The following is a 54,722-nucleotide window of genomic DNA, read 5'->3' on the forward strand; positions in this document are numbered from 1 at the left end:
TCAGGTCGGGGCTTTCGGTAAATTCCCGTCCCGCAGACATCGGTGTGTAGCGCAGCTTGGTAGCGCACTTCGTTCGGGACGAAGGGGTCGGAGGTTCGAATCCTCTCACACCGACCAAATTTGAAAAGGCCGCTCAATAGAGCGGCCTTTTTGCTTTTATCCTTCCTGTTTTCCTAATTTTTTTTTTAGCTGCTGACCTGTTACCTGGCCAAGTGATCTGACCTGCTGTATGCAGAGTCGAAGTAAGACCACGGACATTAAAAGGGCCACCGCTCGGTGGCCCATCGGTGGAGTCTGATCCTGACTCCGGCACTCTAGATTGTGGCAATCTCGCTATGGGTCTTGTCTATGGTGCCCTCCTTGCGCGCCAGGCGCTTACTCAGATATGCCAGTGCTGATGCCGCAAAGCCTTGAAACTGTGTTGAGGCAGCAAGGCCGCGTGCTTGGGGTACTCACTAATGAAATGTTCTATTCCCTCCATCAGTTGTGCACGTAATGAAATAACGGGCTCATGCCAGGCTTGCAGGCATAGATGGCCGGGGATCAACTGCTCCTGATAATCTTCCAGCAGCTGTTCTGGCCAGGGTTCAATACCGGAATTGCGTTGCAGCAAATAGTGGGCGGCGGGTTCACGGGCATAAATGAACTGAATTTGGGCCAGATCGCGTTGGCATAGCGTTTGACTGTTGATGTGACAGGTCAAATATTTTCCCGTTTTCAGATCCAGAAAGTGACCGCGTTGCCGACAGGGTACGATGCGATACCAAGGCAGGGGTGAGGAGAGAGAATACCCCTCAAGCTCCTGTTCCAACCAGTGGCGACACTCGGGTGTCTGCACCTCGTCGAGCATGGACTCGAGCTGTGTCAACAAGGCTCTGGATGGTTTGATGGCCAGTTTCGCACTCATCGCCTGCAATCCTCCCTCTGCACACAATCCCGACTATCAGTATGGACCTTGTTCGGCCAGAGGGGGTAAGGAATCTAATGATTAAAAGTGGATTAGCCGCGTGGTTTTTATGCACTAACTTGGTTCAACCCACCAGATAGGTTCCGGTGCCGAAGGCGATGTGGGTGCCCTCTTCGTTGTGCAGCTCCATCCGGGCGACGGCGACCTTGCTGCCAGCCCGGATGATGTGGGCGGTGGCGATAAACTCGTTGCCGCGCCCAGGGCGCAGGTAGTCCACCCGCAGATCTATGGTGCCGAGGCGTGCGAAGCGCTCCTTGAGATAACTGGGGGAGAACTCCTCCAGCTCGTCGATGCAGGAAGCGGCGACGATCATGCCACCCGCCACATCCAGCAGCGTGGCGGTGACGCCGCCATGCAGGATGTTATGGAAGGGGTTGCCGATCAGCTTGTCGTCCATCTTGATGCGCAGTTCCACCTTGTCGAAGTCGTAGTGGGTCACCTGCATGCCGATCAGCTTGTTGAAGGGCATCTTCTCGGCAAACAGGTTGGCAATGCCACTGAGCGCCATCTTCTTGAGCATCTGTTTCATTCTCTGATCCCAATCCTTGTCATCAAAGCCGAGTAAAAACTCCAGCCAGTCTGCAACAGTTCCTTAACAGTCGCAATGGCAGGTTTATTGTGGGCGGCGGCTGCTTTAGAATGGCGACCCCAAAGGAGAGCCCATGACCGCGATTGCCGAAACCCTGCCAGATCCTCAGCCAGAGAGTCCGCTTGCCCTGCTGCAGGCGGTCTTCGGCTATCAGCAGTTTCGGCCGGGTCAGCTCGAAATCATCGAGCAGATCGTCGCGGGGCGCGATGCGCTGGTGCTCAAGCCCACTGGCGGCGGCAAGTCGCTCTGCTACCAGATCCCGGCACTGCTGCGGCCCGGGCTCGGGGTGGTGGTTTCTCCCCTTATTTCGCTGATGAAGGATCAGGTCGACAGCCTGCGCGCCAACGGCGTGGCGGCGGTCTACATCAACTCGGCCCTCAGTAGGGAGGAGATGATCCAGAACTTCGCCGCCATGCGTCGCGGCGAGATCAAGCTGGTCTATGTCTCCCCCGAGCGACTGTTGCAACACGAGTTTATGGATCGGCTGGCCGAACTGCCGCTCGGGCTGTTCGCCATCGATGAGGCGCACTGTGTCTCCCAGTGGGGCCACGATTTCCGGCCTGAGTATGCGGCGCTGGGGCGACTCAAGCAGTGGTTCCCGCAGGTGCCGGTGGTAGCGCTTACGGCCACCGCCGACGAGGCGACCCGCAGCGACATGCTGCACCGGTTGGAACTCAATGATCCCTTCATTCACACTGCCAGCTTCGATCGCCCCAATATCCGCTACAGCCTGGTGGAGAAGTTCAAGGCGGCCGAACAGTTGTTGCGTTACGTCCAGAGCCAGAAGGGCAACTGCGGCATCGTCTACTGCTCCAGCCGCAACCGGGTGGAGGAGGTAGCCGAGCGGCTATCCCGCCACGGCTGCAAGGCTGCGCCCTATCATGCGGGGCTGCCGCTCGAGCAGCGCCAGCAGACCCAGGATGCCTTCCTCAAGGATGACATCGAGATAGTGGTGGCGACGGTGGCGTTTGGCATGGGCATCGACAAGCCCAATGTGCGCTTCGTGGTGCACTATGACATCCCGAAGAACATCGAATCCTACTATCAGGAGACCGGCCGCGCCGGTCGCGATGGCACCCCCGCCGAGGCGCTGCTGCTCTACGATCCCGCCGATATCGGCCGGGTGCGCCGCCTGCTCGACAACATCGAGAACCCGCAACAGTTGCAGGTGGAGCAGTACAAGCTCAATGTGATGGCGGCGTTTGCCGAGGCGCAAACCTGCCGCCGTCAGGTGCTGCTCAACTACTTCGGCGAGTACAACGACAAGCCGTGCGGCAACTGCGATATCTGTCTCGATCCGCCCAAGAGCTATGACGGCACTGAAGATGCCCAGAAGGCGCTCTCCTGCGTCTGGCGGGTGGGGCAGAATTTCGGGGTGGGCTATGTGGTGGAGGTGCTGCGCGGTTCGCTGAACCAGCGCATCAAGGATCACGGCCACGACAAGCTCTCGACCTACGGCATCGGCAAGGATCAGAGCCATGAATACTGGATGAGCGTGATCCGCCAGCTGATCCACAAGGGGCTGCTGACCCAGAACATCACCCGCAATCTGGTGCTGCAGCTGACCGAAGCAGCCCGCCCCGTGCTGCGTGGCGAGGTGAAGCTGGAGCTGGCGGTACCCCGCTTGCAGCCCATCTCCAGCCGCAAGGAGAAGCGCAGTGGCCTGCTCGATAACGCCAACTACGACAAGCGGTTGTTCAAGGAGCTGCGCGGCCTGCGCAAACAGATTGCCGAGGATGAAGAGGTGCCGCCCTACGTGGTGTTCAACGATGCGACCCTGGTTGAGATGGCTCAGCTGATGCCGATGACCGAAGACGAGATGCTGGCTATCAACGGTGTCGGGCACCGCAAGCTGGAGCGCTTTGGCGAAGCCTTTATGGACCTGATCATCGATTACTGCCGTCGTTAGGGTCGATTAGGCAGCCTAATCGACCACGGTAAGCACGGCTCGGAAGAACCTGGGGTTAGACGCGAGGTTATTTCAGGCTGGCGTAGAAGGCGGCCAGATTGTCGATATCCGCATCGGTCAGCGGCGCCATGAAGGGGTCCATCAAGGGCTCTTTGCGGGTGCCATCCTTGAACGCTTTCAACTGTTTCACCAGATAGGCGGCATTCTGACCCGCCAGATGGGGATAGTTGGGGATCATCGCCTTGCCTTCCACGCCGTGACAGGCGGCACAGACCGCGGCCTTGGCTTTGCCGGCTTCAATATCGGCAGCCTTGGCTTGATGACCCCACGCCAGTGCCAGCAAGGGCAGGGCATATACCCATTTTTGCATCTTCTTCTCCTTGAATTGAAAAATGATGGTTGCCAGTGAGCACAAGCATGGCTGACGGCAGTATAAAGAGTGACACGAGCATACGCAGGGACGAATGGCACAACCATGAAGTTGATCAACACTTTTGCGACCGAGTTGCCCTGGGCCTGTGAACCCGTGGCCCCCCAGCCACTGCAGCAACCCCGGTTGCTTCATCTCAACCGGGCTTTGCTGGATGAGTTGGGGCTGGGAGGCGTCAGCGAGGCTGACTGGATCGCCTGTTGTGGCGAGGGAAAAGTGCTGCCAGGCATGCAGCCGGTAGCTCAGGTGTATGCGGGCCATCAGTTCGGGGGTTACAGCCCCCGGCTCGGGGATGGTCGCGCGCTGCTGCTGGGTGAGCAGCAGGCGCCGGATGGTCAGCGCTGGGATCTGCACCTGAAGGGGGCGGGTAAAACCCCGTTCTCCCGTTTTGGTGACGGCCGCGCCGTGCTGCGCTCCAGCATCCGCGAATATCTCGCCTCCGAGGCGCTCCATGCCCTCGGCATCCCGACCACCCGGGCGCTGGTATTGGTGGGGAGTCAGGAGCCCGTTTATCGCGAGCAGGTGGAGACCGGGGCGACCGTGCTGCGCACCGCCCCCAGCCATCTGCGATTCGGTCATATCGAGTATTTCGCCTGGAGCGGGCAGGGGGAGAGGATCCTGCCACTCATCGACTATCTGCTGCGCCACCACTTCCCCGAACTGGAGAGTGGTGCCGAACTGTTTGCCGAGGTAGTGCGCCGCACCGCGCGGCTGATTGCCAAATGGCAGGCGGCGGGCTTCTGTCACGGGGTAATGAATACCGACAACATGTCGCTGCTCGGCTTGACGCTGGATTATGGCCCCTACGGCTTTATCGATTCCTACGTGCCCGATTTTGTCTGCAACCACTCGGATCCGGCGGGCCGCTACGCGCTGGATCAGCAGCCTGCGGTCGGTTACTGGAATCTGCAAAAACTGGCGCAGGCGCTGGCTGGCCATGTAGACGGTGATGCGCTGGCTGCAGCGTTGGCCCAGTACGAGCAGCAGCTGATGTTGCACTACTCCGAGTTGATGCGGGCCAAGCTCGGACTGGCAGTGTGGGAGGAGGATGACCCGGCTCTGTTCCGCGAGCTGTTCCGGTTGCTGGCGGCCCACAAGGTGGATTACCACCTGTTCCTTCGTCGTCTCGGTGAGGTAACGCAAGAGGGGGCGTGGCCTGCGTCTCTGCTGGCCCTGTTGTCTGAACTTGGTGTTTGGCAGGCGTGGCTGGAACGCTATCGGGCGCGGCTAATGCGCGAAGGCAGCGAGGATGCCGTGCGCAAGGCGCAGATGGATGCCATCAATCCCAAGTATGTGCTGCGCAATGCGCTGGCCCAGCAGGTGATCGACGCCGCCGACGCAGGGGATATGCAGCCGTTCGAGCGGCTGTTCGCCGCCTTGCTGCGCCCCTTTGATGAACAACCCGAATATGAGGATCTCGCCACCCCGACTCCGGCATGGTATTGCGGTGGTGAGCTCTCCTGCAGTAGCTGAGAGACAGGGAATGAGTTGGCAAATCAAACAGGTAGATAGCGAAGCTGGCGTGGTGACGCTGGATTGTCCGGCGCTCGAGTGGGACTCGTTTCCGCTGTTGGCGCAGGTCTTGCTGCGAGAGTGGGAGCTGCAGCCGCTCGAGCAGGATGCGGGGGCCGATCGCCATAGCTGGTTGCTGGAGTTTGAAGGGAGCCAGTTTCGGCTGGAGTATGAACACTACAGCGGCTGCTGGCTGGAGGCGGTGCGCCCGGCGGATCGGGAGGCGCTGCTCTGGCTCGCCAGACAGCACAAGGTGTGACTATCGCCTGCAAGGCCTTCTCTTTGGCTGGCCAACTTGGGTGAGCGTAATCGCATAAAGATTGAACTATCGGTTTTGGGGCGTATAATCTCGCCCCTCGATTATCGCCAATGGTGGCGATATGGGTTCCCTAACCCCATTAACCAAAAAGGTCACAAGATGAATCTGACCCCTGCGCAGTACCAAACGGCGCTCGTTCGCCTGTCGTTGTTCCACATCCTGATCATTGCCAGCAGCAACTATCTGGTGCAGCTGCCGATCACCGTGTTTGGCTTCCACACCACCTGGGGGGCGTTCAGCTTCCCATTTATCTTCCTCGCCACTGACCTGACGGTGCGGATCTTCGGTGCCGGTCTGGCGCGCAAGATTATCCAGACCGTGATGCTGCCAGCACTGGCGGTCTCCTATGCGCTCTCCGTGCTCTTCTTCGAAGGGAGCTTTCAGGGCGTTGGTCATCTGGCTGAATTCAACCTGTTCGTGGCTCGTATCGCGCTGGCCAGCTTTATGGCCTATCTGGTAGGGCAGTTCATGGATGTGGTGGTGTTCAACCGCCTGCGTCTGCTCAAGCAGTGGTGGATTGCGCCAGCGGCCTCCACCCTGTTCGGTAATCTGGTTGATACCATCGCTTTCTTCAGTGTGGCCTTCTGGCGCACCACAGATCCTTTCATGGCAGAGCACTGGGTCGAGATCGCAACCGTCGATTACGTATTCAAGTTGCTGATAAGTCTGGGTTTGTTCGTGCCGCTCTACGGTGTCTTGTTGCGCTACCTCAGCCGCAAGCTGGTGGGCGAGGCCGGATTATCCAGCCTGCAAACGGCCACCCGGCAAGCCTGACCAGATTGACCACCCTTCGCGGTGGTCAATTTTTTTGCACTTTCTGCAAATAGCGCTTGCCTAGTTAAATGAGAATGATTATTGTTAACTTGTTTTCCGGGAAAGACTTCATTCGTTCCAACGTGATGGACTTCTTGTGAAGGCACGACATTGCTCACATTGCTTCCAGTTAAGGGCCAGTTTATCTGGCCCTCTTTTTTTGTCATTTTTCAGCAAGTTGCAGGCATAAAAAACGGGAGCCAAGGCTCCCGTCGTCACGCTGTCTGTGGCTTACTCGATATCGAGTGCCTCGGGGGAGAGGATCACCCCTGTGGTATCGGCGTAGAGGTGGTCGTCAGGCAGGAAGGTCACGCCACCGAAGTTGACCGGCAGATCGGTCTCCCCTACATCCTTGCTGTCGGCACCGACCGGAATGGCTGCCAGTGCCTGAATGCCGATATCCAGATCTTCCAGAATATCGACTTCGCGGACGCAGCCGTAGCAGACAATCCCTTCCCAATCATTCTCGGCCGCCGTGGTGGCGATGTCGCTGTCGATCAGGGCGCGGCGCATAGAGCCACCGCCATCGATCAGCAAGACGCGTCCCAGTCCGTTCTCTTTGACGAGTTCACGGATCAGGCCATTCGATTCGAAGCATTTGACGGTGGTGATGACGCCGCCGAAAGAGGCGCGGCCGCCGAAGGAGCAGAGCATGGGTTCAAGCACATCCACCATGTCCTGATAGATGTCGCACAGTTCAGAAGTATTGTATTCCATAGTGTCAAATCCACGGCTGGAAACAGGTGCAACCAGTATAAGGAGTGGGTGTGGCATTTCAATGAATATTCCTTGCACAGATCACCTGTCGCCGCTTTTCTGCATAAGCTCAATGCAGTTCACTGCCAGTTTGCGAGAGGTCCATCGTGCTTATCCGTCATAAGTTGATCCTGAATACCGTGCTGGTTGCCGTTGCCATGCTGGTACTGAGCGGCCTGTTTATCTACTCCAGCCAGGTGCACCGTCACCTGACCGAAGCCCAGCGCAATATCGACCAGCTGGAGATCGCCATGCTCAACCTGCGGCGGGCCGAGAAGGATTTTCTGATCCGCAAGGATATGACCTTCGTCGAGCGCTTCAATCAGGGGCTCTCAGACTTTCACCAGCACAACCGGGAGCTGGTGACCGATGACAATCTGGCGGCTGTCGAGGGGGAGCTGACCAGACTGGATCAGCAGATCAGCGGCTATGGCAAAGCCTTCAACGATCTGGTGGCCCAGCAGCAGAAGATTGGTCTGGGGCCGGAGGAGGGGCTCTATGGCAAGCTGAGGGCGGCGGTGCATGAGGTGGAGAATGGGCTCAAGCAGCTGGATGAGCAGGGGTTGCTCATCACCATGTTGCAGCTGAGGCGGGCGGAGAAAGATTTCATGCTGCGCTCCGATATCCAGTATCTGGAGCGTTTCGAGACCTTGCACAAAAGTTTTCAGGATAGTCTTGCCACCTTGCCGGAGGGGGATCGCGGCAAGCTGGAGCAGGCCAGCAAGCAGTACCGGCAGGACTTTGTGGCGCTGGTGCAGGGGATGCAGGTACTGGGGCTGAAAGAGGATGAGGGGCTGCGCAACCAGATGCGGGATCTGGTGCATCAGACCGAACAGGGGTTTGCCGCCGTCGATCAGCACATTGTCGCTGAGCTGGAGCGGCAGAGCGCTCGCCTCAACAGCCTGATGCTGGTCTGTGGCGGGGTGATTGTGGTGCTGATCGGCATCATGAGCGTGTTGCTGGGGCGCAGCATCGACCGTCCCATTACTCAGGTGAATGATACCGTCAACCGCATTCGTCAGGATAATGACCTGCGCCTGAAGATAGAGCTGCGCGGGGCAGATGAAATGGCCCAGTTGGCAGGCAATCTCGACGTGATGCTGGGCGGGTTTCGCAACCTGATTGGCGATGTGAAGCAGAGCGTGCACACCCTGACAGAAGCGGCTGATCACCTCTCGGCCAACGTCAAGCGCACCAGTGAAGGGGCGGCGCGTCAGCTGCAGGAGACCGACATGGTGGCGACCGCGTCCACCGAGATGGGATCCACCATCGAAGAGATCGCCCGCAACACCGAGCAGGCGGCCAACAATGCGCAGGCGACCAACAACAAGGCGATGGAGGGGCGGACTGCGGTCGAGAATACTGTCGAGCAGATCCGCTCGCTGGCGGGCAATCTGGAGAGTTCATCCCGCGAGGTGAGCCAGCTGCAAAAAGAGAGCGAGACCATCGGCTCCGTGCTCGATGTGATCCGCGGCATTGCCGAGCAGACCAACCTGCTGGCCCTCAACGCAGCCATCGAAGCAGCCAGGGCAGGGGATCAGGGGCGCGGCTTTGCGGTAGTGGCCGATGAGGTGCGCAATCTGGCCATCCGTACCCAGAAATCGACCCAAGAGATCGCCGGCATCATCAGCTCGCTGCAGAAACAGACCGGCAGCATCGTCGATGTGATGGCGACCTGCCGCGAGCAGGGCAACCGCAGCTCGGATCAGGCTAGTACCGCAGGGGAGTTGCTGGGGCAGATCACTCAGGATGTTACCCACATCATGGACATGAGCACCCAGATTGCTGCGGCTATCGAACAGCAGAGTCTGGTGGCCAACGAGGTGAACCGCAACGTCAACAACATCCGCGACATCGCCCAGGAGTCGAGCATCATGGCGGAGGAAAATGCGAGATCCAGCGAGGGTCTCAACGAGCAGGCCCAGCTGCTCAACAAGGCGGTGGCAAAATATCGGGTTTAGTGAGCGGACTGGCATCCTTGTGAGGTTTTTGCACCAGAGTGGCAATGATTTGATCGTAATGGCTGTTATTGGGGAAATTCGCTCATATAATCGCCGCCACTATGATGATTCGGAAGGATTCGATGGCAAAGTTGCTGGTGGCCGCATTCGGGCTGCTCTGTTTCTGTCTGGTGTTGGCAGGTTCGGCGCCTCAGGCTACCCCACTCAAGCCCGGTATGGAGCCGCTACTCAGCTGGTTCAACGGGGCCTTTACGAGCCGGGAGCAGGCCAGTTACGACAGCCGCTTTACCAGTGCCGAGCTGCGCTTGATGGAGATCTGGCCCGGCTATCAGGGCTATCGCTGGGTCTATGCCGAGCAGTATCTGAGCATGCGCTCCGTCCGTCCTTTCCGCCAGCGCATCTATCGCTTCTCACCCGCACCTGACGGGCGGATCCTGATGGCAGAGCTGACTATGCCCCGTGCCACCGATTTTGCCGGTGCCTGGCATGATCCCGCCCTGCTCGACAGTCTGACCCCACAGCAGCTCTCCTTGCGCCACGGTTGCGAGATCTGGCTGACCCGTACCCCCTCCGGCGAATATGCCGGTCATACCCGGGTGGGCCATTGCTCCACCGATTTTGGTGGTGCCACGACGCTGGTGCAGCATATCTGGATTGGCCCCGACAGCGTCAGATTGCTGGATCGCGCCTATGACAACGCAGGGAGTCCGCGCTGGGGTAGCCCGGGTGAGGGGTATGTCTATTTGCGTCGTTCCAAGGGGTTTGGTCAGTAGGGGAGAGTGCGTCTGGCTGCGGGAACATGCAGGATGAAAAACAGGGATCGTAAAAAAGGCGCCCATTGGGCGCCTTTTTCAGAATTCTTCAGAAGTAAAATTACTTCTTGGTGGTCATCGCACCGAAACGCTTGTTGAACTTGTCTACGCGGCCGCCGCTAGAAACTTCTTTCTGCTTGCCGGTGTAGAACGGGTGGCACTCGGAGCACACGTCCAGGTTCAGATCTTTACCGATGGTAGAGAAAGTGTTGATGACGTTACCGCAAGAGCACTTGGCGGTGATGGCTACGTAGTCAGGATGGATACCAGCTTTCATGGACAACCTCAATTAATAGGCCGTGTCGCCATCCGATCTCTTGTCGGACACCACACGATTGTTGAACACAGTTTCAAAGGCTGCGAATAATATAGGAAATGCCTGAGATCAGGCAAGTGGCTTCGCAGAAAAAATAGGCAACCCCTGGTGAATTCTTCCCAAACGCTGGATCTGGTTCGTGTCGCTGTCCCGGTACCGTTACGCCGTCACTTCGACTATCTCTCTCCCCTGCCGTTACCTGCCCCTGGTTGCCGGGTCGAGATCCCTTTCGGTCCCCAGACCCTGGTCGGGCTGGTGGTGGATCATCCGGTTGACAGCCAGGTGCCCCGCAACAAGCTCAAGCCCATCAAACGGGTATTGGACACGGCTCCGGTGCTGGGGCCGGATATTCTGGCGCTAATGAACTGGAGCGCCAGCTACTACCAGCATCCGCTGGGTGAGGTGTTGCCTCACGCCCTGCCGGTGCTGGTGCGCAAGGGGGAGCCAGCTGCTTATCGAGAGTTGGAGTTCTGGTTTGCTACCGAGGCTGGCATGGCCATCGACCTTAACGAGCTCAAGCGGGCGGCCAAGCAGCAGCAAGCGCTCGCCTTGCTGCGCAAGGGGCCGCAGACACCTTCCGCCCTCAAGCAGGAGGAGATCCAGAGCGCCGCTCTCACCGCGCTGGAGAAGAAGGGGCTGCTGGAGAAGCGCTCGCTGGAGCCAAGCCATGACGGCGACTGGGCCGCCCGCTTTGAGCCGGGGGAGGGGCTGCGCCTCAACGGCGAGCAGGCATTGGCCGTCTCTGCCGTTACCAGCCAGAGCGACAAGTTCGGCGCCTTCCTGCTCGATGGCATCACAGGCTCCGGCAAAACCGAGGTGTATTTAAGCATCCTCGAGCCGTTGCTCAAGGCGGGCAAGCAGGCGCTGGTGATGGTGCCGGAGATCGGCCTGACCCCGCAGACCATCAACCGCTTCCGGCGCCGCTTCAACGTGCCTGTGGTGGCGATGAACTCCGCCATGAACGACAGGGAGCGGCTCGACGCCTGGCTCGCCTGCCGCGACGGCGGCGCCGCCATCCTGATCGGCACCCGCTCTGCGGTGTTCACCCCGTTTAACAACCTCGGCATCATCATCATCGACGAGGAGCACGACGGCTCCTTCAAGCAGCAGGACGGTTTTCGCTACCATGCGCGGGATCTGGCGGTGATGCGGGCCCATCGTGCCGGGATCCCCATTTTGCTTGGTTCGGCCACCCCGTCGCTGGAGACATTGCACAACGCTCGTACTGGCAAGTATCACCACCTCACTCTCACTCGCCGTGCCGGCAATGCCCAGACCGCCCGTCAGGTGATCCTGGATATCAAGAACGTGCGGCTGCAGGCGGGGCTCTCCCCCCAGCTGGAGCAGTTGATGGCGGAGCATCTGGCGGCGGGCAACCAAGTGATGCTGTTTCTCAACCGCCGTGGCTATGCCCCGGCCCTGATCTGTCACCAGTGCGGCTGGAGCGCCGCCTGTGAGCGCTGTGATGCCTGGTACACCTGGCATCAGGCCGGACGACGGCTGCACTGCCACCACTGTGACAGCGTGCGCCCGCTGCCTCACCACTGCCCCGAATGTGGCAGCAACGAACTGATCGGATCGGGAGTGGGCACCGAGCAGTTGGAACAGCTGCTCACCACGGTTTTCCCGCAATATCCCGTAGTGCGCATCGATCGGGACAACACCCGCCGCAAGGGGGAGCTGGAGACTCACCTCGGCGACATCAAGGCGGGTAAGTACAAGATCCTGATCGGCACCCAGATGCTGGCCAAGGGCCACCACTTCCCGGATGTGACGCTAGTGGGCCTGCTGGATGTGGATGGTGCCCTGTTCAGCGCCGATTTTCGCGCCGCCGAGAAACTGGCCCAGCTCTACACCCAGGTGGCGGGCCGCGCCGGTCGCGCCAGCAAACCCGGGTTGGTAGTGCTGCAGAGCCATCATCCGGAACATGCCTTGCTGCAGGATCTGACCCAGAATGGCTACGGCCACTTCGCCGATACGGCGTTGAAAGAGCGCCGTCTGCTGGGGCTGCCGCCCTTCAGCTATCAGGGGCTGTTCCGCGCCGAGGCCAACGGCCGTGACGAGGTGCAACTGTTCCTCGCCCGCCTCGCCGATACCCTGCGCAGCGCCCGTTATCCCCACGTTCAGGTGCTCGGGCCCATCAGCGGCTTCATGGAGCGCAAGGCGGGCAAGTTCCGCATGCAGTTGCTGGTGCAGGGGCCGAACCGGGCACCGCTGGCCCAACTGCTGGATTGGGCGGTGAAGGAGCTGGAAGGCTGGCCTGAGACCAAAAGGGTGCGCTGGAGTCTGGATATCGACCCCACCGAGCTGAGTTGATGGCTCCGGCGCCGGTCGCTGGCAGTTATCGTCAGCGACCGATGGGTGATTTCATTTCAAGGCTCAGACCCGCAGATCGATCTGCTGCACCCAGCCTCCTTTACCCTGTTCGGTGAGATAGAGGCCGGATTGGCGCAGCACCCCCTGACTGCCGCTCTCCCCCAGATGGTTGAAGGGGGTGTCGAGGGGGCGCAGCAGGATGGCGCCGATCCCCAGTTCGACCAGCGCGATAGGTGCGTGCTCTGGATGCCAGAACTGCAGGGCTGAAAACTGGCTATCCCCCTCATCCAGCACCCCGTTGCCATCCTCATCCAGGGTGGCCAACTCGCCGAAGCCATTGCCGGAGCGAGCACCAAACAGCTCGCCCCCATCGTCTATGGTGCCGTTGCCATTGCGATCCAGCGCCACAAAGCCGCTCCCTTCACTCAAGCCCGGCAGGCTATCCTCCTTGCCATCCTGATCAATATCGAAAGTGACCCGTGCCTCGGTCAGATCGGCAATCTTGCCATCCAGACTGAGCACCAGCGGATCTTTGAGGGCATTGAGGGTGGTGCGCCGCTGGCTCACCTCCAGCTGACGCCAGTCGAGCACAAAGCCGAGATCGAGCTGAATAGTCTGACCATCCCGAGTCGCTACGCTGGCCGATGCCATCACGTTGAGCTGCTCCTGTTGCAGCAGGGTGTCAGTCACCTCCACCAGTTGATCCGGCTCGGCGGCTTGAGCAGTTGCATCTCCTTGGGTCACTCCATCGCCTCCTTCTTCGGAGGGTTTGATCGGCTCGGGCTGCTCGATCTCGTGGCCCAGCATCGCCTCGATCATCAGCTTGATCAGCCGCTGGCGGTTATCCAGTCCATCGTCGGGAATACCATCCTGCTCTTTGCCGACGTCCGCTGCGGACGGGGCGGGAGGTGTTGCTGCTTGCTGACTGGCGGCGGATTGCCTCGCGGTTTGCAGCGTCAGGGCGCTGGTGAGGGTCAGGGGGCTGCTGCGTTCGCCGGCCACTGCCGCGTTGTTGCCTTCCGGTGGATTGACGACGGGTGGCACTGGCCCGAGGTTGCGCACCTTGCGGCTCTGGGCCTGTTGTTGCCGGTATTGCACCTCCCCCTGGAGGTCGTAGTGATCGATGCGCATACATTCGCCCTCGGCGCTATACATCTGGTCAGTTATCGACCGGTTAGTGAGCAGGGCTTAACACCAAATCGGACTAATCAGGGAGGTGGTTAGTACTAGGTTGCAAGGTGGTGGCGTGGCAGGATGGCAAGAGACTGGATGGTGGCGCTGTAGCTGAACATTTTCAGGTAGCGCGGCGCACTCTGGCTGACAAGCGGCATCGGTGAGGATAGGGAGAATTACATGAGAAATTGTCTGGTGATGGGGGCTGCGGGCTACATAGGCTCCTATCTGGTGCCCCACCTGCAAACCTTGGGCTACAAGGTGATTGCCGGGGCGCGCCGTACCTGTCGCTTGCCTGAGGGGGTAGAGTTTCGCCTCGCCGATAGCCTCAAGCCGATCACCTTGCTGCCTGCGCTGGCGGGGATCGATACCGTCTTCTATCTGGTGCATGCCATGGGGGCGGGGGCCGATTTTCACCGGCTGGAGCAGCAGGGGGTGAAGAACTTTGCTGCCGCCGCCCGTGCTGCCGGGGTGCGCCGCATCATCTATCTCGGGGCAATCCAGCCCGAGCAGTGTAACAGTCGCCATCTCAACTCCCGCCGCCATTGCGGCGAGCTGTTTCGTGACTCCGGTGTGCCGACGGTGGAGTTGCGCGCCGGCATCATCATCGGGCCCGGTTCGGCGGCGTTCGAGGTGATGCGGGATCTGGTGTTCAACCTGCCGCTGATGGTGACGCCCAAATGGGTGCGCTCGCGCACGCCGCCGATTGCGCTGTCCAACTTGCTGCACTATCTGGGCGGGCTGGTAGAGGCCGACGAGGTGGATGGTCGCATCTTCAATGCGGTCGGCCCAGAGCTGCTCAGCTATCAGCAGCAGTTGCAGAAGTTCGCCGCCCATATCGGCAAGCGCTGCCCCATCATTCCCATCCCGTTTCTGAGTCCGCGCCTCTCCGCCTGGTGGCTGCAGTTTGTCACCTCGGTGCCGCAGCCGGTGGCCAAGGCGCTGGTGGGCGGTCTCAAGCACGATATTCCAGCCGATGACAGCCCGCTGTGCGCCTTGCTGCCGCAGACCCTGCTCAGCTTCGACGAGGCGCTGGCGGAGAGTCTGGCGCTGGAGCAGAAGCTGGGAGCCGAACAGCAGGGGCAGGAGACGCCGCTCGGCCTGCGCTGGCGCCATCCCGAATATGGCTTCTACGACCGCACCGCCAGCGGCGAGGCCATCTGTCTCGCCTCTCCCGAGGTGGTGTGGCAGGTGTTGCAGCAGCTGGGGGGTGAGCAGCGCTACTTCTACATGAACCAGCTGTGGGTGGTGCGCGAATGGATGGATCATCTGATCGGCGGCCCGGCCCGCACCCGTGGCCGCACCAATCCCGATCGCTTCGTGAAGGGTGACATGCTCGACTCCTGGCAGATCCTCGGCGTGGATGAGGGGCGCAGGCTCGATCTCTTGTTCAACATGAAGGCCCCGGGCGTCGGGCGGCTGGAGTTCAACATCCTGCCGGAGGAGTCCGGGTTGACCCGCATCCGGGTCACCGCTCACTGGCATCCGCAGGGCGCCTGGGGGCTGGCCTACTGGCTCGCCATGCTGCCGTTCCACCTCTTTATCTTTCAGGGGATGACCGAAGCCATCGCCCGTCAGGCTGAGGCGAGGGCAGGTATCCCGGTGATGGATTAACCCCTCTTCACATCATTCCCGCTGATAGAGTGCCCCGTTCGGGGCACTTTTTATGCGGCGGCCATGCCCGGTTATGGCAGATAGTGGTAGGCGTCTCATGGCAAAGGCTGGCATCATGCCGCGGTCTTGTTTACCGCGGATAGATAATCAGTCAGAAAAAGAAGGGATTATGAAGAAAAAACCGTCAATTTTGGGGGGCGCCTGCATCATTGCCAGCGTCTGCGTGGGAGCCGGCATGCTCGGTCTGCCGAGTTCGGGGGCGGGGGCCTGGACCCTCTGGTCGGTGCTGGCGCTGACCGTCACCATGGTGATGATGACCCTCTCCGGCTGGATGCTGCTGGAATCCTTCCAGCACCACGACATGCGGGTCTCCTTCAATACCGTGACTCGCGAGCTGCTGGGGGAGAAGCTCAATCTCCTCAACAACCTCTCGGTCTACTTTGTTGGCGGCATTCTGCTCTACGCCTATATCACCTCCTCCGGTGCCATCCTGCAGGGCATTCTGGGGATCGACAGCAAGCTCGCGTCCGTGCTGTTCGTGGCGCTCTTCTCTGCGGTGGTGTGGCACTCGACTCGCGCTGTTGACCGTATTTCGGTGGTACTGATCGCCTTCATGATCCTCAGTTTCGCCCTCGGGGTGGCCGGGCTGCTCGGCAGTATCAAGCTGCCGACCCTGCTCGATCTGGCGGGCAGCGAGAGTCGCTACGCCCCCTATGCCATGGCGATGCTGCCGGTGGCGCTCACCTCGTTTGGTTATCACCACTCTGTTGCCTCCCTGCGTGCCTACTACCAGAACGAGCAGCAGGCCAGATGGGCCATTCTGGGGGGAACCCTGATCGCGCTGGCGCTCTACGTACTCTGGCTGTTGGGGATCTTCGGCAACCTGCCCCGTCAGGATTTTGCTCCCGTGATTGCCAAGGGGGGTGACGTGAGTGTGCTGCTCTCCGCGCTTTCAGGGGTGATCGAATCGGAGAAGGTGGCCAGCGCCATCAACGGCTTCTCCATGGCGGCCATTCTCTCCTCCTTTATCGGGGTGGGGCTCGGGGTGTTCGACTATCTGGCTGATCTGTTCAAGTTCGACAACAGCCGCGCCGGTCGCTGCAAGACCTGGGCGGTCACCTTCCTGCCGCCGTTGGTGCTCTCCCTGCTCTTCCCGTTCGGCTTCCTGCTGGCCATCGGCTATGCCGGTGCCGCCGCCACCATCTGGACCTGCATCATCCCGGCATTGCTGGTGCTGCGCACCCGGGCGCGGGCCGAGCGGGGCGAAGTGACACCCCACTTCGTCACCCCCGGCGGCAAGCTGATGGCCTGGCTGCTGATCCTGTTCGGATTGGCGACCGCGCTGTTCCACTTCCTGTCGATGGCAAATCTGTTGCCGGTCTATCTGGGCAACTGAGTCAGGTCTACAACTCTGACAGAAAGGGCGGTAAGGCCAACTTGCCGCCCTTTTTGCGCCATTTTTACCCCACGCAGCAGGATCTATAACTAAAGTGGTATGTGTGAGTGGGGTAAGGTGCTGAAATAACTGGTCTGATCTGGCTGATGGCAGCATGATCTGCTGGGCATGTCCACCGCTTTCTTTTATGATCCCCGCCCTTCTGCGTGCCCCCTGTCGGCACCTCATTTGCACCAACCACATCGGGGTCCCCCATGTCCGATCTGCGTCAAGAAGCACTCGATTACCACGCCCAGCCCGTACCGGGCAAAATTGCCATCGCCCTGACCAAGCCTGCCGAAACCGCCCGCGATCTGGCGCTGGCCTACAGCCCGGGTGTTGCCGAGCCGGTGCGCGAGATCGCCGCCAACCCGGCCGATGCCTATCGCTATACCGGCAAGGGCAATCTGGTGGCCGTCATCTCCAACGGCACCGCCATTCTGGGTCTGGGTAATCTGGGGCCGCTGGCCTCCAAGCCGGTGATGGAGGGCAAGGCCCTGCTGTTCAAGCGCTTTGCCGGCATCGACGCCATCGACATCGAGGTGAAGCACGAGACCAGCCAGCAGTTCATCGACACGGTGGCGGCCATCGCCGATACCTTCGGTGGCATCAATCTGGAAGATATCAAGGCACCTGAGTGTTTCGAGATTGAAGAGGCGCTGATCGCACGCTGCGATATTCCGGTGTTCCATGATGACCAGCACGGTACCGCCATCGTCACCGCCGCCGGTCTGCTTAACGCGCTGGAAGTGCAAGGCAAGCAGATCAGTGACAGCCGCATTGTGTGCATGGGGGCTGGGGCTGCCGCCACCGCCTGCATGGATCTGCTGATCAAGTGTGGCGCCAGAGCGCACAACATCTTCATGCTGGATCGTCAGGGTGTTATCCACACCGGCCGCAGCGATCTCAACAAGTACAAGCAGCGCTTCGCCAACGAGACCCCGCTGCGCACCCTGATGGATGTCATCGAAGGGGCGGATGTGTTTGTCGGTGTTTCCGGCCCAGACGTGTTGCCCGCCGAAGCGGTCGCCCTGATGGCGCCCAATCCGGTGATCTTCGCCTGCTCCAACCCGGATCCGGAGATCAAGCCGGCGCTGGCCCACGGGGTGCGCAGCGACCTCATCATGGGTACCGGTCGCTCCGATTACCCGAACCAGATTAACAACGTGCTCTGTTTCCCCTTCATCTTCCGCGGTGCCCTCGATGCCCGTGCCAGCCGCATCAACGATGCCATGAAGATTGCCGCGGTCGAGGCGATCCGTGCGCTGGCCAAGGAGCCGGTGCCGGCCGAGGTACTGACCGCCGCCGGGGTGAGCGAGCTCGCCTTCGGCAAGGATTACGTTATTCCCAAGCCGATGGATGCCCGTCTGCTGCCGCGGGTTGCCCGCGCCGTGGCGCTGGCAGCGGTCGCCTCCGGCGTCGCCCGCATCGAGCTGCCCGCGGACTACATGCTGTAATCCGGCATTGCAAACGGCCCCATAGCGGGGCCGTTTTTATCTCTGCTTCTGACGACAGCCAGATACGCCATCCGGGTGACAGGTTGGGGCAGATGGAGGCAAATCGGGTGCAAAGGTGGTCAAACAGCGCTCTCCTCTGACACAATATTGCCACTATGACGCTAACGAGAATCAAGATGCAGCAGCCTGTCAGCGGCCGTTTGGCCCACGCCCTCTCCTTCTTGCGCCATGATGGCCGCCACTTTGCCCAGTTTGTCTGGGGCCGTTTCCAGCAGGACAGATTGACGGTTACCGCCGGTTATCTGGCCTATGTCACCCTGCTTTCGCTGGTGCCGATGATCGCCGTGGTCTTTGGCATGATGTCAGCCTTCCCGGTGTTCCAGAGCCTCAAGCAGGCGATGGAGCAGTTCGTCTACCACAACTTCGTGCCGACCGCGGGCGACATGCTCAAGGAGTACATCGACGGCTTCGTCGCCAATGCAACCAACACCACGGCCGTGGGGATAGGGGCGCTGGTGGTGGTGGCGCTGATGCTGATCTCCGCCATCGACAAGAACCTCAACTACATCTGGCGTTCGACCCAAGGCCGCCCGCTGGCGCAGGCCTTTGCCATGTACTGGATGATCCTGACCCTGGGGCCCGTGCTTATCGGGGCCAGTATCGCCATCTCCTCCTACATCTTCTCGCTGCGGCTGTTTGGCGCCGAGAGCCTGTTCGGCATCGGTTATCTGCTGCTGCGCGGCTTGCCATTCCTCTTCTCGGTGCTCACCTTCCTGCTGGTCTATACCGTGGTACCTAACTGCAAGGTGCGGCTGATCCACGCCTTTATCGGTGCGCTGGTAGCTGCGACCCTGTTCGAGCTGGCCAAGCGCGGCTTTGCCATCTACATCACCAACTTCCCCTCCTATCAGGCCATCTACGGCGCGCTGGCCACCATCCCGATCCTGTTTGTCTGGGTCTATCTCAGCTGGCTAGTGGTGCTGCTGGGGGCTGAAACCACGGCCTGCCTCGGTGAATATGAGAAACCGGCGAGTGAGGAGCTGGGCTAAGCCATCGCCTTGGCCATTGGTTTATTGGTAGCATCGACGACCGCCCCTGTGAGGGGGCGGTCGTGCTGTTTTCAAAGGAGAGGGATGTGATTGCATTGATTCAGCGGGTCAGCGAGGCCAGCGTGACTGTCGAGGGGGAGGTGACCGGCGCCATCGGTCAGGGGCTGCTGGTACTGCTCGGGGTGGAGCAGGGGGATGATGAGGCCAAGGCCGACAAGCTGCTGCACAAGGTGAGCGGCTATCGGGTCTTCAGTGACGAGAATGGCAAGATGAACCTCAATGTCAGCCAGATCGGCGGCAGCCAGCTGGTGGTCTCCCAGTTTACCCTAGCGGCCGACACCAAGAGCGGGATGCGCCCCAGCTTCTCCTGCGGAGCTCACCCGAGCGAGGCCGAGCGCCTCTATGACTACTTCGTGGCCAAGGCTGCTGCCAGCGGCATCCCGACCGCAACCGGGCGTTTTGCCGCCGACATGAAGGTGGCGCTGGTCAACGAGGGGCCAACGACCTTCTGGCTACAGGTCTGAGGATGTTTCGTCCCGCGGTGTGACGTGGACGATCACGTTGATAAGCCCCGCTACCGGATAGGGGGTTGCCGGGCCAATCCACTGTTCGATCAGCGTCAGGGCGTGGGTTAGCTCAAGCGCGGTGCGTGGCAGCAGGTTGATCACCAGCGTGCCGCAGAGGCGGGGAGCCAGCGCCCGGTAGAGTCGCTCCTGAAACAGCAGCAGCGGGTTGCCATCCTGACTGAAGAGATCGAGCAGGATGAGATCGTACTGCTGTTCGCTCTGCTCCAAAAAGGCGAGGGCATCGACCTGATGGAGTGCCGGAGCGGCGTGTTCATCGCTCTCCTGATACTGGAAAAACTGCTGATAAACGGTCAGTACCTCTTCGTCGAGGTCAACGCACTCGTGGCGTGCATCGGGCCAGCGCTGACTCAGATGGCGGGTGAGATCGCCGCCACCCAGACCCAGTTCTAGGATCCGGGTGGCCTGCTCCGGCAGCAGGCATGCGATGACCCGTTGATGGGGCAGACAGAGGATCGCGGGGTCGGCGAGCGACATGGCGGATTGCACCACGCCGTCTATCTCCAGCCAGCGGTGCTGGTCATTTTCCTGTACCGTGAGGCGGCGCTGGGGTTTGACGCTGAGGTGCAACAAGTGATCGGCTTGGTACGCTTGCAGATTGAAGTCCATGAATTTGCACGGCAAGATGGTTTCCGACCAGTGTAACTCAAGGATGAAACTATGTACCGGGTAGTCACCCCTCAGACAGTCGCCGAGCTGGATGCCTACTACCAGTTGCGCTGGGAACTTCTGCGTAAACCCTTCAATCTGCCCGTCGGTTCCGAGCGGGACGAGTACGACACCGTCGCCATTCACCGGCTGATGCTGGCACCCGATGGCACTCCCATTGCGGTGGGCCGCCTCTTTATCGGTGGTGACGAGGCGCAGATCCGCTTTATGGCGCTGCGTCCCGAATACCGCGGCCAGGGGCTGGGTGCCCAAATGGTGGAAGATCTCGAGCAGTTGGCCCGCAGCGAGAAGGTGAAACGGCTGGTGATGAACGCCCGTCAGGAGGCGGTGGAGTTCTATCGCAAGTGCGGCTTTCTCGAAGTAGGGGGCGGCCCCGTCTCCTTTGGCCGCATTCCCCATCGCCAGATGATCAAATCCCTGAGCCCGTTGCAGACTATCCAGTATCGGCCGGAGTGGTGTCAGGATCTCACCACCCGCTGGTCGCGCGGGGTGCCCATCAGCGAGAAGATGGGGATGCACATCAGCCACTACGACGGCCAGACCTTCCACCTCAAGGCCAATCTGGCGGCCAACTTCAACGTGCATGGCAGCATGTTCGCCGGCAGTGTCTACAGCCAGTGCGTGCTGGCGGGCTGGGGGCTGATCTGGCTGCAGCTTAAAGAGGAGGGGCTGGTGGGCGAGCCGGTGCTGGCCGAGAGCACCATCAAATATCATGGCCCGGTCGATGAGGAGCCCGAGGCGCGAGTGGCCCGCGAGGGGATGCCCGCCGTGCTGCAGCCGCTCAAACGGGGGGAGCCTGCCACCTTCAGCCTCAAGATCCAGCTGTTCAGCGGCAGCAAGCTGGCGGCGGAGTTCTGCGGTCACTACGTGGTGCAGCCGCCCCGCCGCCCGGGCCAGTAACCGCGTCGTTTCCCCATCAAACAACAAGGCCTCATCATGAGGCCCTGTCTGTTTTTACCCTTGCTGGCTGTCGCTTGTCTGCCCGGCTTGGGTCTGCACTTGGGCCTGGTTTTGGGCTTTCGTTGCGGGAGCCGGTCGCCAGAGCGGCGCACTGTTGCCTTGCGGCGGATAGCGTACTCCCACTTCCCAGCCGCAAGAGTCCTGCTTCTGCGGGAAGCTCCAGGCCAACGTGGGGGCAGTTAGCGGCCCGCGCCACTGGCCGAGCAGCTCGGCGCAGCGGTTGCCGTTGAGGATCCCCAGATCGAGCTGCCACTGTTCGTTGACCAGATCGATCCCCCCTTGCAGCGCCAGCAGATGGGTGATGGTGGAGGCGCCAGCCTGCTCGACTTGTAGTTGCCCCTTGTCGATCTTGCCCTGCAGCTTGATGCGGTAGAAGGGGGTGTCACCCTCCTGCATCGCCTGCCACAGCTGATCCGGCGTCAGGGTGGGCGGGGTCGCGCCCTTGAACCACTCATCCAGCAGCGGATCTATCTTTACTTTGTCCCAGAACGGCTCGTCGGCATCGAGGGCAAAGCTGCCCTGCAGGGTCTGGCGCCACTCGCCCGCCGTTTTGCCGTGTTCGGCTTGCAGGTCGGCGCTCACGTCCGCCTTGCCAGCGAACGAGACAGGGAAGTGGAATATCTTGCCCCATTGCTGCAGATCCAGCTTGGTCGCCTGCAGTTGGAGGCGGCTGTTCTGGCCCGGTTCGCGGCCCCACTGGCCGCTCATGCTGAGGCTGCCCTCATCCGGCAGCGAGCTGGTGAGTTTGCCCAGTTGCCAGGAGCCGGGGGTCAGTTCCCCATCCAGCTCGCCGTTGCGGGCGCTGAGGCCATCCCACACCAGCTCGAACCACTTGCTCTCGATACGGGCGCGGCCGAGCAGCGGGCCGGGTTGGTTATCGCGCAGGGCGAGATCACTCAGATAGAGCTGCCAGCCGGTCAGCGACAGAGGGATGGAATCGTCGAAGGAGAGCACCTTGAGCTTGTCGAACGCCAGCTTGCGGATATCGACCTGCTGCGGGCGCCAGCTCTGCCAATCCTGCCACCACCCCTGTGGCAGGCTGATATCCATGCCGCTCAGCGCCACGTCTTTCAGGGTCAGCTTCTGCTGCTGGCTATCGAGGGAGAGCTCGACATTGAACTCCCCTTCATAGGCCTTGCCCCGCAGTTCACCGTCGATCTGCTGGGGCGAGAAGGCGAGCTTGCCCTTGATCTCCTCCAGCTGGAACAGGCCGCGGCCCATGTCGCCCAGGGTGCCGCTCAGATAGCCGGTGGGCTGGTTGCCCGCCTGCCAGTTGAAGGCGGTGAGCTGGCCGCTGAAGTTGTTGAAGGAGAGCTCCTGATTGATGTCGTTGAGGCTGACGCCGTCCAGATGACCGCGATCCAGCGACACGCTTTGCAACGGGAAGCGCTGCGGGAAGCCTTGTTGTGTCAGATCGCCCAGCTCCACCCGCATGCCGCGCGCCTTGAGATCGTGCAGTTGCAGGGTGCGAGCGGGCCAGTCCAGCACCATGCCGCTCTCCAGCAGACCGTCAAACAGGTTGGTCACCAGCTTGTCGCTGCGCAGCACTTCCCCTTCCAGCCTTCCTTGCAGGTTGAGGCGGGCGAAGGTGAACTGTGGGGTCTCCAGCTGGCCGATATTGAGGCTCAGGTTGGCCTGTGGCTGCCGTTTCGGGTCGATCAGCTCCCAGTCACTCAGGGTGGCATTGAGGCCGCGCAGGGTCAGCTCGGGGCTCTCCAGACTGAGCCGGTCTATGGTGCTGTCACTGATGGTGAGGGAGTGCACCGGCAGGCTCGGTAGCAGATTGGATAACGATTGAGGCAGCGGCAGCTTGATGGCGGGACGAATGAGATCGAGATGGGCGATGCGCACGTCGCGGCTCAGCCAGTCGATGCTCTCGATTTCCAGATAGATCTTGTCGAGTGAGACTGCATCGCCGTAACGCACCTGCTCTGCCAGCAGGGTGTAAGGGTGCAGCGGGTTGAACACCAGTCGCCCTATGGTGACCGGCACGCCGGTCTGCTGGCTGATCCAGCTGGCGATGGGGCCTTTGGCGCGCTCGGCGTCGAACAGGCCGAGGGCAACCCAGACAAACAGCAGCAGGAAGGCGAAGGTGTAGAGCAGGCCGCGTAGCCAGGAATTCATGGGTGCTTTCCTCCTGTTTTGGGATTGGTTGTCAGGCGTTTGAGTAGTGGTCTCGCAGACCGAGCCAGCGCCGTATCAAGGGTTCGACATGACTCGGATGCCTATCCATAAGGACATGTGCCCATCTTCTGCATCTACCTCGATCAGGCATTGGAATAGTGATCCCGTAAGCCGAGCCAACGGCGAATCAAGGGTTCGACATGGCTTGGGTGCCTATCCATAAGGAAGCGCGCCATTTTTTGCACCTGTGGAATAAGCGGCTGATCCCGCACCAGATCAGCGATCTTGAGATCGGCCAGACCGGTCTGGCGGGTGCCGAGCAGTTCCCCCGGGCCGCGCAGTTCCAGATCGCGCTGGGCGATGAGGAAGCCGTCGTTGGTCTCCCGCAGCACCCCGAGCCGGCTCTGGGCCGTCTTGGACAAGGGGGCATGATAGAGCAGCACGCAGTGAGAGGCCACCGCCCCCCGGCCAACCCGGCCGCGCAGCTGGTGCAACTGCGCCAGCCCGAGCCGTTCCGGGTTCTCGATGATCATCAGGCTGGCGTTGGGCACATCCACCCCCACCTCGATGACGGTGGTGGCGACCAGCAGTTGCAGTATGCCTGCCTTGAACTCCTCCATCACCCGTTGTTTCTCCACCGGCCGCATCCGGCCGTGTACCAGCCCGATATGCAGACCGGGCAACAGGTTCTGCAGCTCGGCAGCGGTATCCTCGGCGGCCTGACACTCCAGCACCTCCGACTCCTCGATCAGGGTGCAGACCCAGTAGGCCTGCTTGCCCTCGGTGCAGGCGAGTTTGACCCGCTCGATTACATCGCCGCGACGGCTGTCGGGCAGCGCGACTGTGGTGATGGGGGTGCGGCCCGGCGGCAGTTCGTCGATGACCGAGGTGTCGAGGTCGGCATAGGCGGTCATCGCCAGGGTGCGGGGGATCGGGGTGGCGGTCATGATGAGTTGATGGGGATGCACCCCCTCACGTTCCCCTTTCTCGCGCAGGGCGAGGCGCTGATGCACCCCGAATCTGTGCTGTTCATCGATGATGACCAGCGCCAGACGCTGGAACACCACCTGCTCCTGAAAGATGGCGTGGGTGCCCACCACCATCTTGACGCTGCCATCTTTGATCGCGGCCACCGACTCTTCCCGCGCCTTGCCTTTCTGTTTGCCCGCCAGCCAGCCGACTCCGATGCCGAGCGGCTCCAGCCACTTGGCGAAGTTGATGGCGTGCTGTTCTGCCAGCAGCTCGGTCGGCGCCATCAGCCCCACCTGACAGCCGTTGCCGATGGCCTGCAGGGCGGCCAGCGCTGCGACCAGGGTCTTGCCGGATCCCACATCCCCCTGCACCAGCCGCATCATGGGGTGGCTCTGTTGCAGATCCTTACTTATCTCCGCTACTACCCGGCTCTGGGCGCCGGTGGGCTTGAACGGCAGGGCGCCGAGCAGCTGTTCAACTAGCTCGGGCGCTGGTTTGAGGGCGCGGGCCAGCTGGGTTTGTGCCTGAGCGCGCACCTTCAAGACCGAGAGGTTGTGCGCCAGCAGCTCCTCCAGTACCAGTCGCTGCTGGGCCGGATGCTGGCCGCTTTCCAGCAGCGGCAGCGCCACCGAGGGAGGCGGGCGGTGCAGCAGCTTCAGGGCGGCGGCCAGCTCAATCTGATGGGGATAGAGTCCGGCGGGCAGCAGCTCCTCCACGCCATAGAGATCGAGCTGGGCCAGCGCCTGATCGGTGAGGTTGCGCAGGGTGAGCTGGCGCAGCCCTTCGGTAGTCGGGTAGACGGGGGTGAGCGCCTCTTCGGTCTGACCGGCTTGCTCCTCGCCGAGCAGCTTGTACTCGGGGTGGGCCATCTCCAGCCCGTATTTGCCGGGGCGCACCTCGCCAAAGCAGCGGATCAGGCGGCCCGCCGCCAGACTGTTTTTCTGGGCGGCGGTGAAGTTGAAGAAGCGCAGGGTGAGGGTGCCGGTGCCATCGCTGATGCGACAGACCATCATGCGGCGGCGCCCCATCACCAGCTGAGTGTCCTGGATTTCGCCCTCGACGGCGCCGTGCAGACCGGGCGGCAGATCGCCGATGGGCCACACCTGGGTACGGTCCTCGTAGCGCAGGGGGAGGTGGAACAGCAGATCCTGTACCGTGGCCAGCCCCAGCCGCTCGAGCTTCTCCAGCATCTTGCTGCCGACACCCTTGAGGCTATCGAGAGGAATTTTATCCAATTTCATCAATTAGATGCCCGAAAACACTGTAAATATGTCCAGATGATAGGGGTTGTTGAGGGGCCGATGCAAGCCGAGTTGCTGCTGGCAGGGCCGCCAACGTAGGGGAAACGGCGGATATAACAAAGGCCTGCCGAAAACGGGAGGCCTTTGTGTGGTTGCCAACAGGCAAGGTGCGGGCGCATGGCGCCCAGGGTCAGATGATGCGTTTAAGCAGCAGGTGGGCCTTGACCCGGTGGATCCGTCCCAGCAGCTTGCGCACCTGTTCCGGGTAGTCCTGAATCTGCTCCACCTGATCGAAGTGGCTGATCCGCTTGGTGTTGGTCAGGATGTTCTCCCGCTCCGCATTGAACTGGGGACGCAGCAGGTGGCGGCGATCGTGTACCAGCAGGCCATTCTCCAGATCCAGCGCCCAGGCGCGGGGGTTGAGGTTGTTGCCGGTGAGCAGGGCCCACTCGTCATCCACGAAGATCCCCTTGAGATGGTAGGAGTTGCGCTCGCAACACCAGAGCATCAGGTTGAGGCGACCGTCGTCGATGTGGCGCTGGTTGCGCTCGGCAAACTTGCGCAGGTTGGTTTCGTAGAGATAGGGCAGGCCGCCAATGGTGGAGAACTTCTCCTCCGGCGGGATGAAGAAGTCGTTGGCGGTCTTGTCGCCCACTACGATGGTCACCTTGCAACCGCGCTGCAGCAGATCCTCGATATCCTTGCTCAACTCCTTGGGCGGGTTGAAGTAAGGGGTGCAGATGAAGATCTCCCGCTCGGTGGCACGCACCAGATTGCGGATCATCAGGTTGAGCTGATTGTTGCGCTTGCCCAGACCCACCATGGGGGTGACGGCCACCTCCTGGGTGTTGACCGGCATGGTGCTGAAGCGGTACTGGCTCTGGCGCAGGTTCTGCTTGAAGCGGCGGATCGGCCCTTTCAGCTGTTTGGCGCTGGGGATGTCGCTGTGATCCAGTCGCTGCACCGCGTCGCTCTTCACGAACAGATCATCCACGTAGTTGACCATGCTGCGGGCCAGCTCCGGGCTGGTGATCTGGTGATAGCGATCGAAGCGGTAGCGATCCTGCTGGTGCAGGTAGATGTCGTTGAGGCTGGCGCCGGAGTAGAGCACCACATCATCGAAGATGAAGCCCTTGAGGTGGAGCACGCCGAGCAGCTCGCGCCCCTTGACCGGTACGCCGTAGATTTCGATCTGGTGCTCGTGTTCGGCAGCCATGGCCTGATACATCAGGTGGTTGCCGCCCTGCTTGCCTTTGCCGATCAGGCCGCGCTGGGCACGGTGGAAGTCGACGAACAGCTTGATGTCGAGGGCCGGATTGCGCCGCTTGGCGGCGTAGAGGGCGGAGAGGATCTCCCGGCCTGCTTCGTCATCCTGCAGATAGAGCGCGACCAGATAGATGCGCCGGGTGGCACTGGCGATAAGCGCAAGAATGCGGCGTTTGAAATCCTGGGCGCTGTAGAGCACTTCAAACTGATCCGCTGCGACGGCGATCTGGGGCAGGCGCGCCAGCAGTTGTCGATAATGGGCCGATGAATGCATAGATAAACCTGAAATCACGGGGTTAAGCGTTCCACTCGGAGCGATGAATAGGCGATTCTAGCAATCTCGCCCTCTGGGCCAAAGCAAGAATCATCAGAAAGATGAAAAAGGCCTCACGAGTGAGGCCTTTTTGTCAGCATTTCGCCCTTGTCAGAGGAAGCTGTAGATGATCATCGCCATCACGCCGCCGGTGGTGCCGATGATGGTCTCCATCACGGTCCAGGTCTGCAGGGTCTGCTTCTCGGTGAGGCCGAGGTAACGGTTGGCCAGCCAGAAACCGGAGTCGTTGACGTGGGAGAGCACGATGGCACCGCCGCCGATGGCGATGGTGACGGCCGCCAGCTGGGCGCCGTTCAGACCGAGGGGCTCCAGCATCGGCAGCACCAGACCACAGGCGGTCAGCATGGCGACGGTGGCGGAGCCCTGAATCACCCGTACCGCAGCAGCCAGGATAAAGGCCAGCGCGACGATGGGCAGACCGGAATCGGCCAGCATGTTGCCAAGGGCAGCACCCACACCGGAATCAACCAGCACCTGCTTGAAGACGCCACCGGCACCGGTCACCAGAATGATGACGCCCGCCGGCTGGATGGCGCTGTTGCAGACGCTCATCACCTCGTCACGGGACATGCCGCGGCGAATACCCAGCAGATAGAAGGCGGCCAGACAGGCGACCATGATGGCGGTGAAGGGGTGACCGATGAACTCCAGCCAGTTGTGCAGGGTGGAGCCTGCCTCGACGAAGCGACCGACGATGGTCTTGAGGCCGATCAGCAGCAGCGGCAAACCGATGAGGCCCATGGCCAGCCCAAAGGAGGGCAGGGATTTGCTGTCATCGTGGATGCTGTTCTGGGCATCGGCAGGCAGCGGCACATCGACGATCTTGCTGATGAAGTCACCGAACAGCGGGCCAGCAAGGATCAGCGCCGGTACGGCGGCGATCAGGCCGAACAGGATCATGTAGCCGAAGTCGGCACCCAGCTGGGATGCCACCAGGATCGGGCCCGGCGCCGGGATAAGGAAGGCTTGGCAAGTGGCGATACCGGCCAGCAGAGCGATACCGATCTTCACCACGCTGCCGCCGCCACGACGGACGATGGCGAAGGCGACGCCGATCAGCAGCACCACGGCCACATCGAAGAAGAGCGGCAGGGCGCAGACAAAGCCGGTCAGGGCCATGGCCCAGTTGGCGCGCTTGACGCCGAACTTGCCGAGGAGGGTGTGAGCCACCCGGTCTAGAGCACCGGTCACTTCCATCACCTTGCCAAACATGGCGCCCAGCGCCACCACTACCGCGACGAAACCGAGGGTGCCACCCATCCCTTTCTGGATGGTGTTGGCGATGTCGGCCGGATTCATGCCAGCGGCGAGACCCGCCACCATGGAGACCAGGATCAGGGCTACCACGGCGTGGAGCCGGGCCTTCATCACCAGGAAGAGCAGCAGCACAATCGAGCCGGCGGCTGTCATGATCAGGGAGAGGTCAGACATTGTTATGCGTTCCTTTTTCCAAGTTCAGTCGTGACACCTTGCCGATCCGTCGGCAAACCATATCTTTATGATTTATTTAGATTTATGGCAAGGGCTCAACATCATATGCCCAGGTGACTATGGGTTTGCTCAGTCTGTGGCAGACTTCACATTTTCAATCGTTACCGGTAACATGTTACCGGTAACGTGTTAGATTAGAACCCATCAACAGCTGGTTTTTTGAAAAGTGGGACAGAGGTCAAATTATGGCGGGTAAGTGCATTATCGTGATGGGTGTGTGTGGTAGCGGCAAATCCAGCGTGGGTCTGAAAGTGGCCGAAGCGCTGGGCGCCAAGTTCATCGATGGTGATGACCTGCACCCCAAGGCCAACATCCAGAAGATGGCTGGCGGCAACCCCCTCAACGATGAGGATCGTGCCCCCTGGCTGGAGCGGATCCGCGACGCCGCCTACAGTCTCGAGCAGAAGAACGAGACCGGCATCATTGTCTGTTCCGCCCTCAAAAAGAAGTACCGCGACCAGATCCGCGAAGGCAACGAGTCGGTCAGCTTCATCTTCCTCGATGGCAGCCAGCCGTTGATCCTCGAGCGGATGCGTGCCCGCAAGGGCCATTTCATGCGTGAAAGCATGGTACAAAGTCAGTTCGATACTCTGGAGCGCCCGGATGGCGAAGCCGGTGTATTCCACATTGATATAGACGGCACCTTCGAACAGGTGGTTGACCGCGCCGTCACAGCATTGGAGCAAGCCCAATGATTCATCAGGTAATTTCCGACGTCACCGCCCGCATCCGCGAGCGCAGTGTCGCCCGTCGTCAGGCATTTCTGGCCCGCATCCAGCGTCAGGCAGAGCAGGGCAAGACCCGCGCCGCGCTGGCCTGTGGCAACCTGGCCCACGCCGTGGCCGCCTGCAGCAGTGACGAGAAGGGTCGCATTCTCGATATGACCCGCGCCAACGTCGGCATCGTCACCGCCTACAACGATATGTTGAGCGCCCATCAGCCCTATCAGGGCTATCCGGATCAGATCAAGGCAGTGCTGGCCGAGCTGGGCCACAGCGCCCAGGTTGCTGGCGGCGTGCCCGCCATGTGCGATGGCGTGACCCAGGGTCAGCCGGGGATGGACATGTCCCTCTTCTCCCGCGACCTGATCGCCCAGGCGACCGCGCTCTCTCTTTCTCACAACACCTTCGATGCCACCCTGCTGCTCGGCATCTGCGACAAGATCGCTCCGGGCCAGATCATGGGGGCCCTCTCTCACGCTCACCTGCCGACTGCATTTGTTCCTGCCGGCCCGATGGCGAGCGGCATCAGCAACGACGAGAAGGTGAAGGTGCGTCAGAAGTACGCCGCCGGTGAAGTGGGTCGCGACGCCCTGCTGGAGATGGAGTGCGGCGCCTACCACGCGGCAGGCACCTGTACCTTCTACGGCACCGCCAACACCAACCAGCTGGTATTCGAGGCCATGGGCCTGATGCTGCCGGGCTCTGCTTTTGTGCACCCGCATAGCGAGCTGCGCCGCGCCCTGACCGCCGAAGCGGCCCGTCGTATCAGCGCCATGATCCCGGGCTCCCCGGCCTATCGCCCGCTGAGCGAGGTGCTGGATGAGCGCTCGCTGGTCAACGGTCTGGTGGCCCTGCTCGCCTCCGGCGGCAGCACCAACCACAGCATCCACATGGTGGCGCTGGCCCGCGCCGCCGGTCTGGTACTGACCTGGGATGACATCAGCGATCTCTCCGACGTGGTGCCGCTCTTGGTTCGCATGTACCCGAACGGCCCGGCCGACGTAAACGCCTTCGAACAGGCAGGCGGCGTGCCCGGCCTGATGCGCCGTCTGGCGCAAGAGGGGCTGATCCACATGGACGCCACTCCGGTCTTTGGCGAGATGCAGGATTACCTCAGCCGTCCGGCATTGGTCGATGGCCAGCTGGTATGGCAGCCGGTCGGCGAGAGCGGCGACGCGAGCGTGCTGTCACCTTCCGGCAGCGTATTCCAGGCCACCGGCGGCACCAAGCTGCTGGCGGGCAATCTGGGCCGCGCCGTGGTCAAGGTCTCCGCCGTGGCTCCCGAGTATCGGGTGATTGAAGCACCAGCGCGGGTCTTCTCTTCCCAGCATGCGGTGGAAGCGGCCTACAAGGCGGGCGATCTCAATCAGGATGCCGTGATCGTGGTGCGCCACAATGGCCCGGCCGCCAACGGCATGCCGGAGCTGCACAAGCTGATGCCGGTGCTCGGCAACCTGCAGAAAGCGGGTTACAAGGTGGCGCTGGTCACCGATGGCCGCCTCTCCGGTGCCTCCGGCAAGATCCCGGCCGCCATCCACGTCACTCCGGAAGCGCTGCACGGCGGGGCCATCGGCCTGCTGGCCGATGGCGACCTGCTACGGGTTGACGCGGTAAACGGCAGTCTCGACTGCCTGACCGATTTGAGTGGCCGTACCCAGGCCGAGATTGACCTCACTCTGGAACAAGAGGGGTGGGGCCGTGAACTGTTCAGCGTGATGCGTCGCGCGGTATCGAGCGCCGAGTGTGGCGCTACCATCTTTGACTAAGGAAGAGCTATGCAGAACTGGAAAGTGACCCCGGCCGAGGTGTTTGCCGCCTCCCCGCTGGTACCCGTGATGGTTATCAACGAGCTGGATCAGGCCCTGCCGATGGCCAAGGCGCTGCTCGACGGCGGCATCTCTGTCTTCGAAATCACCCTGCGCACCCCGGTGGCGCTCGATGCCATCGCCCTCATTGCCAAGGCGATGCCGGATGCCATGGTCGGTGCCGGTACCGTGCTCAACTGCGAGCAGTTTGACGCCGCCGTCGCCGCCGGTGCCCGCTTCGTCATCTCCCCGGGCATGACCCCGGCCCTGCTGGCCCACGCGGCCAAGAGCACTGCACCGCTGATCCCGGGTGTGGCAACTCCGTCTGAAGTGATGCAGGCGCTGGAAGCGGGCTATGACCATCTGAAGTTTTTCCCGGCCGAAGCGAACGGCGGCACCAAGGCGCTCTCCGCCATTGCCGCGCCGCTGCCCCAGGTGAAGTTCTGCCCGACCGGCGGTATCGGCCCGAAAAACGTGGCCGACTATCTGGCGCTCAAGTGCGTTGCCACCGTCGGCGGCTCCTGGATGCTGCCGGCCGATGCGGTCAAGAGCGGCAACTGGGAAGAGGTGACCCGCCTCTCCCGCGAAGCGGTTGAGCTGGTTAAACGCTAAGCCTCAGTTGTGCAGAAAACCAAACAGGCCACCCTCGGGTGGCCTGTTTGCTATCAGCGTGACTTAAGTGGGTGAGGGAAGGGATTACCCCAGACTCTCCCCGACATAGAGGGAGAAGCCGATATCTTTGCGGGTATCGGGTTGGGATTGGCCGTTGAGACGCGCCAGCAGCATGGTGGCCGCCTCCCGACCGATCGCTTCCCGCGGGGTGGCGATACTGGCCAGTTTGGGGGTCATGGCGTGGCCGATGTCGAGGGCGTTGCAACCGGCGATGGCGATCTGCTGGGGAACCGGGATCCACTTGGCCTGACACTGCAGCAAGGCGCCCACCGCCAGGTCATCGTTGGTGCAGAACAGGCCGTCGAGGTCGGGATAGCGCACCAGCGCCTGATCCAGCAGCTCGCCCCCCAGAGTGAAGCTGGAGGATTGTTCGGTCAGCAGATGCTGGCCGGTGAGGCCGAAGTCGGTCATCGCCTGATAGTAACCCTCCATCCGCAGCTGGGTACGCACGTCGAGCCGCGCCCCCAGATAGACCACCTTGCGTCGGCCCCGGCGCAGCATCTCTGTTACCATGGCCCGGGCCGCGGCTCTATGGTCCATGCCGACCACCATGTCGATGGGGGTTTGCGGCAGATCCATGGTCTCCACCACCGGAATGCCGGCGGTGGCGATCATTTTGCGGGTGCGTTCGGTGTGCTGGCTGTCGGAGAGGATGAGGCCATCCACATGGTAGGAGAGCAGGGACGCGACCTGCTCCTCTTCCCGCTCCGGGCTGTAGCCGTAGTGGGCCAGCAGGGTCTGGTAACCGGCCGGTCGGGTCACTGACTCGATGCCGTGGATCACCGCCGAGAAAACCTGGTTGGAGAGGGAGGGGATCAGGATGCCGATCGCCTTGCTGGTCGCGTTGGAGAGAATATCCGGCGCCCGGTTGGGGATATAACCCAGCTCTTCCACCACAGCCGCGATCCGCTCGCGGGTCCCCTCCGCTACGGTCTGCGGGTCGCGCAGATAGCGGCTGACAGTCATCTTGGTCACGCCGGTCTGGTCGGCGATATCTTGCAGGGTGGGGCGGCGCTTGCGGGTGGGGCTCATAGGGGTGTCCAGCGTGGATGTTACATGTAACATTACCGTTTTTGGCGGATAAAGTCAGCATATGAAGCCGTTTTTGCAGGAGTTTTCCGATGATCAGAGGCAAGCAGTTCGTGGATGTCCGGTTCGAGCAACAGGATGTGGAGGGGGAGCAGTTCTCGGAGTGCCGCTTTATCGGCTGCAACTTCTCCTGGCTGGATTTGAGCGATAGCCGCTTCATCGACTGCAGCTTCTACGATCGGGAGAGTGAACGGGGCTGCCTGTTGCAGGGTTGCGATCTGCGCGAGGCCAGCTTCCTGCGCTGCGATCTCACCATGGCCGATTGCAGCCGCAGCCAGTGTCTGGGGTTGGAGATGCGCGACTGTCAGGCGGTCGGCATCAACTTCGGCCACGCCAGCTTTGCCAACCAGATCACCGCCAAAAGCTACTTCTGTGAGGCCCATCTGACCGGCAACAACTTCAGCTACGCCAGCTTCGAGGGCTGTCTGCTGGAGAAGTGCGAGCTGACCGGCAACCGCTGGCAGGGGGCCAACCTGTTTGGTGCCTCGCTGGCGGGTTCCGATCTCAGCGGCTCCGAGTTTGGCCAGATTGACTGGACCAGCTTCAAGCTGCAGGGTTGCGATCTGCGCCAGTGCGATCTGCCGGGGCTGGATCTGCGCCGGGTCGATCTGCAGGGAGTACAGATCAACGAGGATCAGCAGCAGACCTTGCTGGAGCAGATCGGTCTGGTTGTCTTCCCCTGAGCCGAGCGAAAAATTAGGTAATTTTTCATCAAATTAGGCCGACAGTGGGTAGGGCGCTCCTGAAACGACAAAAGCCTGCGTGATGCAGGCTTTTGCTAGTGAGTGTGTGACGCGTTTGTCGGCCGGGTTGACTCAACCCTTGGCCAGCCATTTGGTCGGGTTGATCGCCTCGCCCTGATAGCGAATTTCGAAGTAGAGGCCCGGTCTGTCCTGACCGCCACTGTCACCGACCAGCGCCACCGGCTCACCCTGTTCCACGTTCTGGCCAACTTGGCGCAGCAGCGACTGATTGTGACCGTAGAGGCTCATATAGCCCTTACCGTGATCGATTACCAGCAGCATACCGAAGCCATCGAGCCAGTCGGCGTAAACCACTTGTCCCGGTGCGACCGCCTTGACCTGAGTTCCTTCGCTGGCGCCGATCAGGGTGCCTTTCCACTTGAGCTGGGCGGTACGGGGCGAGCCATAGGAGATGAGGATCGGTCCCTGTACCGGCCAGCGCAGGCTGCCATTGGTCTTGAGGCCGCTGTAGTGACCGGCACTGCTGATGCCCGAGCCACGCTCCGGTTTGCTGCTGGCCACCTCTTCGGCAGGTTCTGCCGGTTTGACGGTTTTGTTCTGCTGGGCAGCGAGTCGTTGTTGCTCGGCACGGCGTTGTTCGGCCAGCTTGCGCTGACGCTCCTGCTCTGCTTTCAGCTTGGCCAGCCGTTCCCGCTCGGCCCGTTCACGGCGCTCCTGCTCTTCTCGCTTGCGGCGCAGCTCCTCCAGCCGGGCTTTCAGCGCTTTCTCCGCCTTGACCAGCTTGGTGAGCTTCTGCTCGTCATCCTGTACCGATTGCTGCAACTGGTTGCGCACCTTGGCCCGGCTCTGCTGGCTGGCCAGCAGGGTCTGGTGATGCTCCTGCTGTTCGGCAAGCAGGGTCTGCAGTCTGGTCTCGGTCTCTTTGGTGGCCTGCTGGTTTTTCGCCAGCTTGTCACGGGTGGCGCGCAGGGCGTCGATGGCCTCGATGCGGGCCTTGTTGAGGTAGTCGTAGTAGTCGAGGGAGCGGCTCAGTTTGGCCGGATCCTGCTGATTGAGCAGCAGTTTCAGGTAGTCGTGGTTGCCCGCCTGAAAGGCGCTCTCCGCCTGCTTGGCCAGCAACTGCTTCTGATGTTTGGCTTGAACTTCCAGCGCCAGCTTGTCTTTTTGCAGGGTCGCCAGCGTCTGCTGGTTCTGCTTCAACTGCTGCCTGGTCTGGTTGAGTTTGGCGGCGGCGGCCGAGATGGCCTGCTCGTCAGCCTTGAGCTGGGTATTGAGCTTGGCAAGCTCCTGCTTGCTGAGCTTGATGGTCTTTTGTTGCTCTTTGATCTGGGACTGCATGGTGCCCAGCTGCTGATTGGCGGCCAAAGCCGGTTTGCTGGCGCCAAACGACAGGCAAAAAAACAGCGCGCCGGCCAACAGGCCGACGCGACTGGTTTTCTGTGAAATAACTTCGCATCCCCGCATGGGGAAGGATTATTTCAGAATCATCAGGGGCTTGCCAGTCATTTCCGGCGGCACCGGCAGACCCATCAGGGTCAGCATGGTGGGGGCCAGATCGGACAGTTTGCCACCTTCAACCACCTCGGCTTTGCGACCGAAATAGATGAGCGGAACCGGCAGATTGGTGTGGGCGGTGTGGGCCTGACCAGTCTCTTCGTCCAGCATCTTCTCGGCGTTGCCGTGGTCGGCAGTGATCAGGCACTCGCCACCCACTTCGGCCAGCGCGTCGGTCACGCGACCGATGCAGTGGTCAACAGCTTCACAGGCTTTGACGGCGGCATCGAATACACCGGTGTGACCAACCATGTCGCCATTCGGGTAGTTACAGATGATGACGTCGTACTTGCCGCTCTTGATGGCCGCAACCAGCTTGTCGGTCAGCTCTTCGGAGCTCATCTCCGGCTGCAGGTCATAAGTCGCCACTTTCGGGCTGGCCACGATCTCGCGATCTTCGCCGGTGAAGCAGGACTCTTCGCCACCGTTGAAGAAGAAGGTGACGTGAGCGTACTTCTCGGTTTCGGAGATGCGCAGCTGGGTCTTGCCCTGCTTGGCCAGCCACTCACCCAGGGTGTTGACCAGAGCGGTCGGCGGGTAGGCACAGGCAGTTTTGATGTCGGCCGCGTATTCGGTCAGCATCACGAAGTTCAGCTTCGGCTCGACTGCACGGGCGAAGCCGGTGAAGTCGGTGTCAACGAAGGCGCGGGTGATTTCACGGGCACGGTCGGCACGGAAGTTCATGAAAATCAGCGCATCGCCATCTTCCATCGGGGCCGCTTCGCCGATGCGGGTCGCCTTGACGAACTCGTCGTTCTCGTCGCGGGCATAGGCGGCAGCCAGTGCTTCGGTGGCGCTCTCGGCGGTGAACTCGCCCTTGCCCTGGGTCATCAGGTCATAGGCTTGCTGCACGCGATCCCAGCGGTTGTCGCGGTCCATGGCGAAGTAACGACCGATCATGGAGGCGAAACGACCCTTGCCCAGCTTGGCGAACAGGGCGTCGAACAGCTCGATGGAGGACTGGGCGGAGCGCGGCGGAACGTCACGGCCATCCAGGAAGGCGTGCAGGTAGATCTTCTCGGCGCCACGCTTGGCAGCCATTTCGATCATGCCCATGATGTGCTCTTCGTGGCTGTGTACGCCACCCGGGGACATCAGTCCCATGATGTGAACGGCTTTGCCGTTGGTCACGGCAGCGTCAACAGCCTTGGCCAGCTCGACGTTCTGGAAGAATTCACCGTCCTGGATGTCTTTGGAGATGCGGGTCAGCTCCTGATAGACGATGCGACCGGCACCGATATTGACGTGGCCCACTTCGGAGTTGCCCATCTGGCCATCCGGCAGACCGACGTCCAGACCGGAGCCGGAGATCAGGGTGCTGGTGTAGTCACGGGCCAGACGATCGAGGTTGGGAGTCTTGGCGGCAGCGACGGCGTTGTGCTCTTGCTTGGTGCTGTAGCCCCAACCGTCCATGATGACCAGAACCAAAGGTTTCTTAGCTGTTGACATAAGACTATGTCCTCTCGGATTGGAAAAAATGCGGGAAATGAAACTAGCGTAATATTACTACATCTGCCGAAATAGTCACCTGATAGCCAAGGGGCGCTCCCGCGGCCCCGCAAGCCACGCCTTTCCTGCCATGCTCGCTGCCCAATGATGATGGGAGCCTGCTCGCGCTTTGCCGCCAAGATGGCTGATCTTATCAATACCCCCATGTATACTCGGGCCCTTGTCTTGGTCCCTGGATAGTAGAAGATGCAAGAGTATTTGGATTTTGCGGCCCGTAACCCGCTGCTGACCGCAGCCTGGTTGGGTCTGGCTGGCACCCTGGTTTACACCACTGTGCGTGCCCGTTTGTCCCCGGTAAAAACCGTCAACAATCACACCGCGACCCTGCTGATCAACCGCGAGAATGCCACCGTGGTGGATATTCGCAGTCAGGAAGAGTACGCCAAGGGCCATCTGGCCGGTGCCCAGCACCTGCCGCTGACCCAGATCCAGAGCAATAATCTGGGCCCGGTTGAAAAGCATAAAGATGCCCCCATCATAGTGGTGTGCGAGTCGGGAATGACTGCGGGCGGCGCGGGCCGTCAGCTGAGCAAAGCTGGCTTCAAGCAGGTTTATGTGCTCGGCGGTGGCATGGCCCAATGGCGTGCAGAAAATCTGCCGGTAACCAAGAAACGCTGATTTAAGCAGGGCCTGAGCCCACTTATCCATATAACAAGGAATCAAACGAAATGGCTGACGAGATCAACAACCAGGAAGTACAACCGGAATTCCACATCCAGCGTGTTTACACCAAGGATGTCTCTTTCGAAGCGCCGAACACCCCGCACATCTTCCAGAAAGAGTGGCAGCCGGACGTCAAGCTGGATATGGATACCAAGACCAACATCCTGGCTGAGAACGTCTACGAGGTTGTCCTGACCCTGACCGTAACTTGCAAACTGGAAACCGAAACCGCCTTCCTGTGCGAAGTACAGCAAGCTGGTATCTTCACCATCGGTAACCTGCCGGAGCCGCAACTGGCTCACTGCCTGGCTGCCTTCTGCCCGAACATCCTGTTCCCGTATGCCCGCGAAGCCGTGGCCAACATGGTGAGCAAGGGTTCCTTCCCGCAGCTGAACCTGGCACCGGTCAACTTCGATGCCCTGTTTGCCCAGCACATGGCGCAAGCACAGGCCCAGCAGGCGACTGCGGAAGCCTGATAATGGCTGACCAGATCGCTATCTCGGTCTTGGGGGCGGGGTCTTATGGCTCCGCCCTTGCCATTTCTCTGGCGCGCAACGGTCATCCGACCCTGCTGTGGGGTCACGACCCTGCTCATGTCGCCGAGCTGGAACAAGACCGCTGCAACAAGGCTTTTCTGCCTGATGTCCCTTTTCCTGCCGATCTGCAGCTAACTGCGGATCTGCAAAGTGCGGTACAGGCTGCCCCCGTGCTGCTGCTGGTCGTGCCGAGCCATGTATTTGGCGATGTGCTGACCCGGATCAAGCCCTTCCTGCGCCCCGATACCCGTATCGCCTGGGCCACCAAGGGTCTGGAGCCGGACAGTGGCCGTCTGCTGCAGGATGTGGCTCGTGAAGTGCTGGGTGACGAGATGCCGCTGGCGGTCATCTCCGGCCCCACCTTCGCCAAGGAGCTGGCTGCCGGTTTGCCGACCGCCATCTCGGTCGCCTCGACTCACGACGAGTTCGCCGACGATCTCTCCCATCTGCTGCACTGTGGCCGCTCCTTCCGGGTCTATACCAATCCGGACTTCGTCGGTCTGCAGCTGGGTGGGGCGGTGAAGAACGTCATCGCCATCGGTGCCGGTCTCTCCGACGGGCTCGGGTTTGGCGCCAATGCCAGAACCGCGCTCATCACCCGGGGTCTGGTGGAGATGCAGCGTCTGGGTGCGGCGCTGGGTGCCGATGCCAAAACCTTTATGGGGATGGCGGGGCTCGGGGATTTGGTGCTCACCTGTACCGACAACCAGTCGCGCAACCGTCGCTTCGGGCTGGCCCTCGGGGCCGGCAAGGATGTGAACACCGCAATGACCGAGATCGGTCAGGTGGTTGAGGGATATCGCAACACCAAAGAGGTGCATCTGCTGGCGGCCCGCTGCGGCGTCGAGATGCCCATCTGCGAGCAGATCTTCAAGGTGCTCTACGAGGGTAAGAACCCGAAAGAGGCTGCCATCGCCCTGCTGTCGCGAGACAAGAAGGACGAGTAATCTGCCGATTGTCCATGCAAAAGGCCCCGTCATCTGGCGGGGCCTTTTCTTTGCTGCAAGGGCTGCAAATCAGTAGTAGGAGTGGTCGCCGCGCTGGTGCTCGGTGGCATCTTTCACACCGTTGAGCTCACCCGGGAACTTCTCCAGCAGCTGCTTCTCGATCCCCTCTTTAAGGGTGTAATCGACCATGGAGCAACCGTTGCAACCACCGCCAAACTGCAGGATGGCCAGTTTGTCTTCTGTCAGCTCGACCAGGGTGACCTTGCCACCGTGACCGGCCAGCATGGGGTTCACTTCGGACATCAACACGTACTCGATGCGCTCGATCAGCGGCGCGTCATCGGCCACTTTGCGCATCTTGGCGTTCGGTGCTTTCAGGGTGAGCTGGGAGCCCATCTGATCGGTCACGAAGTCGATGGTGGCATCCACCAGGAAGGGGGCGCTCAGGGGATCGACCATGCAGTCGAAGCCGCTGAAGGGCAGGTGTTGATCTTCCGGGTCCACGGCATCGGGCGGGCAATACGATACGCCACACTCGGCATTCTGGGTTCCCGGATTGACCACAAACACCCGGATATTGGTGCCATCAGGCTGTTTTTCCAGCAGTTTACGGAAATGGGCCTGGGCGGCGTCGGAAATGCTGATCATCACTATCCTTATAAACCTGAGTGTACGACTAGGGTATTCATGATAACGCGGTTATTAATGCTTGGGTAGCATGCCGATGGCTACTTGCTGTGCCGCAGGGTACGACAGATCGCCCACACTTCTACCTTTGTGATGCCGCTCTCATGGAGCAAACGGCTGAGCTGACCGGCGGTGGCGCCTGTGGTCACGACGTCATCGAGCAGAGCGACATGGCGATAGTGGTGGGGGCGGATCCGGAATGCCCCGCGCAGATTGCGCCGCCGTTGCCCGGCGCTCAGGGTTGTTTGTTGCGGGGTCGCCTTGATGCGCTGCAACAGAGTGTTGTCGCAGGGAATGTCGGTGAACTCGCCAAGGGCTTGCGCGATCTCCTCCGCCTGATTGAACCCACGCCGCCACTGCCGCCACCAGTGCAGGGGAACCGGAATGATCGCCTCCGGCGGCTCGCGGCTATCCAGATGATCGGCCAAGAGGCGTGCCAGTAGCGGCGCCAGCAGGATCTGGCCGGAATATTTGAGCCGGGGGATCAGCATGGGGTAGGGAGCCTGGTAGTCGCCGATCACCTGCAACCGCTCCCAGGGGGGAGGTCTGCGCTGGCAGCGGCCGCAGACCGGTATGCTCTCTTCTATATAGTCAGCCAGCGGTGCTGCGCAGAGGCGGCATCTCGGCTGTGGCTGGTGTAGCGCCTGCCGACACCAGCTGCAGAGCAGGGGCTCGTTGTCGCAAGGCTGATGGCAGAGCAGGCAGCTCCCTTGCCAGTCACCGTGGCTGCCGAGCAGCGGGCTTGCTTTAGCGAGCAGTCGCTTTAACATGCTGACCCCAAGAGCATGAACAGGGATCTTGAGTCTAGATGAGCATATCGGTAGAGCAGTTTGGCCAGGGGCCCGATCTGGTGCTGTTGCACGGTTGGGGGATGAACGGCGCGGTCTGGCATGGTGTTGCCCAACAGTTGGCGTCCTACTATCGGGTTCATCTGGTAGATTTGCCCGGCTTTGGCAACAGCCCGCTGGCAGACGAGGTGGATTACAGCCTGCCCTGGCTTGCCGAGCAGGTGGTCGCCATCTTGCCGCAGAAGTGTCATCTGCTTGGCTGGTCGCTCGGCGGTCTGGTGGCAAGCCAGTTGGCGCTGACGCATCCCGATCGGCTGCACTCCCTGATCACCGTGGCCAGCTCCCCCTGTTTCATGGCCCGTGATGAGTGGCCGGGGATCGCTCCCAAGGTACTGACCGGTTTCAACCAGATGCTGGCGGGGGATTTTCGCCAGACCATAGAGCGCTTTCTGGCGATCCAGGCTATGGGCAGCGAACATGCCCGGGATGATATCCGTCAGTTGCGCCACTGGCTGGCCGAGCGCCCGGCGCCCCAGTTTGCCGCACTCGAGGCCGGATTGACGCTGTTGGCCGAGATTGACCTGCGCGAACCGCTGCGGGAGCTGGATCTGTCCTGGTTGCGGATCTATGGCCGACTGGATTCATTGGTGCCCAAGGCGGCCATTCCTATGCTGGATGATCTCTACCCTGCCAGCCGCAGCGTGACCCTCAATAAGGCCTCACACGCACCTTTTATCTCCCACCCTGACGAATTCATTGAAATCGTTCGAGATTTTGTTGGCTAAAAAATAGCCTGCAAGCTTCATTAATCCTCTGGTCTGGCGGATAATTAAACTGTGACCAGAGGAGTAACACCATGCGTATTGATTCTGCTTTCAACAGCGGGGTACAGGGATTTCAGCGAGCCGAGCAGATTGCCGACAAGGCATCCAATCAGATTGCCCGCCTCAACACCCCCAGCGGGGATCAGGTGCAAGTGACCGATGAGCTTGTCAATCTCAAGGTGGCCGAGCAACAGGCTGGCGCTTCCGCCAAGGTAGTGCAGACTGCCAGCGAGATGATGGGAACCCTGATCGACATCCGGGTGTGAGATGAACATCAATGTCAGTCTGCCTCCCCTTATCCCGACACAGCTGCAACCCCAGGTGGAAGCGGCGAGGACGGATAATCGCCGGGCAGAACTGATCCCGCAGGCCCGAGCGGGCCAAGCTTCCGTTGCCGAATCTGAAGTCGGCTCCCAGAAAGAGAAATCCAAAGCCGGTCAGGCCTCCAGCAATCAGACCTCCCAGAACAGCCGTGAAACCGGGCAATTAGCCCCGACAACACTGCCAGACAATCGCTTTGTTGAGGCAACTGGTGAAGAGGGTCAGCGCAAGCAGCAAGATCCCAAACAGCAGGAGCAGCAACAGCGGCAAGAGCAGCAGGTTCAGGATCTTGTCGAGCGTGACAAGGAGGTGCGAGCCCACGAACAGGCCCACCAGTCTGCGGGTGGAGAGTACGCCAGCTCACCCACCTATCAGTTTACGCAAGGGCCGGATGGCAAGCGTTATGCAACGGGTGGCGAAGTCCAGATCGATACCAGTGTAGTCCCCGGTGATCCTGCCGCCACCATCGCCAAGATGCAGCAGATCCGCGCTGCAGCGCTGGCGCCTGCCGAGCCTTCTGCGCAGGATCTGGCCGTCGCGCGCAGCGCCGCCGCCAGTGAAGCCAAGGCGCGCAAAGAGCTGATGGCCGAGCAGAGCGCAAAATCGGGCGGCGTGCTGAGTGCCTATATGGACAAGCGCAACAGCGTCATCGCGGGCCACTATCAACAGGCTGTCAGCCCGGCCTCGACCCAGTCCCTCAGTCTGCATATCTGAATCACTCTCGCCAAACTTTCAGCTGCTTTGCCTGTTTTGCAACTAACCTGAAGATCAGGCCCATTCCAATTTCACAGGAGCTGTCATGCATTTCGATGAAGTCAAAGCGGAAGATTTCACCACCTTCTCCCGTGTACCGCCCCCCCACCTGCAGATGGAGCAGTTTCTGATGCAGCTCGGGGGAGGGGGAACTGAAGGAACCAGTTTCAAGAAGAAAGTGATGCTGGCGGCTGGCTGGAGCCACACCGGCGTTGTCTCTTACGGCAAGTATCCGCAAGAGGCCTGCAAGGCATTCAATCGACTGCGGGAGGTGCTGGCCCAGCATGTAGAGCCCGAGAGCATACTTGCTGCCCTGACGCAGTGATCCTGAGCTTCGCGTGTAAAAAAGCCCCTTGTGGGGCTTTTTGCATTCAGAGGACTTCTGGAAGGTTTCGTTACTTTTTCGCTTTGGAGAGCGCCGCCGCGAAGGCGTTGCCCATGGCACCACCCACAGGGGGGCTTTGGCGCGGCTCATTTCTTGGCTTGGTGTTGCCGGCACTGCTGTTGCGCGCTTCAGCCGGCTTGCGGGCGGGTTGCCCTGCCTTTTCGTCGAGGCGCATGGTCAGGCTAATCCGCTTGCGCGGGGCGTCCACTTCCAGCACCTTGACCCGTACAATGTCGCCCGCCTTGACCACCTCACGGGGATCCTTGACGAAACGGTCGGTCAGGGAGGAGATATGCACCAGCCCGTCCTGATGAACACCGATATCGACGAAGGCACCGAAGTTGGTGACGTTGGTGACCACCCCTTCCAGCACCATCTCGGGCACCAGGTCGCTGATCTGCTCCACCCCTTCCTTGAAGGTCGCGGTTTTGAACTCGGGGCGCGGGTCGCGGCCCGGCTTGTCCAGCTCGCCGATGATGTCGGTGACGGTAGGTACGCCGAATTGCTCATCGGTATAGTCGGCCGGTTTCAGGCTGCGCAGCAGGCTGCTGTTGCCGAGCAGGCTCTCCACGGTCTGCTCCAGCTTGGCGAGGATCCGCTCCACGACCGGATAGGACTCCGGGTGTACCGCTGAGCTGTCGAGGGGATTGCTGCCGCCGCGAATGCGCAGGAAGCCGGCGCACTGTTCGAAGGCTTTGGGGCCGAGTCGGCTTACTTTCAGCAATTGCTGACGGCTCTTGAATGCGCCGTGCTCATCCCGGTAGGCGACGATGTTCTGGGCCAACGTTTGGGAGAGGCCGGAAACCCGGTTGAGCAGGGCGACCGAGGCGGTGTTCACATCCACCCCGACCGCGTTCACGCAATCCTCAACCACGGCATCCAGCCGGCGGGCCAGCTGGCTCTGGCCGACGTCGTGCTGATACTGGCCCACCCCGATACTCTTGGGATCGATTTTGACCAGTTCGGCCAGCGGGTCTTGCAGGCGGCGGGCGATGGAGACGGCGCCACGGATTGAGACGTCGAGATCCGGGAACTCCTGGGAGGCGAGTTCGGAGGCGGAGTAGACCGAGGCCCCCGCTTCGCTCACGACTATCTTCTGCGCCTTAGCGGCGGGGTAGCGCTCGAACAGGTCGCTGACCAGCCGGTCGGTCTCTCGCGAGGCGGTGCCGTTGCCGATGCTGATGAGCTCGACCTTGTGTTTCTGGCACAGCTCGCTCAGGGTCTTGAGGCTCTGATCAATCTGGCGTTTCGGTTCGAACGGATAGATGGTGGCGTGATCGACCAGCTTGCCGGTGGCATCCACAACGGCCACCTTGACCCCGGTGCGGATGCCCGGATCCAGCCCCATGGTGCAGCGCATGCCGGCCGGGGCCGCCATCAGCAGATCCTTGAGGTTCATGGCGAACACCTTGATCGCCTCCTCCTCTGCCGACTCGCGGATACGGCCGATCAGCTCGGTCTCCATCTGAAGCGACAACTTGATCTTCCAGGTCCAGCTCACCACCCCTTGCAGCCATTTGTCGGCCGGGCGGTTCTGCAGATTGAGCTTGAGGTGGTGGGCAATGATCCCTTCACAGGGACTGGCAGCCTCATCCTCACCGGTGACCAGCGCCAGATTGAGGATCCCTTCATTGCGGCCGCGCAGCATGGCCAGCACCCGGTGGGAGGGGGCCTTGTGCAGGGGTTCGTCGTGTTCGAAATAGTCCTTGAACTTGGCCCCTTCCTGCTCCTTGCCTGCCACCACGCGGGCGCGCAGGGTGGCATTTTGCCACAGGTAGTCGCGCAGCTTCTCCAGCAGGTCGGCCTGCTCGGCGAAGCGCTCCATCAGGATATAGCGGGCGCCGTCGAGGGCCGCCTTGCTGTCGGCAATGCCCTGTTCGGGATTGAGGAAGGTGGCTGCAGCTTGCTCGGGATCCTGCATCGGGTCGCTGAGCAGCAGGTTGGCAAGCGGCTCCAACCCGGCTTCGATCGCCATCTGCCCCTTGGTGCGGCGCTTGGGCTTGTAGGGGAGATAGAGGTCTTCCAGTCGGGTCTTGCTGTCGGCGCCATTCAATTCGCGGGCCAGCTCGGGGGTCAGTTTGCCCTGCTCTTCGATGGAGCGAATGATCACCTGACGGCGATCTTCCAGTTCACGCAGATAGCCGAGGCGGCTCTCCAGAGTACGTAGTTGGCTGTCGTCCAGACCGCCGGTCACCTCTTTACGGTAACGGGCGATAAAGGGCACGGTCGAGCCTTCATCCAGCAGGCGCACTGCGGCCTGCACCTGCTCCGGGCGAGCATGGAGCTCACCGGCAATCTGTCTCTCTATGGTTTGCATCATGATGTTGTTGAGGGCCTCTGTGGTCGAGTCCGCGCCATCAGGCGCCAAGTGTGAGCACTATATGGGGTCGTGTTGCGGGATGCCACCCTGCGCCGGGGTCTGCACCAGTCAGACTGATAAGTCGCAGGGGAGGGCGTTTATCTTGCCATTGCACCTGTGACTCAGGATGTGCCTGTGGCAAGCAGCTCACCAGTAGTCCGGCTATTTGGGGTAGCTGATCTCGTTGATATACCAGCAGACGTCACCAACTGGCGTACGGACGATGGCCTCATCACCGACCTCTTTCTTGAGCAGAGCGCGGGCCATGGGGGAGTCGATGGAGATGTAATCCTTGCGCTCGAAGATCTCGTCATAGCCGACGATGCGAAAGCGCTTGGTCTCGCCCTCATCGTTTTCCACCTCGACCCAGGCACCGAAGAAGACCTTGCCCTCCTGCGCGGGGGCATAGTCGACGATCCCCAGCTCTTCGAGGCATTTACGCAGGTAACGCACCCGCCGATCGATCTCCCGCAGCCGCTTCTTGTTGTACTGGTAGTCAGCATTTTCGCTGCGATCCCCCAGGCTGGCGGCCCATGCCACCTTCTTGGTGACCTCGGGGCGCTCCTGGCGCCAGAGGAAATCGAGCTCTTCTTTCAGCTTGTTGTAGCCTTCGCGGGTGATCAGCTTTGTCTTCATGGTGATGCGGACCTGGTCAAAGAGGGGTATTCATCGCTAACTGCTCGGGAATATTAGCTTTTGTCCTCTTGCTGTCGAGGGAAATCGTGATGGTTCGGCTGGCGCCGTTCAGGGAGTCGCTGGCCAGCGCAGTGACTTGATGGCCGTCACGCTCTCGGGACGGGTAATAACCGGTAACATATTTGTGCTTTGCTCCCGCTATATCCCCCCCTAGTATTGGGGGCAGCTAAAGAATGAAGAGGCAAAGCAATGAGTCAGCAGCAATACAAGGTCCTGGTCGTGGACGATGACCTGAAATTACGTTCCCTGTTGGAGCGCTATCTCACCGAGCAGGGATTCGTAGTGCGCGGCGTGGCCAATGGCGAGCAGGCCGATCGCTTGCTGACTCGTGAAAACTTCAGCCTGATGGTGCTCGACCTGATGTTGCCGGGGGAGGATGGGCTCTCCATCTGCCGCCGTCTGCGGGAAGCGGGTAACCAGATCCCGGTGCTGATGCTCACCGCCAAGGGGGATGAAGTGGATCGCATCGTCGGACTCGAGATGGGGGCCGATGATTATCTGCCCAAGCCGTTCAACCCACGCGAACTGCTGGCGCGGATCCGTGCCGTGCTGCGCCGCCATACCGTCGAGCTGCCGGGGGCTCCCTCTGCTGCAGAAAAGGTGGTCAACTTCGGGGCTTTTCAACTCAATCTCGCGACCCGCGAGCTGAGTCGGGATGGCGAGCCGATGGCGCTCACCAGCGGTGAATTTGCGGTGCTCAAGGTGCTGGTCAGCCATCCGCGCGAGCCGCTCTCCCGCGACAAGCTGATGAATCTGGCCCGTGGCCGTGAATACACCGCCACCGAGCGCAGCATCGACGTGCAGGTCTCTCGCCTGCGCCGCCTGCTGGAACAGGATCCGGCCCAGCCCCGCTATCTGCAGACCGTCTGGGGTCTGGGGTATGTGTTCGTGCCAGATGGTGACGGTGCATGAAAAAGGTCGGCAGCATGTTCTCACGCATGCTCTGGTTTCTGGCCGCCGTTCTGGTGGTCTATCAAGCAGTCTCCTACGTCACCTTCTACAACTATCTGCTGGCGCCAACCGTCAAGCAGATCAGTCACTTGCTGGCCAATCAGGTCAAGCTGATCTTTCCGGTCAACACTGAACAACTGGCGCTGAGTGAAGATGCCGAGGCGCTGGTCTATGTGACGACCGGTACCGATATCTATACCCAGAGCGAGGCGGTGCAGCATGGCTTCAACGAGGCCAAGCCATACCCCTATCTGGAGGAGAACATCAGCCGCGAGCTGGGTGGCCCGGCCAAGGTGCGGGTCGAGATCCAGGATCACTACATCATCTGGATCCAGCCGCCCCAGGCCAGCAAAATCTGGGTGCGGATCCCGCTGACCGAGATTGAAGATGACGATATCGAACCCCTCATCATCTATCTGAGCGTGCTGCTGGTGATCACCCTGTTTGCGGCCTGGCGCTTTGCCCGCCAGCTGGTGCGCCCGCTCGAGGATCTCGAGGCTGGTGCCGTTGCTGTTGCCAGAGGCCATTTCCCCGAGGCGCTGGGGGAGCTGGGATCACGGGAAGTGCGGCGACTGACCCGCACCTTCAACCATATGTCCCACTCCATCAAGAGCCTGATCGAAGAGCGTAACCTGATGATGGCGGGGGTTTCCCACGATCTGCGTACCCCGCTGACCCGCATCCGGCTGGCGACCGAGATGATGTCCTCTGGTGACGAGTACCTCAAGGAGAGCATCAACGCCGATATCGATGAGTCCAATGCCATCATCGATCAGTTCATCGATTACATCCGTCCGGATGAAGGCCAGGATCTGGAGCCGATCGACCTGACCCAGCTGGTGCACGATACCTTGCTGATCTACTCGGAGCAGGGACTGGAAGTTGATCTGGCGCTGCCGCAAGAGGCGGTGCGGGTGGCCTGCAATCCGGTCAGTATCCGGCGGGTGTTGAACAACCTCTCAAGCAACTCGCAGCGTTATGGGGCGAGCCGCTTGTATGCCGAGTTGAAGGACGATGGACACTGGGTGCGCTTGCGCCTTTCCGATGATGGCCCCGGCATTCCGGAGCAGGACTACTCCCGGGTGCTCAAGCCGTTTACTCAGGGTAATGTGGCGCGGACCGTTGGCGGCAGTGGCTTGGGGTTGGCTATCGTGGCCAAGATAGTCGCCCAGCACCATGGCACTATCCGGTTGGGAAGTTCGGAGCTCGGCGGCCTGCTGGTCGAGATGCGGCTGCCGAAACATCAGCCACAGGAGTGGATGGATTGAGAGAAGGGCGTATCCGTTGATACGCCCTTCTGCATGGTCAGCTCTTGGTTTCGACTGATGCTCGATAGCGTTTGCCGTACTTGAGCTGCTGGATCAGCAGGGCGGCAACGATGAGCGCCAACCCGATGGGGGTGGCCGGATGGATGGCTTCGCCGATCAGCAGATTGAGCAGCACCAGTGAGGCAAACGGCGAGATAAAGATGAGGTTGCTGATGGGGGCCGTGTTGGTGGCATGGCGCAGCGCCATCAGCCAGAGCACGAAACCGAAGCCCATTTCGAACAGTCCCACATAGATGGCTCCAGCCCATCCCTGCCAGGCGGTCATGGCAAAATCGGAGAGCAACCAGGTTGCAACGACGATAAAAGGCAGGCTGATCATAAAGCCGAGCAACAGGCTGACAATGGGATCGCCCTGATTGCGGGTGTTGAGGATCCAGTAGCTGGCCCAGATGAGGGTCGAGACCAGCGCTAGCGTCACGCCGAGGGGGCTGTCGAACTGGAGGCCGAATACATCCCCTCTGGTGGCGATCACCAGCGCGCCAAAATACCCCAGCACGATAGCGACGCAATCACGCCGACGCAGCTTCTGGCCGAGGAAGGGGACGGCCAGCAGACTGAGGGTAATGGCCCAAGTGTAGTTGAGGGTCTGTGCCTGCTGGGCAGGCAGCAGATCATAGGCTTTGAACAGCAACAGGTAATAGAGAAAGGGATTCAGTACGCCCAGAGTCAGGTAGTAGATAGGGCGGGCCTTGATGTAGCTCCCCAGCAGCGGCAGTTTGCCCTGTTTGGCGACGACGGCTGTCAGCGTGAGAGTCGAGGTGAAGGCGGCCACAAGCAACAGTTGCACAGGTTCGAAATAGGCGAGGGAGATCTTGAAGGCTGTGGCGACCGTCGACCAGAGGGCAACGGCGCAAAGGCCATACTGATAGGCTTTCTTTTGATCTTTGAGCATGGGATGTCGTTCCACTGACAGAGGCAAGCACACAGTCTACCAGTCTGCTTGTAACATTGTCGTTACCTGGGTATTGGCAGCAGAGTGTGTTGCCGCAGACGAGATCCATCTGTCACATAAAACTGCGCATAATCTGTTCGCTCTCCCTTGCGCAAATTTGAAAAATCCGTATAATCCCCTCCGCTTACCCATGAGGTAAGCCAGACGATATGTCTGCTGCTGAGTTTCCTGTTTACAGGAGCCAGCCATACAGTCCTCCCGATATGGGGGGAAACGTGAAAAATCACACCTCTGGCGGGAGAAATCTCGGTCGGGCGGTGTTGATTTATGTTCTTTTATCTATTGGAGCTCTGTCAATGCAGAACCAAAGAATCCGTATCCGCCTGAAGGCTTTTGATCATCGCCTGATTGATCAATCCACTGCGGAAATCGTTGAAACTGCTAAGCGCACTGGCGCGCAGGTTCGCGGTCCTATTCCGCTGCCGACTCGCAAAGAGCGCTTCACCGTCCTGATCTCCCCGCACGTCAACAAAGATGCGCGTGATCAGTACGAGATCCGCACTCACAAGCGTCTGGTAGACATCGTTGAGCCGACTGACAAGACCGTAGACGCCCTGATGCGTCTGGATCTGGCAGCTGGTGTAGACGTCCAGATCAGCCTGGGTTAATTACGGAAAGAGGTTGATAACAATGACAATCGGTCTTGTAGGTCGCAAAGTGGGTATGACTCGCATCTTCACTGAAGATGGCGTTTCTATCCCGGTGACTGTTATCGAAGTTGAAGCTAACCGTGTAACTCAGGTCAAATCTGTAGAAACCGACGGCTACAACGCTATTCAGGTTACCACTGGCGCCAAGAAAGCCAGCCGTGTGACCAAGCCGGAAGCTGGCCACTTCGCCAAAGCTGGTGTAGAAGCCGGTCGCGGTCTGTGGGAATTCCGCCTGAACAACGGTGAAACTTTCACTGTTGGTAGCGAGCTGAAAGTAGATCTTCTCGCTGACGTTAAGCTGGTAGACGTTACCGGCACATCCAAAGGTAAGGGCTTTGCTGGTACTGTTAAGCGCCACAACTTCCGCACCCAGGATATGACCCACGGTAACTCCTTGTCTCACCGCGTTCCGGGTTCTATCGGTCAGAACCAGACTCCGGGTCGTGTATTCAAGGGCAAAAAGATGGCTGGTCACATGGGTGCTGAGCGTGTAACGACTCAGAACCTGGAACTGGTTCGTGTTGACGCTGAACGCAACCTGCTGCTCATCAAAGGTGCAGTACCGGGTGCAACCAACGGCAACGTGATCGTCAAACCTGCCGTCAAAGCGTAACGTCTGAGGAGATAGTAATGGAATTGGTAATGAAAGACGCCAAGAGCGCTCTTGAAGTTTCCGAGACTACCTTCGGGCGCGAATTCAACGAAGCTCTGGTTCACCAGGTCGTCGTTGCATATGCCGCTGGTGCCCGTCAGGGTACTCGTGCGCAGCTGACTCGCTCTGAAGTGTCTGGTGGCGGCAAAAAGCCGTGGCGTCAGAAGGGTACTGGTCGTGCCCGTGCTGGCTCCATCCGTTCGCCCATCTGGCGTTCCGGTGGTGTGACTTTTGCTGCTAAGCCGCAAGATCACAGCCAGAAAGTAAACAAGAAGATGTACCGCGGCGCTATCCGTAGCATTCTGTCCGAGCTGGTACGTCAAGAGCGCCTGATCGTTGTTGAGAAGTTCGGCATCGAAGCTCCGAAGACCAAAGAACTGATCGCCAAGCTGAAAGAAATGGAACTGACTGACGTTCTGATCGTGACTGCTGAAGTCGATGAGAACCTGTTCCTGGCTGCTCGCAACCTGTACAAAGTTGACGTGCGTGACGTTGCCGGTATCGACCCGGTCAGCCTGATCGCTTTCGACAAGGTTCTGATGACTGCTGATGCAGTTAAGCAAATCGAGGAGATGCTGGCATGATCCGTGAAGAGCGTCTGCTGAAAGTTCTGAAGGCTCCGCACATCTCTGAAAAGAGCACCATGGTTGCAGAAAAGCAGAACACTATCGTGTTCAAAGTTGCTGTTGATGCTACCAAGGCGGAAGTCAAAGCTGCAGTTGCGAAACTGTTCGAGGTCGAAGTTGAGACCGTCCGTACCCTGAACATGAAGGGTAAGACCAAGCGCGCAGGTGCACGCGTAGGCCGTCGTTCCGATTGGAAAAAGGCTTATGTGACCCTGAAAGCTGGTCAGGACATCGACTTCATGGGCGCAGCCGAGTAAGAGGAGTTCTCAAAAATGGCAATCGTTAAGTGCAAGCCTACTTCTCCGGGCCGCCGCCACGTCGTCAAGATCGTCAATCAAGAGCTGTACAAGGGCAAGCCCTTCGCCGCTCTGCTGGACAGCAAAAGCAAGTCCGGTGGTCGTAACAACAACGGCCGTATCACTACCCGTCATATCGGTGGTGGTCACAAGCAGCACTACCGTATCGTCGACTTCAAGCGCGACAAAGACGGTATCCCGGCTAAAGTAGAGCGCCTGGAATACGATCCGAACCGTACCGCTAACATCGCTCTGGTGTTGTATGCAGACGGTGAGCGTCGTTACATCCTGGCTCCGAAAGGCCTGAAAGCTGGTGACGCGATCGCTTCTGGTGCTGATGCAGCCATCAAGGTAGGTAACGCCCTGCCGATGCGCAACATCCCGGTTGGTTCTACCGTTCACGCTGTAGAGATGAAGCCTGGTAAAGGTGCCCAGCTGGCTCGTTCCGCTGGTACTTTCATCCAGATCCTGGCTCGTGAAGGTAACTATGTAACTCTGCGTCTGCGTTCCGGCGAAGTACGTAAAGTTCTGGCCGAGTGCCGCGCTACCATCGGTGAAGTCGGTAACTCCGAGCACATGTTGCGTCAACTGGGTAAAGCCGGTGCAAACCGCTGGCGTGGTATTCGTCCGACCGTTCGCGGTATGGCGATGAACCCGGTTGACCACCCGCACGGTGGTGGTGAGGGTCGTAACAAGGGCATGCAGCCTGTGTCCCCATGGGGCCAGAAGGCTAAAGGCTTCAAGACCCGTAAGAACAAGCGTACCGACAAGTACATCGTACGTCGTCGTAACAAGTAATTGTTAACATAGAGGAATCACCATGCCACGTTCTCTCAAGAAGGGTCCATTTATTGACCTGCACTTGCTGAAGAAGGTAGAGAAAGCGGTGGAAAGCGGGGATAAAAAGCCGGTTAAAACCTGGTCCCGTCGTTCAATGATCATCCCGAACATGATCGGTTTGACCATCGCTGTCCATAATGGTCGTCAGCACGTTCCGGTTTTCGTTACCGAAGAAATGATCGGTCACAAACTGGGTGAATTCGCACCGACTCGTACTTATCGCGGCCATGCTGCTGATAAGAAGGCTAAGAAGCGCTAAGGGATAAATGATGGAAGCTATCGCTAAACACCGTTATGCCCGTACTTCTGCCCAGAAAGCTCGTCTGGTAGCCGATCAAGTACGTGGTCTGTCCGTAGACAAGGCTCTGAATATCCTGACCTTCAGCCCGAAAAAGGCTGCAGTGCTGGTTAAGAAAGTGCTGGAATCTGCCATTGCAAACGCTGAGCACAACGAAGGCGCCGATATCGACGCGCTGCGTGTTGCTACTATCATGGTCGACGAAGGTCCCTCCATGAAGCGCATCCGTCCGCGTGCCAAAGGTCGTGCGGATCGTATCCTCAAGCGTACCGCTCACATCACTGTAGTGGTATCCGACGCTAAGGCTGGGAGATAAGCAATGGGTCAGAAAGTACATCCTAATGGCATTCGCCTGGGTATTACCAAGCCTTGGAATTCTACCTGGTTCGCGAACACCAAAGACTTCGCTGACAACCTGTACAGCGATTTTCAAGTACGCCAGTTCCTGACCAAGGAACTGAAAAACGCGTCCTTGTCCAAGATCACCATTGAGCGTCCGGCCAAGAGCATCCGTGTGACCATTCACACCGCTCGTCCGGGTGTTGTCATCGGTAAGAAAGGCGAAGACGTTGAGAAGCTGCGCAAAGCTGTAGCCACTATTGCTGGCGTGCCTGCTCAGATCAACATTTCCGAAGTCCGCAAGCCGGAGCTGGATGGCAAACTCGTTGCCGACAGCATCACTTCCCAGCTGGAGCGTCGTGTAATGTTCCGTCGTGCTATGAAGCGCGCCGTACAGAACGCAATGCGCCTGGGTGCCAAGGGCATCAAAGTGGAAGTTTCCGGTCGTCTGGGCGGCGCTGAAATCGCGCGTACCGAATGGTACCGTGAAGGTCGTGTGCCGTTGCACACCCTGCGTGCCGACATCGACTACGCAACTTCTGAAGCCCACACCACTTACGGTGTGATCGGCGTTAAAGTTTGGATCTTCAAGGGCGAAGTTCTGGGCGGTCTGGCTGCTGTTAACGCTGCCGCTGCTCAAGAGCAAGCTCCTGCAAAGCCCAAGCGTGACAACAAGCGCCGCGCTGCTAAGTAAGGAGATTCGGTAAATGTTGCAACCTAAGCGTACTAAATTCCGCAAGACCCACAAGGGTCGTAACCGCGGTCTGGCCACCTCTGGTAACGAAGTATCCTTCGGTACCTTTGGCCTGAAGGCGACATCCCGTGGTCAACTGACTGCTCGTCAAATCGAAGCAGCCCGTCGTGCCATGACCCGTCACGTTAAGCGTCAAGGTAAGATCTGGATCCGTGTGTTCCCGGACAAGCCCATCACCGAAAAGCCCCTCGAAGTTCGTATGGGTAAAGGTAAGGGTAACGTGGAATACTGGGTTTGCCCGATCCAGCCTGGCAAGGTTCTGTACGAGATGGACGGTGTACCTGAGGCTCTGGCGCGTGAAGCGTTTGCCCTGGCCGCAGCTAAGCTGTCTGTTCAGACCACTTTCGTAATTAAGACGGTGATGTGATGAAAGCCCAAGATCTGCGTCAAAAGAGCGTCGAAGAACTGAACCAGGAGCTGCTGGGCCTGCTGCGTGAGCAATTCAACATGCGCATGCAAGCGTCCACCGGCCAGCTGGCTCAGACTCACACTCTGAAACAAGTGCGTCGTGACGTCGCACGTATCAAGACTGTACTGACTGAGAAGGCAGGTGCGTAATGACTGACAAGATCCGTACTCTGCAAGGTCGTGTAATCAGCGACAAGATGGACAAGTCCATCACTGTTGCTATCGAGCGCAAGGTAAAGCACCCGATCTACGGTAAGATCATCAAGCGCACTACCAAGCTGCACGTACATGACGAAAACAACGAGTGCAAAGCTGGCGACCTCGTGGAAATCCGCGAATGCCGTCCGCTGTCCAAGACCAAGTCCTGGACCCTGGTTGCCGTTGTAGAAAAGGCCTAATCGGTACTTTGTAGTCCAAGCGGCCCCTTTCAGGGGCCGTTTGTTTTTTAGGCTACCTTTTCTGAAAATCCTGTGTTATAGTTTCGCGCCTTTTGAAGGCAGCCAGATCCCATTAGGGATAAGAAGTAAACAAAGCGGAGCACTAAG

General features: G+C 60.2%; 56 protein-coding genes and 1 tRNA gene. 38 read left to right on the forward strand and 19 right to left on the reverse strand.

Translation table 11 applies throughout. The features are described 5' to 3' along the window. Positions 1-40: 40 nt before the first annotated feature. A tRNA-Pro gene (locus tag AB5Y97_RS07510) sits at positions 41-117 on the forward strand. A 262-nt stretch (positions 118-379) separates the two neighbouring features. Here the strand turns inward: AB5Y97_RS07510 and AB5Y97_RS07515 are convergent. Continuing rightward, positions 380-907, reverse strand: coding sequence for a hypothetical protein (locus AB5Y97_RS07515; RefSeq protein ID WP_005356927.1), 528 nt, complete (start codon positions 905-907; stop codon positions 380-382). A gap of 124 nt (positions 908-1,031) precedes the next feature. Continuing rightward, complete coding sequence (locus AB5Y97_RS07520) at positions 1,032-1,496, reverse strand: thioesterase family protein (protein WP_042054246.1); 465 nt, start codon at positions 1,494-1,496, stop codon at positions 1,032-1,034. Between the two features lie 133 nt (positions 1,497-1,629). Between AB5Y97_RS07520 and recQ the strand changes: the two genes are divergently transcribed. Further along, a complete protein-coding gene (gene recQ, locus AB5Y97_RS07525; RefSeq protein ID WP_201947697.1) occupies positions 1,630-3,465 on the forward strand; it encodes an ATP-dependent DNA helicase RecQ in 1,836 nt (611 codons plus the stop codon). 67 nt (positions 3,466-3,532) lie between these two features. Here recQ and AB5Y97_RS07530 read toward each other — a convergent pair whose 3' ends face one another. Then, positions 3,533-3,835, reverse strand: a complete 303-nt coding sequence (locus AB5Y97_RS07530; protein ID WP_005340687.1) for a cytochrome c — start codon at positions 3,833-3,835, stop codon at positions 3,533-3,535. Between the two features lie 105 nt (positions 3,836-3,940). Between AB5Y97_RS07530 and AB5Y97_RS07535 the strand changes: the two genes are divergently transcribed. The 3 genes from AB5Y97_RS07535 to AB5Y97_RS07545 all read left to right on the forward strand — a co-directional run bounded on the left by AB5Y97_RS07535 (position 3,941) and on the right by AB5Y97_RS07545 (position 6,500). Beyond that, positions 3,941-5,368 (forward strand): YdiU family protein, encoded by a 1,428-nt coding sequence (locus AB5Y97_RS07535; RefSeq protein ID WP_201947699.1) that lies wholly within the window; start codon positions 3,941-3,943, stop codon positions 5,366-5,368. A gap of 10 nt (positions 5,369-5,378) precedes the next feature. Continuing rightward, on the forward strand, positions 5,379-5,666 hold the full coding sequence (locus AB5Y97_RS07540; protein WP_088868218.1) for a DUF3630 family protein: 288 nt from the start codon (positions 5,379-5,381) through the stop codon (positions 5,664-5,666). Between the two features lie 159 nt (positions 5,667-5,825). Then, positions 5,826-6,500 (forward strand): 7-cyano-7-deazaguanine/7-aminomethyl-7-deazaguanine transporter, encoded by a 675-nt coding sequence (locus AB5Y97_RS07545; RefSeq protein WP_005340680.1) that lies wholly within the window; start codon positions 5,826-5,828, stop codon positions 6,498-6,500. A gap of 270 nt (positions 6,501-6,770) precedes the next feature. Here AB5Y97_RS07545 and rraA read toward each other — a convergent pair whose 3' ends face one another. Continuing rightward, positions 6,771-7,256, reverse strand: a complete 486-nt coding sequence (gene rraA / locus AB5Y97_RS07550) for a ribonuclease E activity regulator RraA (protein ID WP_005340678.1) — start codon at positions 7,254-7,256, stop codon at positions 6,771-6,773. 146 nt (positions 7,257-7,402) lie between these two features. Between rraA and AB5Y97_RS07555 the strand changes: the two genes are divergently transcribed. Both AB5Y97_RS07555 and AB5Y97_RS07560 read left to right on the forward strand, forming a co-directional pair. Continuing rightward, a complete protein-coding gene (locus AB5Y97_RS07555; RefSeq protein ID WP_159142709.1) occupies positions 7,403-9,256 on the forward strand; it encodes a methyl-accepting chemotaxis protein in 1,854 nt (617 codons plus the stop codon). Between the two features lie 122 nt (positions 9,257-9,378). After that, positions 9,379-10,029 (forward strand): chromophore lyase CpcT/CpeT, encoded by a 651-nt coding sequence (locus AB5Y97_RS07560; RefSeq protein WP_201947700.1) that lies wholly within the window; start codon positions 9,379-9,381, stop codon positions 10,027-10,029. A gap of 100 nt (positions 10,030-10,129) precedes the next feature. Here AB5Y97_RS07560 and rpmE read toward each other — a convergent pair whose 3' ends face one another. Continuing rightward, positions 10,130-10,345: a 50S ribosomal protein L31 gene (gene rpmE, locus AB5Y97_RS07565; RefSeq protein ID WP_005340673.1), complete on the reverse strand. Its 216-nt coding sequence runs from the start codon at positions 10,343-10,345 to the stop codon at positions 10,130-10,132. 147 nt (positions 10,346-10,492) lie between these two features. Between rpmE and priA the strand changes: the two genes are divergently transcribed. Next, entirely contained in the window at positions 10,493-12,700 is a 2,208-nt protein-coding gene (gene priA / locus AB5Y97_RS07570) for a primosomal protein N' (protein WP_201947702.1), read from the forward strand. A 63-nt stretch (positions 12,701-12,763) separates the two neighbouring features. On the opposite strand, the gene AB5Y97_RS07575 is transcribed toward priA, so the two are convergent. Beyond that, complete coding sequence (locus AB5Y97_RS07575) at positions 12,764-13,855, reverse strand: hypothetical protein (protein WP_201947703.1); 1,092 nt, start codon at positions 13,853-13,855, stop codon at positions 12,764-12,766. 198 nt (positions 13,856-14,053) lie between these two features. Here AB5Y97_RS07575 and AB5Y97_RS07580 point away from each other — a divergent pair, with 198 nt between their 5' ends. The 5 genes from AB5Y97_RS07580 to dtd all read left to right on the forward strand — a co-directional run bounded on the left by AB5Y97_RS07580 (position 14,054) and on the right by dtd (position 19,952). Then, positions 14,054-15,487: a DUF2867 domain-containing protein gene (locus tag AB5Y97_RS07580; RefSeq protein WP_201947706.1), complete on the forward strand. Its 1,434-nt coding sequence runs from the start codon at positions 14,054-14,056 to the stop codon at positions 15,485-15,487. Positions 15,488-15,656: 169 nt separating this feature from the next. Then, entirely contained in the window at positions 15,657-16,883 is a 1,227-nt protein-coding gene (locus tag AB5Y97_RS07585; RefSeq protein ID WP_005355439.1) for an aromatic amino acid transporter, read from the forward strand. 254 nt (positions 16,884-17,137) lie between these two features. After that, entirely contained in the window at positions 17,138-18,379 is a 1,242-nt protein-coding gene (locus tag AB5Y97_RS07590; protein ID WP_040096481.1) for a malic enzyme-like NAD(P)-binding protein, read from the forward strand. A gap of 176 nt (positions 18,380-18,555) precedes the next feature. Beyond that, positions 18,556-19,428, forward strand: coding sequence for a virulence factor BrkB family protein (locus AB5Y97_RS07595; protein WP_005340664.1), 873 nt, complete (start codon positions 18,556-18,558; stop codon positions 19,426-19,428). Between the two features lie 86 nt (positions 19,429-19,514). Beyond that, on the forward strand, positions 19,515-19,952 hold the full coding sequence (gene dtd, locus AB5Y97_RS07600; protein ID WP_368157473.1) for a D-aminoacyl-tRNA deacylase: 438 nt from the start codon (positions 19,515-19,517) through the stop codon (positions 19,950-19,952). Here dtd and AB5Y97_RS07605 read toward each other — a convergent pair. After that, positions 19,941-20,621: a spermidine synthase gene (locus AB5Y97_RS07605; protein WP_368157481.1), complete on the reverse strand. Its 681-nt coding sequence runs from the start codon at positions 20,619-20,621 to the stop codon at positions 19,941-19,943. The two genes, dtd and AB5Y97_RS07605, sit on opposite strands and share 12 nt — an antisense overlap. A gap of 51 nt (positions 20,622-20,672) precedes the next feature. Here AB5Y97_RS07605 and AB5Y97_RS07610 point away from each other — a divergent pair, with 51 nt between their 5' ends. Further along, positions 20,673-21,581 (forward strand): bifunctional GNAT family N-acetyltransferase/hotdog fold thioesterase, encoded by a 909-nt coding sequence (locus AB5Y97_RS07610; RefSeq protein ID WP_115544223.1) that lies wholly within the window; start codon positions 20,673-20,675, stop codon positions 21,579-21,581. A 54-nt stretch (positions 21,582-21,635) separates the two neighbouring features. On the opposite strand, the gene AB5Y97_RS07615 is transcribed toward AB5Y97_RS07610, so the two are convergent. The 4 genes from AB5Y97_RS07615 to gntU all read right to left on the reverse strand — a co-directional run bounded on the left by AB5Y97_RS07615 (position 21,636) and on the right by gntU (position 29,009). After that, positions 21,636-23,765, reverse strand: a complete 2,130-nt coding sequence (locus tag AB5Y97_RS07615) for an AsmA family protein (RefSeq protein ID WP_368157475.1) — start codon at positions 23,763-23,765, stop codon at positions 21,636-21,638. Between the two features lie 143 nt (positions 23,766-23,908). Next, positions 23,909-25,978, reverse strand: a complete 2,070-nt coding sequence (gene recG, locus AB5Y97_RS07620; protein WP_368157477.1) for an ATP-dependent DNA helicase RecG — start codon at positions 25,976-25,978, stop codon at positions 23,909-23,911. A 190-nt stretch (positions 25,979-26,168) separates the two neighbouring features. Continuing rightward, positions 26,169-27,518 carry a CDP-diacylglycerol--serine O-phosphatidyltransferase gene (gene pssA / locus AB5Y97_RS07625; RefSeq protein WP_162519503.1) on the reverse strand — a complete coding sequence of 450 codons (1,350 nt, stop codon included), beginning with the start codon at positions 27,516-27,518 and terminating at the stop codon, positions 26,169-26,171. Positions 27,519-27,668: 150 nt separating this feature from the next. After that, entirely contained in the window at positions 27,669-29,009 is a 1,341-nt protein-coding gene (gene gntU / locus AB5Y97_RS07630) for a gluconate transporter (RefSeq protein WP_199427777.1), read from the reverse strand. 245 nt (positions 29,010-29,254) lie between these two features. Here gntU and AB5Y97_RS07635 point away from each other — a divergent pair, with 245 nt between their 5' ends. From AB5Y97_RS07635 to AB5Y97_RS07645, 3 genes are read left to right on the forward strand one after another with little or no spacing between them, the layout of a single operon-like run. Then, positions 29,255-29,764, forward strand: coding sequence for a gluconokinase (locus AB5Y97_RS07635; protein ID WP_005340649.1), 510 nt, complete (start codon positions 29,255-29,257; stop codon positions 29,762-29,764). Then, positions 29,761-31,557 carry a phosphogluconate dehydratase gene (gene edd / locus AB5Y97_RS07640; protein ID WP_021230776.1) on the forward strand — a complete coding sequence of 599 codons (1,797 nt, stop codon included), beginning with the start codon at positions 29,761-29,763 and terminating at the stop codon, positions 31,555-31,557. The genes AB5Y97_RS07635 and edd overlap by 4 nt, the downstream gene beginning before the upstream one ends. Positions 31,558-31,566: 9 nt before the next feature. Continuing rightward, complete coding sequence (locus tag AB5Y97_RS07645; protein ID WP_005342660.1) at positions 31,567-32,208, forward strand: bifunctional 4-hydroxy-2-oxoglutarate aldolase/2-dehydro-3-deoxy-phosphogluconate aldolase; 642 nt, start codon at positions 31,567-31,569, stop codon at positions 32,206-32,208. An 84-nt stretch (positions 32,209-32,292) separates the two neighbouring features. Here AB5Y97_RS07645 and AB5Y97_RS07650 read toward each other — a convergent pair whose 3' ends face one another. Then, positions 32,293-33,300 (reverse strand): substrate-binding domain-containing protein, encoded by a 1,008-nt coding sequence (locus AB5Y97_RS07650; protein ID WP_076493932.1) that lies wholly within the window; start codon positions 33,298-33,300, stop codon positions 32,293-32,295. An 89-nt stretch (positions 33,301-33,389) separates the two neighbouring features. On the opposite strand from AB5Y97_RS07650, the gene AB5Y97_RS07655 reads away from it, so the two are divergent. Further along, positions 33,390-34,040, forward strand: coding sequence for a Qnr family pentapeptide repeat protein (locus AB5Y97_RS07655; RefSeq protein WP_042059194.1), 651 nt, complete (start codon positions 33,390-33,392; stop codon positions 34,038-34,040). A gap of 132 nt (positions 34,041-34,172) precedes the next feature. On the opposite strand, the gene envC is transcribed toward AB5Y97_RS07655, so the two are convergent. Then, positions 34,173-35,525 carry a murein hydrolase activator EnvC gene (gene envC, locus AB5Y97_RS07660; RefSeq protein WP_139440669.1) on the reverse strand — a complete coding sequence of 451 codons (1,353 nt, stop codon included), beginning with the start codon at positions 35,523-35,525 and terminating at the stop codon, positions 34,173-34,175. 9 nt (positions 35,526-35,534) lie between these two features. Beyond that, complete coding sequence (gpmM, locus tag AB5Y97_RS07665; protein WP_005356867.1) at positions 35,535-37,064, reverse strand: 2,3-bisphosphoglycerate-independent phosphoglycerate mutase; 1,530 nt, start codon at positions 37,062-37,064, stop codon at positions 35,535-35,537. A gap of 246 nt (positions 37,065-37,310) precedes the next feature. Between gpmM and AB5Y97_RS07670 the strand changes: the two genes are divergently transcribed. From AB5Y97_RS07670 to gpsA, 3 genes are read left to right on the forward strand one after another with little or no spacing between them, the layout of a single operon-like run. Continuing rightward, entirely contained in the window at positions 37,311-37,742 is a 432-nt protein-coding gene (locus tag AB5Y97_RS07670) for a rhodanese-like domain-containing protein (protein WP_005340640.1), read from the forward strand. A 50-nt stretch (positions 37,743-37,792) separates the two neighbouring features. Continuing rightward, positions 37,793-38,263 (forward strand): protein-export chaperone SecB, encoded by a 471-nt coding sequence (gene secB / locus AB5Y97_RS07675; RefSeq protein WP_005340639.1) that lies wholly within the window; start codon positions 37,793-37,795, stop codon positions 38,261-38,263. 2 nt (positions 38,264-38,265) lie between these two features. Beyond that, positions 38,266-39,270, forward strand: coding sequence for an NAD(P)H-dependent glycerol-3-phosphate dehydrogenase (gene gpsA / locus AB5Y97_RS07680; protein ID WP_201947715.1), 1,005 nt, complete (start codon positions 38,266-38,268; stop codon positions 39,268-39,270). A 69-nt stretch (positions 39,271-39,339) separates the two neighbouring features. Here gpsA and nfuA read toward each other — a convergent pair whose 3' ends face one another. Both nfuA and AB5Y97_RS07690 read right to left on the reverse strand, forming a co-directional pair. Then, positions 39,340-39,918, reverse strand: coding sequence for a Fe-S biogenesis protein NfuA (gene nfuA / locus AB5Y97_RS07685; RefSeq protein WP_005340636.1), 579 nt, complete (start codon positions 39,916-39,918; stop codon positions 39,340-39,342). A gap of 80 nt (positions 39,919-39,998) precedes the next feature. Then, the gene (locus AB5Y97_RS07690; protein ID WP_201947716.1) at positions 39,999-40,727 is read right to left on the reverse strand and encodes a ComF family protein; all 729 of its coding nucleotides are present in this window, start codon (positions 40,725-40,727) and stop codon (positions 39,999-40,001) included. Positions 40,728-40,765: 38 nt separating this feature from the next. On the opposite strand from AB5Y97_RS07690, the gene bioH reads away from it, so the two are divergent. The 4 genes from bioH (at position 40,766) to AB5Y97_RS07710 (ending at position 42,968) form a co-directional block, all read left to right on the forward strand. Further along, complete coding sequence (gene bioH, locus AB5Y97_RS07695; protein ID WP_201947718.1) at positions 40,766-41,530, forward strand: pimeloyl-ACP methyl ester esterase BioH; 765 nt, start codon at positions 40,766-40,768, stop codon at positions 41,528-41,530. 71 nt (positions 41,531-41,601) lie between these two features. Beyond that, the gene (locus AB5Y97_RS07700; RefSeq protein WP_005342675.1) at positions 41,602-41,835 is read left to right on the forward strand and encodes a flagellar basal body rod C-terminal domain-containing protein; all 234 of its coding nucleotides are present in this window, start codon (positions 41,602-41,604) and stop codon (positions 41,833-41,835) included. A 1-nt stretch (position 41,836) separates the two neighbouring features. Then, positions 41,837-42,604 carry a putative metalloprotease CJM1_0395 family protein gene (locus tag AB5Y97_RS07705; protein ID WP_201947720.1) on the forward strand — a complete coding sequence of 256 codons (768 nt, stop codon included), beginning with the start codon at positions 41,837-41,839 and terminating at the stop codon, positions 42,602-42,604. Between the two features lie 85 nt (positions 42,605-42,689). After that, positions 42,690-42,968 carry a hypothetical protein gene (locus AB5Y97_RS07710; RefSeq protein ID WP_201947721.1) on the forward strand — a complete coding sequence of 93 codons (279 nt, stop codon included), beginning with the start codon at positions 42,690-42,692 and terminating at the stop codon, positions 42,966-42,968. Positions 42,969-43,038: 70 nt separating this feature from the next. Here the strand turns inward: AB5Y97_RS07710 and AB5Y97_RS07715 are convergent, their stop codons facing one another. Then, positions 43,039-45,348 carry a Tex family protein gene (locus AB5Y97_RS07715; protein WP_201947723.1) on the reverse strand — a complete coding sequence of 770 codons (2,310 nt, stop codon included), beginning with the start codon at positions 45,346-45,348 and terminating at the stop codon, positions 43,039-43,041. 201 nt (positions 45,349-45,549) lie between these two features. Beyond that, complete coding sequence (gene greB / locus AB5Y97_RS07720; protein ID WP_042081654.1) at positions 45,550-46,023, reverse strand: transcription elongation factor GreB; 474 nt, start codon at positions 46,021-46,023, stop codon at positions 45,550-45,552. A gap of 249 nt (positions 46,024-46,272) precedes the next feature. Here greB and ompR point away from each other — a divergent pair, with 249 nt between their 5' ends. Continuing rightward, positions 46,273-46,995, forward strand: coding sequence for a two-component system response regulator OmpR (ompR, locus tag AB5Y97_RS07725; RefSeq protein WP_005340625.1), 723 nt, complete (start codon positions 46,273-46,275; stop codon positions 46,993-46,995). After that, the gene (envZ, locus tag AB5Y97_RS07730) at positions 46,992-48,302 is read left to right on the forward strand and encodes a two-component system sensor histidine kinase EnvZ (RefSeq protein ID WP_047436528.1); all 1,311 of its coding nucleotides are present in this window, start codon (positions 46,992-46,994) and stop codon (positions 48,300-48,302) included. The genes ompR and envZ overlap by 4 nt, the downstream gene beginning before the upstream one ends. Before the next feature lie 37 nt (positions 48,303-48,339). Here the strand turns inward: envZ and AB5Y97_RS07735 are convergent, their stop codons facing one another. Further along, on the reverse strand, positions 48,340-49,254 hold the full coding sequence (locus tag AB5Y97_RS07735) for a DMT family transporter (RefSeq protein WP_124928236.1): 915 nt from the start codon (positions 49,252-49,254) through the stop codon (positions 48,340-48,342). A 356-nt stretch (positions 49,255-49,610) separates the two neighbouring features. Between AB5Y97_RS07735 and rpsJ the strand changes: the two genes are divergently transcribed. The 11 genes from rpsJ to rpsQ are packed head-to-tail and all read left to right on the forward strand — an operon-like array spanning position 49,611 to position 54,575. Continuing rightward, positions 49,611-49,922 (forward strand): 30S ribosomal protein S10, encoded by a 312-nt coding sequence (gene rpsJ, locus AB5Y97_RS07740; RefSeq protein WP_005307944.1) that lies wholly within the window; start codon positions 49,611-49,613, stop codon positions 49,920-49,922. Positions 49,923-49,944: 22 nt separating this feature from the next. Further along, positions 49,945-50,577: a 50S ribosomal protein L3 gene (gene rplC / locus AB5Y97_RS07745; protein WP_005340620.1), complete on the forward strand. Its 633-nt coding sequence runs from the start codon at positions 49,945-49,947 to the stop codon at positions 50,575-50,577. 17 nt (positions 50,578-50,594) lie between these two features. Then, positions 50,595-51,200, forward strand: a complete 606-nt coding sequence (gene rplD, locus AB5Y97_RS07750) for a 50S ribosomal protein L4 (RefSeq protein ID WP_005340616.1) — start codon at positions 50,595-50,597, stop codon at positions 51,198-51,200. Further along, positions 51,200-51,499, forward strand: coding sequence for a 50S ribosomal protein L23 (rplW, locus tag AB5Y97_RS07755; RefSeq protein ID WP_342690021.1), 300 nt, complete (start codon positions 51,200-51,202; stop codon positions 51,497-51,499). The genes rplD and rplW overlap by 1 nt, the downstream gene beginning before the upstream one ends. 15 nt (positions 51,500-51,514) lie before the next feature. Continuing rightward, on the forward strand, positions 51,515-52,336 hold the full coding sequence (gene rplB / locus AB5Y97_RS07760; RefSeq protein ID WP_005340614.1) for a 50S ribosomal protein L2: 822 nt from the start codon (positions 51,515-51,517) through the stop codon (positions 52,334-52,336). Between the two features lie 22 nt (positions 52,337-52,358). Then, entirely contained in the window at positions 52,359-52,637 is a 279-nt protein-coding gene (rpsS, locus tag AB5Y97_RS07765) for a 30S ribosomal protein S19 (protein WP_005307960.1), read from the forward strand. Positions 52,638-52,647: 10 nt separating this feature from the next. Next, the gene (gene rplV, locus AB5Y97_RS07770; RefSeq protein ID WP_005319741.1) at positions 52,648-52,992 is read left to right on the forward strand and encodes a 50S ribosomal protein L22; all 345 of its coding nucleotides are present in this window, start codon (positions 52,648-52,650) and stop codon (positions 52,990-52,992) included. 3 nt (positions 52,993-52,995) lie between these two features. Then, on the forward strand, positions 52,996-53,709 hold the full coding sequence (gene rpsC, locus AB5Y97_RS07775) for a 30S ribosomal protein S3 (RefSeq protein ID WP_005307962.1): 714 nt from the start codon (positions 52,996-52,998) through the stop codon (positions 53,707-53,709). Positions 53,710-53,722: 13 nt separating this feature from the next. Then, positions 53,723-54,136: a 50S ribosomal protein L16 gene (gene rplP / locus AB5Y97_RS07780; protein ID WP_005340612.1), complete on the forward strand. Its 414-nt coding sequence runs from the start codon at positions 53,723-53,725 to the stop codon at positions 54,134-54,136. Continuing rightward, positions 54,136-54,327: a 50S ribosomal protein L29 gene (rpmC, locus tag AB5Y97_RS07785; protein WP_005307965.1), complete on the forward strand. Its 192-nt coding sequence runs from the start codon at positions 54,136-54,138 to the stop codon at positions 54,325-54,327. The genes rplP and rpmC overlap by 1 nt, the downstream gene beginning before the upstream one ends. Continuing rightward, positions 54,327-54,575, forward strand: a complete 249-nt coding sequence (gene rpsQ / locus AB5Y97_RS07790) for a 30S ribosomal protein S17 (RefSeq protein WP_005307966.1) — start codon at positions 54,327-54,329, stop codon at positions 54,573-54,575. Before rpmC ends, rpsQ begins: the two co-directional genes overlap by 1 nt. Positions 54,576-54,722 lie beyond the last annotated feature (147 nt).

This window comes from Aeromonas sp. R10-2, from assembly GCF_040908445.1.
Lineage (GTDB): Bacteria > Pseudomonadota > Gammaproteobacteria > Enterobacterales > Aeromonadaceae > Aeromonas > Aeromonas veronii.

Coding starts and splice junctions, on each gene's coding strand:
- AB5Y97_RS07515 (WP_005356927.1), bottom strand. CDS start 907: ATGAGTGCGAAACTGGCCATCAAACCATCCAGAGCCTTGTTGACACAG.
- AB5Y97_RS07520 (WP_042054246.1), bottom strand. CDS start 1,496: ATGAAACAGATGCTCAAGAAGATGGCGCTCAGTGGCATTGCCAACCTG.
- recQ (WP_201947697.1), top strand. CDS start 1,630: ATGACCGCGATTGCCGAAACCCTGCCAGATCCTCAGCCAGAGAGTCCG.
- AB5Y97_RS07530 (WP_005340687.1), bottom strand. CDS start 3,835: ATGCAAAAATGGGTATATGCCCTGCCCTTGCTGGCACTGGCGTGGGGT.
- AB5Y97_RS07535 (WP_201947699.1), top strand. CDS start 3,941: ATGAAGTTGATCAACACTTTTGCGACCGAGTTGCCCTGGGCCTGTGAA.
- AB5Y97_RS07540 (WP_088868218.1), top strand. CDS start 5,379: ATGAGTTGGCAAATCAAACAGGTAGATAGCGAAGCTGGCGTGGTGACG.
- AB5Y97_RS07545 (WP_005340680.1), top strand. CDS start 5,826: ATGAATCTGACCCCTGCGCAGTACCAAACGGCGCTCGTTCGCCTGTCG.
- rraA (WP_005340678.1), bottom strand. CDS start 7,256: ATGGAATACAATACTTCTGAACTGTGCGACATCTATCAGGACATGGTG.
- AB5Y97_RS07560 (WP_201947700.1), top strand. CDS start 9,379: ATGGCAAAGTTGCTGGTGGCCGCATTCGGGCTGCTCTGTTTCTGTCTG.
- rpmE (WP_005340673.1), bottom strand. CDS start 10,345: ATGAAAGCTGGTATCCATCCTGACTACGTAGCCATCACCGCCAAGTGC.
- AB5Y97_RS07575 (WP_201947703.1), bottom strand. CDS start 13,855: ATGTATAGCGCCGAGGGCGAATGTATGCGCATCGATCACTACGACCTC.
- AB5Y97_RS07580 (WP_201947706.1), top strand. CDS start 14,054: ATGAGAAATTGTCTGGTGATGGGGGCTGCGGGCTACATAGGCTCCTAT.
- AB5Y97_RS07585 (WP_005355439.1), top strand. CDS start 15,657: ATGAAGAAAAAACCGTCAATTTTGGGGGGCGCCTGCATCATTGCCAGC.
- AB5Y97_RS07590 (WP_040096481.1), top strand. CDS start 17,138: ATGTCCGATCTGCGTCAAGAAGCACTCGATTACCACGCCCAGCCCGTA.
- AB5Y97_RS07595 (WP_005340664.1), top strand. CDS start 18,556: ATGCAGCAGCCTGTCAGCGGCCGTTTGGCCCACGCCCTCTCCTTCTTG.
- AB5Y97_RS07605 (WP_368157481.1), bottom strand. CDS start 20,621: ATGGACTTCAATCTGCAAGCGTACCAAGCCGATCACTTGTTGCACCTC.
- AB5Y97_RS07610 (WP_115544223.1), top strand. CDS start 20,673: ATGTACCGGGTAGTCACCCCTCAGACAGTCGCCGAGCTGGATGCCTAC.
- AB5Y97_RS07615 (WP_368157475.1), bottom strand. CDS start 23,765: ATGAATTCCTGGCTACGCGGCCTGCTCTACACCTTCGCCTTCCTGCTG.
- recG (WP_368157477.1), bottom strand. CDS start 25,978: ATGAAATTGGATAAAATTCCTCTCGATAGCCTCAAGGGTGTCGGCAGC.
- pssA (WP_162519503.1), bottom strand. CDS start 27,518: ATGCATTCATCGGCCCATTATCGACAACTGCTGGCGCGCCTGCCCCAG.
- gntU (WP_199427777.1), bottom strand. CDS start 29,009: ATGTCTGACCTCTCCCTGATCATGACAGCCGCCGGCTCGATTGTGCTG.
- AB5Y97_RS07635 (WP_005340649.1), top strand. CDS start 29,255: ATGGCGGGTAAGTGCATTATCGTGATGGGTGTGTGTGGTAGCGGCAAA.
- edd (WP_021230776.1), top strand. CDS start 29,761: ATGATTCATCAGGTAATTTCCGACGTCACCGCCCGCATCCGCGAGCGC.
- AB5Y97_RS07645 (WP_005342660.1), top strand. CDS start 31,567: ATGCAGAACTGGAAAGTGACCCCGGCCGAGGTGTTTGCCGCCTCCCCG.
- AB5Y97_RS07650 (WP_076493932.1), bottom strand. CDS start 33,300: ATGAGCCCCACCCGCAAGCGCCGCCCCACCCTGCAAGATATCGCCGAC.
- AB5Y97_RS07655 (WP_042059194.1), top strand. CDS start 33,390: ATGATCAGAGGCAAGCAGTTCGTGGATGTCCGGTTCGAGCAACAGGAT.
- envC (WP_139440669.1), bottom strand. CDS start 35,525: ATGCGGGGATGCGAAGTTATTTCACAGAAAACCAGTCGCGTCGGCCTG.
- gpmM (WP_005356867.1), bottom strand. CDS start 37,064: ATGTCAACAGCTAAGAAACCTTTGGTTCTGGTCATCATGGACGGTTGG.
- AB5Y97_RS07670 (WP_005340640.1), top strand. CDS start 37,311: ATGCAAGAGTATTTGGATTTTGCGGCCCGTAACCCGCTGCTGACCGCA.
- secB (WP_005340639.1), top strand. CDS start 37,793: ATGGCTGACGAGATCAACAACCAGGAAGTACAACCGGAATTCCACATC.
- gpsA (WP_201947715.1), top strand. CDS start 38,266: ATGGCTGACCAGATCGCTATCTCGGTCTTGGGGGCGGGGTCTTATGGC.
- nfuA (WP_005340636.1), bottom strand. CDS start 39,918: ATGATCAGCATTTCCGACGCCGCCCAGGCCCATTTCCGTAAACTGCTG.
- AB5Y97_RS07690 (WP_201947716.1), bottom strand. CDS start 40,727: ATGTTAAAGCGACTGCTCGCTAAAGCAAGCCCGCTGCTCGGCAGCCAC.
- bioH (WP_201947718.1), top strand. CDS start 40,766: ATGAGCATATCGGTAGAGCAGTTTGGCCAGGGGCCCGATCTGGTGCTG.
- AB5Y97_RS07700 (WP_005342675.1), top strand. CDS start 41,602: ATGCGTATTGATTCTGCTTTCAACAGCGGGGTACAGGGATTTCAGCGA.
- AB5Y97_RS07705 (WP_201947720.1), top strand. CDS start 41,837: ATGAACATCAATGTCAGTCTGCCTCCCCTTATCCCGACACAGCTGCAA.
- AB5Y97_RS07710 (WP_201947721.1), top strand. CDS start 42,690: ATGCATTTCGATGAAGTCAAAGCGGAAGATTTCACCACCTTCTCCCGT.
- AB5Y97_RS07715 (WP_201947723.1), bottom strand. CDS start 45,348: ATGATGCAAACCATAGAGAGACAGATTGCCGGTGAGCTCCATGCTCGC.
- greB (WP_042081654.1), bottom strand. CDS start 46,023: ATGAAGACAAAGCTGATCACCCGCGAAGGCTACAACAAGCTGAAAGAA.
- ompR (WP_005340625.1), top strand. CDS start 46,273: ATGAGTCAGCAGCAATACAAGGTCCTGGTCGTGGACGATGACCTGAAA.
- envZ (WP_047436528.1), top strand. CDS start 46,992: ATGAAAAAGGTCGGCAGCATGTTCTCACGCATGCTCTGGTTTCTGGCC.
- AB5Y97_RS07735 (WP_124928236.1), bottom strand. CDS start 49,254: ATGCTCAAAGATCAAAAGAAAGCCTATCAGTATGGCCTTTGCGCCGTT.
- rpsJ (WP_005307944.1), top strand. CDS start 49,611: ATGCAGAACCAAAGAATCCGTATCCGCCTGAAGGCTTTTGATCATCGC.
- rplC (WP_005340620.1), top strand. CDS start 49,945: ATGACAATCGGTCTTGTAGGTCGCAAAGTGGGTATGACTCGCATCTTC.
- rplD (WP_005340616.1), top strand. CDS start 50,595: ATGGAATTGGTAATGAAAGACGCCAAGAGCGCTCTTGAAGTTTCCGAG.
- rplB (WP_005340614.1), top strand. CDS start 51,515: ATGGCAATCGTTAAGTGCAAGCCTACTTCTCCGGGCCGCCGCCACGTC.
- rpsS (WP_005307960.1), top strand. CDS start 52,359: ATGCCACGTTCTCTCAAGAAGGGTCCATTTATTGACCTGCACTTGCTG.
- rplV (WP_005319741.1), top strand. CDS start 52,648: ATGGAAGCTATCGCTAAACACCGTTATGCCCGTACTTCTGCCCAGAAA.
- rpsC (WP_005307962.1), top strand. CDS start 52,996: ATGGGTCAGAAAGTACATCCTAATGGCATTCGCCTGGGTATTACCAAG.
- rplP (WP_005340612.1), top strand. CDS start 53,723: ATGTTGCAACCTAAGCGTACTAAATTCCGCAAGACCCACAAGGGTCGT.
- rpmC (WP_005307965.1), top strand. CDS start 54,136: ATGAAAGCCCAAGATCTGCGTCAAAAGAGCGTCGAAGAACTGAACCAG.
- rpsQ (WP_005307966.1), top strand. CDS start 54,327: ATGACTGACAAGATCCGTACTCTGCAAGGTCGTGTAATCAGCGACAAG.